The organism is Kribbella sp. NPDC058245 (assembly GCF_042882005.1).
Classification (GTDB): domain Bacteria; phylum Actinomycetota; class Actinomycetes; order Propionibacteriales; family Kribbellaceae; genus Kribbella.
In genome coordinates this window covers 111,115-167,419 of record NZ_JBHVWY010000012.1, presented here as the reverse complement: position 1 = coordinate 167,419, position 56,305 = coordinate 111,115, and the positions used below count along the sequence as shown (strand labels likewise).

The following is a 56,305-nucleotide window of genomic DNA, read 5'->3' as shown; positions in this document are numbered from 1 at the left end:
ACCGGTGTTCTCGGTGCTGGTGCTGCCGTTGCCCTGCAGCCACGCCTTCCAGGTCCCGGTCCGGGCCGGCTTCGACGTCGAGTTCGTGACGACACCCGACGTACCGGTCCAGTTCACGGCACCGGACTCGAAGCCCGGGTTGACGAGCAGGTTCGACCCACCAGGAGGCGGACCGCTGCCGTAGTCCTTCTGCGCGTAGTTCCACACCATGTGGCCGATGGCATCGATCTGGCGATCCAGCGACGTCAGGTCCAGGTTGGTGTTGGTGTCACAGGCGCTGTGGTAACACTTGTCGAAGGCAACGTTCGCCTGACCGCCCCACTTGGTCGCCTGGGCCGAGGTCTTGATCTCCTCGGCACCGGAGAAGGTACCGGCGGTCGGGAGGCCGAGCGAGCGGAAGGCCGCATGGTCGGACCGGCCCTGAACGTCGATGTACTCCGTCTGCACGTTCTTGCTGGTGAAGTACGTCTTGAGTTCGTCCCGGGCCTCGTTGCCGGCCGCGTTGTCGTCATAGATGAAGTAGCCGGGGTTCGGCGACGCGATCATGTCGAAGTTCAGGTAGAGCTCGATCTTGTCCCGCTCGGCGGCCGGCAGGTTGTTCACGTAGTACTTGGACCCGAGGAGCCCGAGCTCCTCGGCACCCCAAAAACCGAAGCGCAGCCGGTTCTTGGGCGTCTGGCCGCTGGCGGCGTAGGTGAGTGCGGTCTCCAGGACGCCCGCGCTCCCCGAACCGTTGTCGTTGATGCCCGGACCGGCACTGACGCTGTCCAGGTGCGAGCCGGTCATCACGACGTGGTTCGCGTCGCCGAACGGCCATTCGGCGATCACGTTGTACGACGTACCGGCCGAGGTGGAGAACGACTGCAACGTGGTGGTGAAGCCGGCCGCGTCGAGTTTGGCCTTCACCCAGTCGGCGGAGGCCTTGTAGCCGGTGCGACCGGTGTAGCGGTTGCCACCGTTGTTGTTGGCAATGGTCTGGAACTGGTCCAGGTGCGCCTTGGTGTTGGTCGCCGAGATGTCCGGGTCGACAACTGCGGCGGTGGCGAAGGAAGGGGAGCCAGGAACGACAAGCGCACCGGCGGCGAGTGCGAGGCCGAGAGCGGCTGCAGACAAGGATCTACGCATGGGGACTTTCTCCTTGCTTACAAGAGAAGGTCCGGGGGCGAGCCACGGGCATGGCCCGCCCCCGGACCTCGAGTGTCAATGACTACTAGTTGCTGCTAGCAAGCAGCGGTACCGGCCGGGGCGTTGATGCCGGCGAAGGCGCGCTGCACCGCGAGGCACTGGGCCGAGCCGGCGCCGTACAGCTCCTTGGCGGAGGTGATGGCACCGTTACGGGCCGCCGCGTAGTTGGAGTTCGAGCTGAGCTTGGTGGTCAGGGTCCGGTACCAGACCTTGGCCGCCACGTCCCGGCCCGCACCGACGAACGTCGTACCGTTGCAGGAGGTGCTGCTGTAGTTGACACCGTTGATCGTCTTCGATCCGGTGCCCTCGGAGGCCAGGTAGAACCAGTGGTTCAGCGGGCCGGACGAGTAGTGCGGGTCCAGGTTCTTGGTGCCGGTGGTCCAGCAGTCCTGGCTACCGCGACCGTCCTTCGACGGCTTGTCCATGTAGCGCAGCGGCGTACCGTTGCCGTTGATGTTGATCTTCTCGCCGATCAGGTAGTCACCCTTGTCGGTGGCGTTGTTCGCGTAGAACTCGACCATGGTCCCGAAGATGTCCGAGGTGGCCTCGTTCAGGCCGCCCGCGTCGCCGGAGTACGCCAGCCCGGCCGTGGCCTGGGTGACGCCGTGGCTCATCTCGTGACCCGCGACATCGATGGCGGTCAACGGGTGCGTGTTGCCCGACCCGTCGCCGTACGTCATCTGGGTGCCGTCCCAGAACGCGTTCACGTACGCGTTGCCGTAGTGGACCCGCGAGCGGGCACCCGCGCCGTTGTTGAAGATGCCGTTGCGGCCGTGGACGTTCTTGTAGTAGTCCCACGTCAGCTGCGAACCGTAGTGCGCGTCCGCGGCGGCGGTCTGGCGGCTGGACGCCGCACCCGTGCCCCAGACGTCGTCGGCGTCGGTGAACAGCGTGCCGTTGCCGGAGGACCCGCCGTTCAGGTCGGTGGTGTTGTTGCCACCTCGGGCGTTGTCCTTCAGCTGGTAGTTGCCCGAGGTACCCGACGTGCCGAGCGCGACCTGACCGGCGTACATCGTGTTGCCGGTACCGGTCTTGACCTCGTCGTCGGAGTCGAGCAGCGCACCGGTCTTCGCGTCGAAGAACGAGTGCAGCACCGACGGCGTCTGGTCGGCCTTGACGCCGCTGGTGACGACCTCGTAGGCCAGCACCGGCTTGGAATCCGTCACGTAGACGACCAGGTCACCCTTGTTCGCGGTGGCCTTGAAACCGGCTGCCTTGGCGCCCTTCGCCAGGGCGGCCGCCTGCGACAGCGTGGGCTTGGTCGACGTCAGGCCGACGCCCTTCGCGTTGCGGTTGTAGGTGATCTGGCTGACCGTACCCGCGGAGTCCCGCTTGACGATCAGGTCACCGCCGACGACCTTGAGGCCGTTGAAGGTGCGGTCGTAGCGGACGAACTCGGTGCCGTCGGCATCCTTCACGACGTCCTTGACCTTCAGCACCTCACCCTTGCCCAGCCCGAGCGCCGCCGCGGTGTTCGCGGCCAGCGCCTGCTCGGCCTGGACGGCCGACGGCTGGTTGAAGCCCGACGCGGGCAGCGGGGCCGAGGCCAGGTTCGCTCCGGCCGGGGCGGCGGCAAGAGCGGCGGCCGCGATGACCGCGATGGCCCCAACAGATGTGACTCGCTTCAAGACAGCTCTCCTCACGTGATGGCCGCTGAATGGGCGCAGCGACCTGATGCGATGGAATTGCACGTCCTTGACACAGGGGAAGGTGGGGCCGGGAGCCAACGCAGCTCCCGGACCCGGGGTAGCTGGATCAGCTGCCCGCAACCAGGGAGGTGTCGTCGACGACGAAGCTGGTCTGCAGCGAGGAGTCTTCCGCGCCGAGGAACTTCACCGTGACGGTCTTGCCCTTGTACGCCGCGACATTGAACGTCTTCTGCGTGTACGTCGTGTTCTTGTTCAGGTTCGAGTACGTCGCCAGCGTGGTGGTCGTGCTGCCGTCGACGATCTGCACCTTCAGGGTGTCGTACACCGTGGAGGTGGTGGTCTCCGCGGTGTCGATCCGGAGCCAGAACGAGAGCGACGCGGAGGTGGCGGTGGCCGGGATGGCGACCGACTGGCCGGTGTTCTCGGTGCCGGTGGTTCCGTTGCCCTGCAGCCACGCCTTGTACGAACCGGTACGGGCCGGCTTCGAGGTGCTGTTGGTGACGACACCCGACGTACCGGTCCAGTTGACGGCGCCGGACTCGAAGCCCGGGTTCTGCAGCAGGTTGTCGCCGGTCGGCGGCTCGGTGGTACCACCGCAGGCGGCGGCGCCGGCCGGGACCGAGATACCGCTGAACGCGGCCTGGATGCCCTTGCACTCGGCCGAGTCGTTGCCGTACAGCTCCTTGGCGGAGGTGATGGCGCCTTCCCGGGCGTCGAGGTAGGTGCTGCCCGAGCTGAGCTTGGTGCTCAGCGTGCGGTACCAGACCTTCGACGCGACATCGCGGCCGACACCGGCGAAGGTGGCGCCGTCGCAGGAGGTGCTGGTGTAGGTGACACCGTTGATGGTCTTGGTGCCGGGACCCTCGGAGGCCAGGTAGAACCAGTGGTTCAGCGGGCCGGACGAGTAGTGCGGGTCGAGTCCACCGGTGCTCGTGGTCCAGCAGTCCTTGCTGGCACCGTCCTTGGACGGCTTGTCCATGTAGCGCAGCGGCGTTCCGTTGCCGTTGATGTTGATCTTCTCGCCGATCAGGTAGTCGCCGACATCGGTGGAGTTGTTCGCGTAGAACTCGACCATGGTGCCGAAGATGTCCGACGTGGCCTCGTTCAGGCCGCCCGCGTCACCGGAGTAGTTCAGGTTGGCGGTCGCCTCGGTGACACCGTGGCTCATCTCGTGACCGGCGACGTCGATGGCGGTCAACGGGTGCGTGTTACCCGACCCGTCGCCGTACGTCATCTGGGTGCCGTCCCAGAACGCGTTCACGTACGCGTTGCCGTAGTGGACCCGCGAGCGGGCGCCCTGGCCGTTGTTGAAGATGCCGTTGCGGCCGTGCACGTTCTTGTAGTAATCCCAGGTCAACTGCGAACCGTAGTGAGCGTCCACGCCGGCCGTCTGACGGTCGGATGCGGCACCGTTGCCCCAGGTGTCGTCGGCGTCGGTGAAGGTGGTTCCGTTGCCGGAGGTCGCACCGTTCAGGTCGGTGGTCCAGTTGCCACCGCGGCTCGGGTCGGTCAGCGAGAAGCTGGGCGCGCTGCCCGACGTACCGATCGATACCTGGCCGGCGTACATCGAGTTTCCGGTACCGGACTTGATCTCGTCGTCCTGAGCGAGCACCGCGCCGGACTTGGCGTCGACGAACGAGTGCAGCACCGAGGGGGTCTGGTCCGGCTTGACGCCGGTCGTGACGACCTCGTAGGCGAGCACGGGCTTGGACGGAGTCACGAAGACGACCAGCGTCCCCTTGTTACCGGTGGCCTTGAACTTGGCGGCCTCGGCGCCCTTGGCGAGCGCGGCCGACTGCGACAGCGTCGGCTTGGTCGTCGCGACACCAACGGCCTTGGCGTTGTAGTTGTACTTCACCGAACCGATCGATTCGCCGTTGCGCTTCACGATCAGGTCACCGCCGACGACCTTGAGGCCGTTGAAGGTGCGGTCGTACCGGACGAACTCGGTGCCGTCGGGGTCCTTGACCACGTCACGCACCTGGAGCTGCTCGCCACTGGCCAGGCCAAGGGCTGCGGCCGTCTGCGCGGTCAGCGCTTTCTCGGCCTGAACGGCAGCCGGCTGGTCGAAGCCGGATGCCGGGAGCGGCGCCGTACGGCCGGCCGCACCGGCGGGCGTGCCGGTGAAGCCCGCAGCCAGTCCAGCTGCTGCGACGATGGCCACCGCCCCTGCTGATGTCAGTCGTTTCAAGACAACATCTCCTCACGGTGTGGTCGCTGTTTGGGCGCAGCGACCAAATTCAGTTGGGGACGCCGGATGCCTGGCCCAGCAGTGCCACTGCTCACTTGTGACAGTGCGTGTCAGGACATGCGATTTCTGTTACATCCGACTGAGGGAGGACTCTGGTCTGCGGCGGGCCCGGAGTCAAGCGATTGCCGCGAAATGACAGGGAAAACCCGCACTGCCCACGATGGTCAGATCAGCTGCCCGCGCAGGACTTCCGAGTCTGAAACGGGCAGTTGGCACGTGAATTTCTGACACACGTATGCCACCGCCTGGTTATCAACCAACGAGCGCTCGGCCATCAGCGGTACGGCGAGACCGGGCTCGCCCTGGACGATCGCCGTACCCCATGGCGCCTGGGTGAACGCGGTCTGAAGGAGCTGCGGCGAACGACCGGCGATCGCGATCTCGAGCGGTCCGGCGGCGATCGTCTCGGCCACCGCAAGCGCTCGCCCGGCGAACCGCGGCGCCCGGGCCGCGATCGCCGCCGAGGCGCTCAGCGCCTGCTCGGCGGCCTGCTCATACCGGACTGATCCGGTCAGGCTCGCCAGCGTCGTGAACGCCTCCGCGGCCAGGCTCACCCCGGACGGGCTCGCGTTGTCGGTCGGGTCCTGCGGCCGCCAGACCAGCTCCTCGGCATCCGCCGCCGTGTCGAAATAGGAGCCATCGGCAACGAACTGCTCAAGAGTCCGGTCCAGCAAGGCCTGCGCGGTGTCGAACCACTCGATGCTGCCGGTGACACCGAACAACGTCAGACACCCCTGTGCGTACGCCGCATAGTCCTCCAGTACGCCGTGCGCCGTACCGGCCACGCCGTCCCGCGAGGTCCGGTGCAGCTGGCCAGTGGCCTGATCGACGTGAACCGTCCGGATCAATTCGGCCGCACCGGCGGCAGCATCGACGTACTCGGCATGTCCCAGGACGATGCCGGCCCGGACGAGCGCGGTGATGGCCAAACCGTTCCAGGCGGCGACCACTTTGTCGTCGCGACCGGGGTAGGTGCGGCTGCTACGAGCCTGCTTCAGTTGCTTGCGGATCCGCTGCCAGCGGTCGGCGTCATCGGGGTCCTGGCGGAGCTGGAGGACCGAGGATCCGTGCTCGAAAGTGCCGGTGACGTCGCAGAGTTCGACCACCCAGGCGGCGTCCTCCGCGGGCAGCGCGGCCTGGATTTCGGCCGGCGTCCAGACGTAGTACCGGCCTTCTTCGCCCTCGGTATCGGCATCCAGAGCGGACGCAAAACCGCCTTCCGGCGTCCGGAGTTCCGTCAGCAGGAACTCGGCCGTCTCCTCAGCGATCCGCCGCGCCAACGGCTCGCCGGAAATTGCCCACCACTGGGTATAGACGTCGAGCAACAGCGCATTGTCGTACAACATCTTCTCGAAGTGCGGAATCACCCACTGCCCATCGACCGAGTACCGCGCGAAACCACCGGCGAGCTGGTCGTACATCCCACCCCGCGCCATCCGCTCGCAGGTCTCCGCCGCCATCCGCAGCGCATCCGCCGATCCAGTGCGCCGATAGTGCCTCAGAAGAAAGTCGAGCACCATCGACGGCGGGAACTTCGGCGCTCCCCCGAACCCACCATCCAGCGGATCGAAGTCCGTCTTGAGGAGCTCAACGGCCCGATCCAGATCCATCTCCCCACCAGCGGCGTGCTGCCGAGCCCCCAACTGCTCGACCACCCGCCGGCCGATCCCGTCGATCTGGTCCCGCTTGCTCCCCCACGCCTCGATCAGCGACTCCAGCACCTGCCGGAACGTCGCCATCCCGTGCCGCGCATCCTTCGGAAAGTACGTCCCACAGAAGAACGGCTCCGCCTCCGGCGTCAGGAACACCGACATCGGCCACCCACCCTGACCGGTCATCGCCACCGTCGCCGCCATGTAGATCGCATCCACATCCGGCCGCTCTTCGCGATCCACCTTGATACACACGAAGTTCGCGTTCAGATACTCGGCCGTCGCCACATCCTCGAACGACTCGTGCGCCATCACGTGACACCAATGACACGCCGAGTACCCCACCGACAAGAACACCGGCACGTCCCGCTCCCGAGCCTCCGCGAACGCCTCCGCGGACCACTCCCGCCACGCCACCGGATTCTCCGCATGCTGCCGCAAGTAAGGACTAGTACTCCGACCAAGCTCATTGACGGGGGTCATGCCCCCAACGTTAGGCGGTCTGGGAGAGGGCTACGGAGAGGCCTAGGGCGAGGGCCATGATGACCAGTTCGGTGACGACGATCTGCCAGAACGGGATGTTGCGTTCGAGGAGGTTGTCGGTGGCTCGGCGGCGGCTCAGGGAGGAACAGGCGAGGAGGAGGACGACCGCGAGGAGCTTGATGATCAGGAGGACGCCGTACGCGTCGGAGGTGAGGACGTCGAAGACGCCGCCCCAGCCGCCGCCTTTGGCGGCCAGGCGGCCGGCGGCGCTGATCAGGCCGCTGATGATGAGGGCGATCGAGGAGACGTAGGCGACCTGGTTGTAGCGCTCGAGGACGATCGGGAGGCCGCCGCGGCTGGCGCGGCCGTAGCGGACGAGGCCGGCCAGGCCGCCGACCCAGGTGGTGGCGGCGATGACGTGGACAACCAGCGCCGCACCGGCCAGGACGACGTACGACTCGTTGCGGGGAAAGGCTGTGAGGGCGTTCGGGATGAGGGCGCCGATGGCGACCAGGACGCCGAGAAGGGCGGCCTGGGAGGTCTGGACGCGGCGGATGCCGATGGCCAGGGCGACGACCAGGATGCCGGTGATCAGGAGTGCCTTGACCTCGGGTACGCCGAGGGCGTCGTCGAGGCGGAGGTACAGCAGGTCGACCGGGGTGTCGAGGATGACTGCGGCGCTGACGACGGCGCCGACGAAGGAGCAGGCGGCCCAGATGATGGCCGAGTTGCTGGCGTCGTGGACCGCGCGGCGGCCCTGGGTGCCGAGCAGGCCGCCTTCGATCCGGAGCAGGACGACCGCGGCGAGGAGTGCGCCGGCGCAGCCGACGGTGGCCAGGGTCGCGATCAGCCGGAGCAGTGGGAGGAGCCAGGCGACGAACAGGCTCGGGCCGCCGATACCGCCGGTGTCATGCGGTTGGCTGCCGGCGGCGAACAGAGCGATCACCAAGGCGATCGTGGCAACGACGACAGCACTGAGCCCACCGACGACCAGACGTCCGGGCATGCGGTGCCTGGCGGCGCGAGTGGCACGGGTCGTGCTCATCGCGAGGACCCGTGCCCGGCAAGGGTGGGCACGCGGCCACTATAGGGTCACGTATCGGTGGGCAGCCCAGTCCGACACCATCTCGTGATCCCGGTACGGCCGGACTGCCCAAATCGTGCTGTTGGCGTTACTTGGGCTCACTCTGCGTCGGGGTCGACGTCGTACCCGCCGTAGGGATCGGCTCGGCAGCGTCCGGGTCCGCAGAACTGCCGGGACTCGCTGGGCCGGAAGACGCTGCTGGGGCGTCCGCGTCGTCGCCCTCGAAGTCGATCTTCTTCAGCTGCTTGCCCATGTTGCGCCACAGCAGCACCGTGGCGGCACCGAGAGCGAGCACGATCAGCAGCGCGACCCAACCGGGACGCACCGAGTTCGGGTCGATCTCGACCGGCGCAAGGAAGGTCATCGCTATCACGCCACCAGTCTCTCATTGATCGCCTCGCCCGCCCTCAGCGGAGCCCCGCGAAGAGGTCGTGCTCTGGAATCTCCGACTCGACCAGACTCCGCGCCAGCTCGTAGTCCTCGGTCGGCCAGGCCGTCTGATGGACCTCCAGCGGTACGGCGAACCACGCACCCTCGGGGTCGATCTGCGTCGCGTGCGCCAGCAGCGCCCGGTCCCGGAGCTCGAAGTACTCCGCGCACTCGACCCGCGTGGTGATCCGGCGCTCGTTCTCCGGGTCCGGCTTCCAGTCCTTCAGACGATCCTCGTACGGCGACTTGAGGCCGCGCGCGATCATCGCGTCGTGCAGCGCCTTCATCCGCTCGCGGTGGAACGTGTGGTGGTAATACAGCTTCAACGGCTGCCACGGCGTACCGAGTTCGGGGTAGGCGTTCTCGTCGCCGGCCGCCTCGAAGGCCGCCACGGTGATCTGGTGGCACATGACGTGGTCCGGGTGCGGGTAGCCGCCGTTCTCGTCGTACGTCGTGACGACCTGCGGACGGAACTCGCGGATCAGCTTCACCAGCGGCGCGGCCGCGTCCTCCACCTTCTGGAGCGCGAAACAACCGTCGGGCAGCGGCGGCAGCGGATCACCCTCGGGATACCCGGAGTCGACCCAGCCGAGCCACTCCTGCCGGATACCGAGGATCTCGCGCGCCGCGTCCATCTCCTTGCGGCGGATCTCGCTGATGTTGGCGAGCACCTCCGGGCGGTCCATCTTGGGATTCAGGATGGATCCGCGTTCACCACCGGTACACGTGGCGACCAGCACCTCGACGCCCTCGGCCACGTACTTGGCCGTGGAAGCTGCCCCTTTACTCGACTCGTCATCCGGGTGGGCATGCACATGCAACAACCGCAACTCTCCACTCACAAGACACAATGGTCCTCCACCGGACCCCAAAACCCACAACCAACCCCCTGGACCCCCGTTGACAGAGCCAGCCAGCAGTACCCTCGACTCCCGTTACGGGCGCACCGGACGGTCCCGTCGCCCGCTGATCATCGCCCTCGTCGCAGTGATCGCCGCGGCCGGCCTGGGCTGGCTGTTGTGGGCCGCCGTGATCGGGTCGAACCCGCCGGTGACGTCGCGACTCCTGGCCTTCAAGGTCGTCTCCGAGACGCAGACGACCGCGACGGTGCAGGTCGACCGCAGCAAGTCCGTCGAAGCCACCTGCCGGGTCCAGGCCAAGGCCGCCGACTTCTCGATCGTCGGCGAGCTGACGCTGACCATCCCCGCGGACTCCCCCCGGCACCAGTCGCTGCCGGCCACCCTCACCACCCAGCGCACCGCCACCTCGGTGGTCCTGGTCGGCTGTACGACGGCCGACTCGCACCGCCCGCACTGACCCAGAAAACCGCAGGTCAGCGCGGGTTTTCGGCGCCCGGAAAAGCTGAATCGGCAACCGGTTGCCGATTCCTGGTTCCCAGGGCGGAAAAAACCGTCAGGAAAGCGTTCTCCTGGCGTCTGAGAGGCGTCAGAACGGTGGGGTTCTCGGTCGGATCTTGCTAGGCTGGGTGGATTGGTCGCCGTCGACGACGGCGGCCAGCAGCATTTTCTGCCCACCTATCCAACCCCAAGGAGCAGCCCGTGACGCAAAGAATCGAAGAGGCGAGCGTTGTCTGGCTGACACAGGAGGGCTACGACCAGCTGAAGGCGGAGCTGGAGCAGCTGAAGGGCCCGGCCCGGGCCGAGATCACGCAGCGGATCAGTGACGCCCGCGACGAAGGCGACCTGAAGGAGAACGGCGGCTACCACGCCGCCAAGGACGAGCAGGGCAAGATCGAGGCCCGGATCCGTCAGCTCGAGGACATGCTGCGGCGCGCCCAGGTCGGCGAGACCCCGAAGAAGGGCGGCAAGGTCGAGCCCGGCATGAAGGTCTCCATCACCTTCGCCGGCGACGACGAGGTCGAGACCTTCCTGCTCGGCTCCCGCGAGCTCCTGGCCCTGGACGCCTCGGTGGACATCGACGTCTACTCGCCGCAGTCCCCCCTCGGCGCCGCGATCCTCGGCAAGAAGAAGGGCGACAAGGCGACCTACGAAGCCCCGAACGGCACCCCCGTGACGGTCCAGATCGTCTCCGCCGAGCCCTTCACCGGCTGACCCCACCACCTTCGCAGCGCCCCGGTGGACCCCCACCGGGGCGCTTGCCATTCCCCCACTTGATGGTCTTGATCCCCCATTTGATGGGCTGACCCATCCCAGCGTGGGTCGGCCAACCGCACGCAGTGGGCTCACCCGACGGGCTGACCATCAAATGGGTGGGGCGACGAATCGCAGGGAGCGAGTGGCCTCCACACCTCAGCCGGTACGACGTTGTGCACGGCTCAACCATCTGCCCACCCCAAAAGTGGTCGACTCGTGCACAAAGTGCGCGCGCCCTCCGACCTTGAGCACGGCTCAACCACTTCTCCGGACGCCCCACGGTTGCCCCGTGCACAAAGTCCGCCCGTACGACGTTGCGCTCCGCGCGACCGTATCGGCGGGCATCTGGTGGGTTAACCCATGGGCTGGTGGGTTATGGACCCACCTGCGAGTGGGGAACTGAACAATCTCGTGGGTTAACCCATGGGCTGGCGGGATATGGACCCGCATGCGGGTGAGGAACCCACAATCTGGTGGGTTAACCCATGGGCTGGCGGGTTATGGACCCACCTGCGAGTGGGGAACTGAACAATCTCGTGGGTTAACCCATGGGCTGGTGGGATATCGACCCGCATGCGGGTGGACCCACAATCTCGTGGGTTAACCCATCCGGTTGTGGGTGGGCTAGCCGTAGGCGGGTGGCCCACCCACCAAGCGATGGGCTGACCACCGCGAGTTGGGTTGGGTGCCGAGCTCGGTTGCGGATGATCACTGCCGCTGGTGACAGTAGGTATCCGCTGATCGGTTGCCGCCAGGAGTTGGCCGGTCGGCGGGATTCCTGTTCGGGCAAATTGGCGTGCGGGGCGGGGCGTCGTACGGCGAGACTCGGATGATGGACGAGGGTGAACTGTTCGCGGGGCTGGCGGCTGAGCAGTGGGCCGCGAACTCGCGCAGCGATCAACGGCTGGATGCGGCGTTCTATCGCGACGTCATCCGTGCGCAGGGTGGACGGGCGCTGGAGCTCGGGTGCGGGACTGGTCGGCTGTTGCTGACGTTCCTGGCTGAGGGCCTGGAGGTCGAGGGGTGTGACATCTCGGCCGACATGCTGGCGATGTGCCGGCGCGAGGCAGCACTCGCCGGACTGACGCCGACGCTGTACGAACAGGCGATGCAGGACCTCGCCGTACCGGCCGAGTTCCGCACGATGTACATCCCCTGCGGCAGCTTCGTCCTCGTGATGGATCGCCAAGCGGCACTCGAAACTCTGCGCCGCTGCCGCGAACACCTCGAACCCGGCGGCATCCTCGTCTTCAACGTCTTCCCGGTCCCGATCAACTACACCGAACCACCCGCCGACGACTTCCCCACCCCGTGGCAGCCCACCGTCCGCACCGACCTTCCCGACGGTCACCACCTGGAGGTCGCCGCCCGCTGGACCGCGCTCGATCGCGTCGAGCAGACCTGGCACGAAGAACGCCGCTACGACCTGTACGACGACGCAAAGCTCCTTCGCACCGAGATCCGTACCGGCCAGGGGCGCTGGTACTTCCGCAACGAGCTCCTGTGGATGCTCCAGCTAGCTGGCTTTGCCCCCGCCGACGTCACGACCACCGGCGACCTCACGATCGTCGCCGTCAAGGAACTCGGTCAGTAGCGCCACGAACGCCTCCGGCGCCTCGCGGTGGACACTGTGACCGACGGTGATCTCGTGGAAGCGGCCGCCAGGCACCTGGTCAGCCATGGCACGCATCTGTTCCTGTGGGAACGGGCTGGTCGACCCACCGCCCACCACTAGCGTCGGCACTCGAACCGCCTTGAGCTCCTCGAACCACCCGGAGCCCGGCGCATTCACCTGGCGGACCAGGTCCACCCGAGCCCGCCAGTCGTACCCCAGCACCCCGTCCGGCCGCTCCGGAATCGGCCGCTGCTGCGGGAACGGCGGCGGTGACTCAACAAGCACGAGCGCACTCACCCGCTCTGGCCGTCGCGCCGCATGCAGGTACGCCGCGACCGCGCCCATCGAGTGACCGACCACCACCGGCACCTCCAGCCGATGCTCGTCCAGAAACTCACCAAGGTCGGCAGCCAACAGCTCGAACGAGTACGCGTCCGTTGCCCCGGTCTCCCCATGCCCCCGCTGATCCGGCACCAGCACCCGCCACCGCTCCGCCAGTACGCCGACGATCCCGTCGAACGACGTACGGTCCGACGTCAGCCCATGCAACAGCACCATCGCCGGCGCATCCGGCCGCCCGTACTCCCGAAAGGCAAGTTTCACGCTGCTGATCTTTTCATTCCGCACCGCCCGACTACCCGAGCCAGTCCACGAAGCCGGACCCCAGCCACTCACCAACCCCCGCGACACCTGACCATCCACGCTCAACCCCCACGCCCCAACCCCCACCCGAAGCACTTACTGAGTGGTGGCGGTCCGCCCGAATGCCTCTGCCCGACCCCAGCCACTGCGGAGCACCCCGTGAACTCCACGACTCCCTCGCGACCCACCCCGAGATTTGAACGGATCTCCGTTCGACTTGCCCCTTCTCCCCTGAAATTTCGGAGGGAGAAGGGTCAATTTCCGGGGTTATCCCCTCAAATTTCGCGGCGCGGGGGCGGGCGTGCGGCGTGCGGACGGGGGGTGCGGGCGGACGGCGTACGGCGGGCGGGCGTGGGCGGGCGTCCGTGCCGGGTCGGCGGCACGGGGACGACCCGTCGTCGCGATCGGAGGTGGTGGGGTTATTCGGCGGTGATTTGGGCGCTGCCTACTAGGACCTCTACGTCGAGGCCGGCGCGGCCGCGGCCGATCTCTACGTCTTTGGACTGGCCGGAGACGGCGCCGGTCCAGTTGACGCGGCCTAGCTGGGCTTCGGTGTGGACGTGGACGTCGGAGCCGCGGCGCAGGTTGACCGTGGCCATGCCGGATTCGACGCGAACGCGGGAGCGGCCCTTGGTGATCTGGGCGTCCAGGGTGACCGAACCCGCCTGCACCAGTACGTCGATCGGCCCGTTGACGTCGGTCACCTTCGCCGTACCGGCCGTGACGCGCACTCGCGACAGCCCCGGGACGCGCTCGGCGTTGACGCTGCCGCCGGTGACCTCGACCTCGACCTCGAGGTTGGGGTTGACCCGGATCTGCAGTTCCTTGGCGAGACCGTTGACGTGCGCCTTCAGGTCGGTCGGGTTGCGCAGCATGCTGAACCCGTCGATCGAGACGCCCATGTCGCCTTCGCTGTTGATCGCGAGCGTGTCGCCGTCCTTCTTGATCACGTGCGGTCCGTCAACAGCGACGCCGTTCACGGCCGGCTCGCCGATCAGCCGGACCCGGCGTCCGATCGCCCGGATCGTCACGCGCTGCACACCGGACGGGATCGGCACGGAACTGTGCTCGATCTCCTCCTCCGCAGCCTCAACAGCAGCTTCCTCAACAGGGCCGACCGGAGCAACAGGGGCGGCCGGAGCGGCGTCGACCACGGTCGTCGGCTCGTCGACTGCCTCGGCCCAGGCCGTCGGGGACGGCGTGGTGTCCGCAACCGGAGTATCGGTCGGCCGCAACGCGGAGATCAGGGTCGTGGCCTCGTCCGGCGACAGATGCCCCTTGGCCACCCGATCCAGGATGTCCTTGACCCGCCCGTCGTGCTCACTCTGATTGCTCATGCCCCCAGTGCAGCACCCAAGGGGGCCGAAACCAATCCGGGATCGCCCCCAACCGTGGCCCGGCACACCCTGAACCTCTCACGGACCCGCGCCGGAAAGCGCTGTGATGTGAGCTTGACAGCGCAGCATTCATATCATTCCGTGAGCAAGAAACTACGAATTGCTTGTAATCCAGGTACCGGATTCAATACATTCATTTCAAGCGCCGCATTGACTGGCCATCGGGCGCTGCCGAAACACCTTTCACCGGTCAACGGCGACCGGTTCTGCCCTCCCATTCCCCAAGGAGAATTCGTGATGCCCAAATTCAGCTCCCGCCTGGCCATCGTCCCGCTCGCGAGCTTCGCGCTGGCCGTCGGCGCGGCCGCCGTGTCCGCCACCACCGCGTCGGCGCACGACCACCCGACGCCGATCGCGAACGTCGGCGTCGCGGCCGCCTACGCCACCAACCAGGTCCAACTGCACGTGGACGACGAGGCCCTGGGCCTCTACCCCGCGCTCGCAAACCCCTTTGGCTACACGACAAGCCACGTGGTGCCGGTCGGCGTGAACGTCGTGAGTCTCACCCTCACCGGCCACAAGTCCGTCGATGACGGCACCGGCCACGATCACGGCCACTGAGACCTGACCGGCCACCGCGCCGGCTGAACTGACCGGCGCCGAACCGGAACCACCTCGATCACCCGTGGCCGCGGAGTCCCATCCGCGGCCACGGGTGATCCACATCTCCAGCCCGTTCGACCTCACACCCCGATCGTAACAATGAGAGGTTTCCGGGCCATTTCCCGAAGCCTCGGAATTGTTACGGTGAAATGACCCGACGGGCATTTATCAGCGATATCCAATTTCCCCCGACATTTCTCCGACAGGAGGATCCGGATGTCCTCGCCCATGACTTCCCGGCTGCGCTCGCTACGGCGGAGCTGTGCACCGATCCTGGCCGCCCTCACCATCACCACCACCCTGATCGTCGCGCCCGCTCTCCCCGCGGCCGCGCACAGCAAGCTCACTGCCAGTACGCCGGCCAACGGCGCACGTCTGGCCGCCACACCTGACTCACTCAGTTTCACCTTCGACCAGACGCTGCAGCCGGTCCCCAGTTGGGACGCCGTCCTCGTCACGGGACCGAGCGGCATCCGCCACCCGGCCCGGTCGGTCCGGATCGAGGGCAACACCCTCTACGCGAGTTGCGACCGTCTCGGCGCCGCCGGCACCTACGCGATCAGCTACCGCGTCGTCTCCGGCGACGGCCATCCGATCGCAGGACACATCACCATCAGCCTTGCGCGCCCGGACACCGGCACGCCCGCCGCCGTCATGCCCATGCCCGGCGGCAGCGTCCCTGCCTGGATCTGGATCCTCGAGCTCGCCACCGCTCTCCTGCTGTTGCAGGGCTTCCGTCGCTGGCGGGCCGAGCAAGGCAGACCGATCATCCAGGCCCGCCTCGAAACCACCCGGGACTAGCGATGGATGTGGCCATCCCGGTCGTCAAGGCACGACGCCCGGCCGTAGTCGCAGCCATCGCGACCACCAGCGTCACCGCGCTGGTGTGCGCGATCATCGTGACCCGTCCGGCTCCCGAGCCGGCCATGGCGACAGCCGGCCCGGGCGTCCTCTACATGACCCCGCTCGCCCGCCTCGTCACGAATGGAGCGGCCATCCTCGCGGCCGGCGCCGTACTGCTGCTGTTGTTGCTCGGCACCCAGGGCAGAGACCGGTACGACGCCATTGCCACCCGCGCCCGGGTGATCGGGATCGCGGTCGGCATCGCCTGGATCACCGCCACCACGACGACCTGGTGGCTTCAGGCCGCCGCGATCTCACGGTCCGGCGCGAAGATGCCGTTCGCCGGGATGGCGTCGTACGCGGTCAACGTCAGCTCGGGCACCGCACTCGTCCTGACTGTGCTCGCTGCGATCGGGTACACCGCGGCCACCGCCGGCCGCCGACCAGCACTCGGACTCGGCTGCGCGGTGGTCGGACTGGTCGCCGTACCGGTCACTGGGCATGCATCGCAGAGTGAGGCGGCCTGGCTGACCACACCTGCCATCACTGCGCACATGTGTGCAGTGAGCCTGTGGGTCGGCGGGCTCGCACTGGTCACGCTACTGGTCGCACGCAACCGCTCCGCACTCGCACTGGTCCTGCCACGCTTCTCGACCGTGGCCGGCGGTGCGATTGCCACAGTCGCGGTCACCGGCGTACTGCTCGCAGGACCGCGGCTGACAAAGGAGCTCACGCCACACCCGTCCGTACTCATCCACGCCCTGTTCGAGACACCTGCGGGCTGGCTGGTACTCGGCAAGCTGGTAGGTCTGATGATCCTGGCCGCAACAGGTGGTGCGATCAGGCAGATCCTCCTACCAGCAGTACAACGCCAGGAGACCGTCGCACTCGCCACACTGGCGACTGTCGAGCTCACAGTGATGGCGGTGACCATCGCCCTCGCCACAGTCCTGGCCAGACCGCTGTAGCAAAGCCGTGCGGGTCCCGGCTGAGTAGCCCGGGACCCGCAGATCTCATATGTGACTCAGGCGGCCGGAGTCATCTCCTCGTCCGCCAGTTCTTTCTGTACGGCGGTCAGTTCGGCCGCCTCGGTCTCTTCGAGCGCCCGGCGACGGCTCAGGCCGCGCAGGCCCGTCAGAGCGATGACCAGGCCCAGAACCGCGACGCCGGTGACGACCGCGAGACCCGGCTTGTACGCCGAGAGCATCCCGGCCGGCGCGGTCACGCCGACCGACTGGCTGCTGATCACCGCGGTGACGCTCGCGAGGACCACCGCGCCGCCGACCTGGGTCGAGGTGTTGAACAGACCGGAGGCGAGGCCCTGCTCGTCGTCGGCCACGCCGGAGACGGCCTGGATGTTCAGCGCCGGGAACCCGATCGCGAAGCCGATGCCGATCAGCATGATGCTCGGGAAGATCGTCGAGAAGTACGCCGACTCCGGGCCGATCCGCAGGCTGAGCCCATATCCGACGACGAACAGCGCCATCGCGCCGATGATCATCTTGTCGGTGCCGATCCGGTCCGCGATCTTGCCGGCGTTCGGGGACAGGCTGATCACCAGCAGGCCGGCCGGGAGGAAGGCCAGGGCGGTCTGCAGCGACGACCAGCCGAGCAGGTTCTGCAGGTAGAGCGTGCCGATGAACTGGAAGGCGACGTACGCGCCGAACACCGTCAAGCCGGCCAGGTTCGCCCGGCGCAGGGCGCCGTCACGCAGGATGCCGAGCCGGACCAGCGGGTTCTTGGTGCGCGACTCGATCACGATGAAAGCAGCCAGCAGTACGGCGGCCAGCGCGAACATCCCGATCGTCTGGAAGGAGACCCAGCCGGCGCTCTCGGCGCCGACGACCGCGTAGACCAGGGACAGCATGCCGCCCGTGACTGTGACTGCACCCGGTACGTCGTACCCGCCGGCGACCTCGTCGCGCGGGCTGTTCGGGATGAGCTTGATCGCGAAGAGCAGCACGATCAGGGCGACCGGGCCAGGCATCAGGAAGGTCCAGCGCCAGCCGACCTCGGTCAGCGCGCCACCGAGGATCAGGCCCATCGAGAAGCCGCTCGCGGCGCAGGTGGTGAAGATCGAGAGGGCACGGTTGCGATCCGGGCCCTCGTGGAAGGTCGTGGTGATGATGGAGAGCGCGGCCGGCGCGGTGAACGCGGCAGCGACGCCCTTGACGAACCGCGCACCGATGAGCAGTTCGGGTGAAGTGGCCAGCGAGCTGAGCATCGAGACCAGTGCGAAGACGGCCAGCGCGACCAGGAAGACCCGGCGGCGGCCCAGGAGGTCGGCGGTCCGGCCGCCGAGGAGCAGCAGGCCGCCGTACCCGAGCACGTAGCCGGTCACGACCCACTGGAGCGACGAAAGGGAGACGCCCAGGTCGGCGCCGATCGACGGCAGGGACATGCCGACCATCGAGACGTCCAGGCCGTCGAGGAAGATCACGCCGCAGACCACCAGCAGGGCTCCCCACAGCCGTGCGTCCCAGGTCATGCGTTCTGGCGATGTGATGTGCGTTGTCTGTGTCACGAGAAGAGACTATTGCATGCACGTGCATCTAATGTCTAGGCATTAAATGTGTTTGCATAGATTGCGTGTGCATGCTATGTTCGGCACCATGACCGTGACGAAGGTCAGCGCTGAGACTGGTGAGACCAGCGCCGATGTGCGCGCCTGGCGCGAGCTTCTCGCCCGCCACGCGGATATCACCTGCGCTCTCGACCGCGCGCTGCAAGCCGGTCACTCCCTCGGCATGAGTGAGTACGAGGTGCTCGAGCGACTGGCCGAGCTCCCCGACCACTCCTCCAAGATCGCGACGATCGCGAAGTCGGTCCACCTCAGCCAGAGCGCGCTCTCCCGCGTGATCGCGCGCCTCGAGTCCGACGGCCTGGTCACCCGCGACGTCTGCACGCAAGACCGTCGCGCGGTGATCGTCTGCCTGACCGACGAAGGCCTCCGCCGCCAGGCCGAGGCGCTACCGACCCAGCGCGAGGTCCTCGCCGACCGCCTGCACGCCCCGCTCGTCAAGAGCTGCGACCCCGCGGACTGAAACGATCCGCGAGTGACCGACGAAGCTCGCGAGATCATCGCCGACCTGCACCACATCGTGGCGCCCGACGGCATCCAGGAGAACTTCCGGCTGCGCGCGGGCGGGATCGATCACTGGGTCTACGCCCGCGGCCAGGACCGGTCGAATCCGGTGATCCTCTTCATCCACGGTGGTCCCGCCGGTCCGCTCGCGCCGATGGCGTGGCAGTTCCAGCGACCGATCGAGGAGTACTTCACGGTCGTCACCTACGACCAGCGTGCCGCGGGCCGTACCTTGCGCGAGGTCGACCCGGCTACCATCGCGGACACCCTGACCATCGCCCAGTACGTCGAGGACGCGATCGAGCTCGCCGAGCAGATCCGCACCCGGTACGGCGTCGAGAAGCTCGTGCTGATCGGCCACAGCTGGGGCACCTTGATCGGTATCCAGGCGGCCGCGCGCCGTCCGGACCTCTTCCACGCGTACGTCGGAGTCGGGCAGATCATCGACGCCCGGGCCAACGAGACGCACTGCTACGAGTACGCCGTCGGCCAGGCCGAGCTGCACCACGACACCGAAGCACTTGAGCAGCTCGCCTCGATCGCGCCGTACCCGGGGAATGAGCCGGTCACCCGCGAGCGGATCATCATCGCTCGCCAGTGGGCGCAGTACCGCGGTGGCCTGAGCGCCTATCGACATGAGAGCGCCTACTACTTCGGCGCCCCGAGCCTGTCGCCGGAGTACGCACCGGAGGACGTCGCGACGATCAACGACGGCAACATGTTCACGCTCGGCCGGGTGCTCGACGAGATGCTCGCGACCGACCTGACGACCATGACCGAGTTCCCGATCCCGGTGGTGATGTTCTTCGGGCGGCACGACTACACGACACCGACGGCACCGGTCGAGAGCTGGCTGGCCACGGTTGAAGCGCCGTACAAGCAGGCTGTTTGGTTTGAGAACTCCGCCCATCTCGCGCCCTGGGAGGAGCCTGGCAAGACGTTGGTCAGCCTGCTCACCTACGTCCGGCCTCTGATCACTCCCTGACGGCGCCTTCCAGCATGCCCGCGATGAAGTGGCGCTGCAGGAACGCATAGACCAGTACGACGGGTGTGCCCACGATGACGGCTCCGGCGGCGAGCAACGTGAAGCCCGACGTGTACTGACCGGAGAAGAAGGCCAGCCCGAGCGGCGCGGTCCGCAGCGACTCACTCGTCACCATCACGAGCGGGATCAGGAACTCGTTCCAGGTCCACATGAAGACGAGCACGATCAGCGTCACCAATGCCGGACGAGCCGGCGGGACGAGGATCAGCCACAGGGTTCGCCAGTGGCCGGCGCCGTCGAGCCGCGCCGCCTCGACCAGTGAGCGCGACGAGGAGCGGAAGTACGCCCGCATCCAGAAGGTGCCAAAGGCAACGGATTGCGCGATCTGCGGGAGGATCACCGCCCAGAAGGTGTTCGTCAGCCCGAGGGTGCGGAGGTCGAAGTACAGCGGTACGACGATCGCCTCGGTCGGCATCATGATGCCGATCAGGAACAGGTAGAACAACGCCGAGGCGCCGCGGAATCGCATGGTGCCGAAGGCATAGCCCGACAGGATCGAGAACAGCACGCTGACCACCACGACGGTCACCGACACCGCGATACTCATCCGCAGGTAGGTGCCGAAGTGGCCGATCTCCCAGGCCTTGCCGAAGTTCCCGAACCCGCTCGATCCACCACCCGCGTCATCAGGACCGAGCGCAGCGCCGAGGATCGTCACGATCGGACCGAGCGCGAACAGCCCGAACACGATCAGCAGCGTGTAGTTGCCGATCCGCTCCCCCGGCGACGCCCTCATGCGGTGCCCCGATCCGCGAGCCGGTTGACGCCGAGCGTGATCGCGAAGATGAGCACGGTCAGGCAGACACCAATGGCTGCCGCCGAACCAACCTGTCCCAGCTCGAACGCCCGGTGATACACCTCGTACGACGGCACGCTGGTCGACGTACCGGGTCCTCCACTGGTGGTCACGTACACCAGGTCGAAGGTGCGCAGCGCGGCGATCACGGTCAACGTCACCGCCACCGCAATCTCGCCCCGAACCGCGGGCAGCACCACCGCGAAGAACTCGGCCACCGGCCCAGCACCGTCCAGCCGCGCAGCCTCATACCGTTCCGCCGGGATCCGCGCCATCCCCGCCATCAGCAACACCGTCACCAGCCCGGTCTCGACCCACGTCCCGATCACCCCGACCGCGGGCAACGCGAACGTGTAGTCACCCAGCCATCCCCGCGAGCCACCCAGTACGTCGTTCAGTGGACCGTCCGGCGAGTAGATGTTGCGCCAGGCAACCGCCACCACGACCATCGCGACCACCTGCGGCAGGAACACGATCGTCCGGAAGAACCCGAGCCCGCGAACCCTTGCCCGCTGCAACACTGTCGCGAGCGCGAGGCCGATCACCACCGGAAGTACCGCATAGAAGACGATCAGCACCAACGCATGCCCGAACGCAGCCCGCAGTCCGGCGTCCCGGACCACGTCCGCATAGTTGCTCAGGCCAACGAACTTGCCCAGCGTGATCCCGTCCCACTCGAACAGCGACAGGTGGACCGCACGGATCAACGGGTAGAGCAGGAACGCGCCGTACACGAGCAACGCCGGGAGGATGTACAGATACCCGACCCGACGCGGCTCGCCAGGTGGTGAACTCACTTGCCCGCGAATTTGCCGTAGTCGGCTTCCAGCTTGTCCAGGAACTGCTGTGGGGTTGCCTTCTTCGCCAGCAGGTCCTGCAGCGCGGCACCGATCGTGTCGTACATGGTCGGGGTCGCGTAATCGAGATATGGGACGAGTGACTCGGAGGAGACCGCCCCGCCGAAGCTCTTGAAGATGTCACCGGCGAGACCGGCCGGCGGCTGCTGCGCGGTCGTGTCGGCGATCGGCAGGTTGCCGGTCGAGGTCAGCACCTTCATCGCGTCCTGGCTGGTGATGTAGTTGATGTACGCCGCGGCCGCGTCCGGGTTCTTGGACTTGTTCGTGATCGCGAACGGCAGTCCGGTACCACCGGTGACCGGCTTCCCGCCCGGCGGCAGCATGAAGCCGACCTTGTCGCCGAGCGCCTTCTGCAGGTCGGCCTGCAGCCAGGTGCCGGCGATCAGGAACGTGCCCTTGCCCTTGCCGAAGTCCTGCCAGGCCGGGTCGTATCCCTGCCCGTTGAAGCCGCTGTTGAAGTACCCCTTGTCCACCCAGGACACGAGCGTCTCGGCAGCCTTCTGGTTCTCCGGCGACTTCCACGACGCACCCGGCCGGCCGAACGCCAGCTTGGTGATCTGGTCGGCCGGCACGAACTGGTCCTGCACCGTGCCGAACACATGGATGGCCGGCCACTTGTCCAGGTTGCCGAACTGCAGCGGCACGTCACCGGCCGCCTTCGCCTTTGCGAGCGCTGCCTCGAAATCAGCCCACGAAGCCGGCGGCGTCGCGACCTTCGTCTTGTTGTAGTAGAGCCCGACCACTTCACCGACCTGCGGCATCCCGTAAAGGTTGCCCTCGCCAAACGTCTTGCCGTCAGCCGAGTACCGCGAGTACTGCAACACCGAGGCCGGGTAGCGATCGCCCCACTTGTAGGCCTCGGCCCACTTGTCCAGCGGCACCAGCTGGCCGGTCTTGACGAACTCGCCCATGTCCGACCGGCCGTTGTTCGCCTGTACGACGTCCGGCGCGTCGTTGCCCGACAACGCCAGCCGCAGCGTGGTCTTCAGGTCGTCGAAGGACCGCGACACCCGCTTGATCTTGATGTTCGGGTACTTCGCCTCGAACCCCTTGATCTGCGCGGCCATCTGGGCCGCCTGACCACCGCGGACCTCCTGGTCCCAGACCGTCAGCTCGACCTGACCGAGGGCGGCGGCATCCGTCTTCACCGTGCTCGGCGCGCTCGCACCGCCACTCGGGCTGCCCGATCCCGGCGTACAGGCGGTCGCGGTGAGCGCCAGCGCCACCGCCGCGATGATCGTCTTCTTCACGTTCGGCTCCTCAGTTCAGCGTGTACGTGTAGCCGTTGCCCGTCAGTCCGGTCAATACCCGCTCGCGGTGGTCCTCACCCCGCAGTTCGAGCTGCAGCGCGACCTCGACCTCGTCCAGGCTCAGCGACTCCGAGATGCGCTCGTGCACGACCTCGATGAGGTTCGCGTCCAGCTCGGCGAGCTGCGTCAGCAGCTTGGCCAGGCCGCCTGGCGTGTCCGGGATCCGCACGCGCAGCGAGAGGTATCGCCCAGCCGCCGCCATGCCGTTGCGGATCACCCGCATCAGCAGCAGCGGGTCGATGTTGCCGCCGGACAGCACCACCACGACCGGCGGCTTGAAGGCCTTGGGATCGTCCAGTACGGCGGCCACCGCTGCCGCACCGGCCGGTTCGACCACGAGTTTGGCCCGTTCCAGCACCAGCAAGAGGGCCTTCGACAACGAATTCTCGGTCACCGTGCGGACATCACCGACGTACTGCTGGACCGCCTCGAACGGCACCTTGCCCGGCAGCCCGACCGCGATACCGTCAGCCATCGTGCTCATGCCCGCGAGCTGGACCGGTACGCCGGCCGCCAGCGAAGCCGGGTACGCCGCTGCTCCCGCCGCCTGGACTCCGACTACGCCGATCGGCATGCCGTCGCGCTGCATCGCGGTCGCGATCCCGGCCAGCAGACCGCCACCACCAGTCGGTACGACGACCGTCCGGACCTGCGGGCATTGTTCGACGATCTCCAGCCCGGCGGTCGCCTGTCCGGCGACGATGTCCGGGTGGTCGAACGGATGGATCAGTACGGCGCCGGTCTCCGCCTCGAACTTCAGCGCCTCCCGCAGGCAGTCGTCGATCGACGTCCCGGTGAACCGGATCTCCGCGCCGTACGCGCGGGTCGCCTTCTCCTTCGGGATGGGCGCGCCGTGCGGCATGAACACGGTGGCCTTGATCCCGAGCAGCTGCGCCGCGAGCGCGACCCCCTGCGCATGGTTGCCCGCACTCGCCGCGACCACCCCGCGCGCCCGCTCGGATTTCGACAGCCGCGCCATCCGCACATAGGCGCCGCGGAGTTTGAAGGATCCGGTGCGCTGCAGGTTCTCGCACTTGAGGAAAACGTCCCCACCGACCAGTTCACTGAGCCACCGCGAGTACTCCAACGGCGTCGGCGCGACCACGTCGTGCAACAGATCCGCGGCCCGCGCGATGTCCTTGGCATCGATCACGCCCTCACACTACGCACGAAAAGCGTGTGTGTTCGGGAATTGCGCCAACTACTCTTCATCGATGAAGGTGACCGCGCTCGTGCAGCTCGAAATCGATGTCCCGGAGAAGGGCTGGTTCCCGGATGTCGAACCGGTCCTGCAGGCGTTACAGGAACAGCACGGCATCGCGGCCTACGTGCTCAGCTGCCAACAGGCCGAGCCGGACAACACGACGTACGTGATGATGCCGATCGACGCACCGCCCGCGCCGTCCGCGCCGACGTGGGACCAAGCGGGCTGGTACGCCGATGCGCTGCCTTGGATCGACGAGCACGTGACCCGGACGGGTCCCCCGGTTCAGGTACGTGTATGGGGTCTGTCGAACGTGCTGCGTGTTCCGACCGTGAATGGGTTTGTGTACTTCAAAGCCCACGCACACTCGAGCACTCTCCCGCCGGCGACGCTCCCGCTGCTCTTCGCCCACGAACCACGGCTGCTGACGTCGCTCGAAGGCCCGGTACCACGGCCGATCGCGATCGACGAGAAGCGCGTGTGGATGCTGTTGCCCGACCTGGGCGCGCCGCTGGCCGACCAGACGGACATCGCGCTCTGGATCGAGGCAATGCAGAGCCACGCAAGGCTGCAACGCTCGTACGTCGGCCGCGCTGACCACCTGCTCGATATCAGCTGCGTCGACCGGCGGCTCGCCGTACTGGATGCTGAGGTGGACCAGTTGCTCGGCGACAACCCGGGCACCGCGTGGCTTGAGCCGCACGAGCGAGCCGAACTGGCGGCACGAAGTACAGAGATGCGTACGGCGATCGCCGAGCTGGCGGCGATCGGGATACCGGAGACGTTGCTGCACGCCGACCTGCACCCGCGGAACATCGCGGTCCGTGACGGCGAGGTGCTCGCGTTCGACTGGACGGATGCGGCGGTCTCGCACCCGTTCATGGATCTGGTGACGTTCGTCGAGAAGCGCTCACCACTGTCGATGGACGATCGCGTGCGGGACGCCTATCTGGCGGAGTGGACGGAGTACGCGCCGATGGCCGACCTGCGACGCGCGCTCGAACTCGCCAACAAGCTCGGCGCACTGTTCCAGGCAATGACGTCGTTGCACCTGATGGCCAACCTCACCGGCCCGGACCGCGAGGCCATGGTGCGCGGTGCCGGTTGGTGGCTCCGGCTCGTCAACGGCACAGTACGTTGAGGTGATTGCGCATCACCCGGCGGACCGGCGGATCGAGGTGCCGGTCCCACACTGGATGGCGCTCGTCGCGTAACCACGCGTAGTAGGCGAGCGCCTCCGCCAACGCCGTCTCACGCAGGTAGCCGCGCGCGAGCGGTTGCTTCCCGCGGCCGTTGGGGCGCGGGCGTCGCTCGTACGCCGCATTGGCGGTGAAGATCCCGAGTCCGTAGAACACGGTCAGCAGGTCGGTGAGCGACTCGTGGTCGGGCCGATGCGCGAAGGTGATCCGCCCGGTCCCGAGCAGCAACTCATGCCCGACCTCATGCGCATAGATCGCGACCAGCGCCACCGGATCAGTCGCCAGACTCGGCGCCAAGTGAATCTCGTTCCCGGTGACTGCTCGGACCCATCGACCCGCCGGTTCCCGCACCGTCCCCACTCGGTGCCGATGGGCACCGTCCACCAGCCCAAAGCTCAACGCACACTGCCCCGGTGCCAGCCCCATCCGCTCAGCCACCTCGGCGCACAAGTGCTCAGCCGCCGCGAGCGAACCGTCGTACCCCGGTGGGATGAGCTCGGCGGGCACCACGATCGGCCGCCGGATCACGTCGTCGCCGAACTCCCCCACCAGCCAGTCCATCGACGACCGGATCCATCGCCGCCGCCCACCCACCAACCGCTCCCGCGGCAACTTCAACCGGGCCCGCAACTGCTGCCCGCGCCGCAACGCCCCCATCGGATTCCTCACCCGCCGCATCATCCCTCTCCGACGCCGCCCCAAACCCGATCGTTCCGTTCCGTAGCAATCTCCTGACACTCGGCAACCTGCACGCGGTCGAGATCGGGTTCACGGAGGATGACTGCCGGTATTTGACCGTAGGTATCCGTGGATCTGGTGCCTTGGCGTGGTCAACCACTGCGGCCGGGGGTGGCCGGGGATGGGTACTGCGGACACCTTATGGGGGGCGGGGACATCTGGTCGGGTGTCCGCGGTCGCCAGTGGGTGTACGCGGTTCGGCGTCGTCGGCGGCGGGGCTACTTCAGGAGGAGTTTGCCGAGTCGGCGGGAGGCGATGTACATGCCGGTGGCGCCCATGAGGGTGAGGTAGGCGGCGTTGATCAGGAGGGACCAGCCGACGGTGCCGGTGGTGAGGGCACGTTCGAGGTGGACGCCTTGGTAGAGCGGGGTGATCTCGACGAGCCAGCGGATCGCGCCGGGGTAGGTCTCGATCGGGTAGAAGGTGGCGGAGAACAAGAACATCGGGATCGTCGCGAGCTGGACGAACTCGAAGTCCTGCCAGCTGCGCATGAAGGTAGTCAGCGCCATCCCGGCCCCGGCGAACGCGAACCCGATCAGGATCGACGCGGGCAGCGCGACGAGCGCCCACCACGAGGTGACCAGGCCGAGCGCGAGCATCACCAGCACGAACATCGCCGAGTAGCAGGCGCCGCGGAGCAGGGCCCACGTCACCTCACCGGTGGCGATGTCCCACGGCCGCATCGGCGTGGCCAGCATCGAGTCGTACAGCTTGGCGTACTTCATCCGGAAGAAGATGTTGTACGTCGAGTCGAAGATCGCCCCGTTCATCGCCGAACTGGCGAGCATCGCGGGCGCGACGAAGGCGGCGTACCCGATCTTGGTCCCGTCGGCCAAGGTGAAGTCGCCGACCAGCTGGGCGACGCCGATGCCGATCGAGAGCAGGTAGAAGACCGGCTCGGTGAAGCCGGACAGGAAGACGACCCAGGAGCGCCGGTAGAGCAGGAAGTTGCGCTCGACGATGTGCCGGCCGCCGAGGCGGAGCGGGACCGGGACGACCCGGACTGCCAGAGTCGCCATCAGCTGATCAACTTCTTCGTAAAGCCGCGCACGGCGAGCCGGGCGCCGACCAGGAACCAGGCCAGCAGGTACGCAAGGTTGAGCAGCACGAGCCAGGGATGGATCGTGCCGAGGCTGAGATCTCGCGACAGCTGAACGCCGTGCCACAGCGGGCTCAGGTAGGCCAGCCACTCGATCCAGTTCGGCAGCTGCGAGACCGGGAAGAACGCACCGGAGAACAAGAACGCCGGAACCACGCCGAACCGGAACACCATCGCCAGCCCGGAGTCGTTCTCCAACGAACTCGCGAAGGCCACCACAGGCGCCGCGGCCGCCATCCCGACCAGGACCACGACTGGCAGCGCGAGCACGCCGAGCGGCGAATGCAGCCCGCCGAACAACGCGATCACGCCCAGGAACACGACACAGGTGCTCGCCACCCGAAAGGCGATGAAGGTCAGCTGCCCATAAACCACATCAGCCGGACGCAACGGTGTCGCGATCATCGAGTGGTAGAACTTCTGCCACTTCAACCCGCTCAACACCGGGTACGTCGATTCGCCGACCGCGATCTGCAACGCGGTCGAGGCGAGCAGGCCGGGCGCGATGAACTGCAGATAGCTCACGCCACCCAGCGCATCCGTGCCTTTGCTGTCGACGAACGAGCCCAGCCCGATCCCCATCGCGGCCAGGTACAGCATCGGCAGCAGGAAGCTGCTGATCAGTGTGCCCTTCCAGGTCCGCTTGTAGACCGTCACCCAGTAGTCGTACTGACGGCGGCCGTTCTCCAACGCGACTGACATCAGTCCACCAACGTCCGGCCGGTCAGCCTCAGGAACACGTCCTCCAGGGTTGAACGCCGTACCAGCACTGCGGCCGGGCGCAGACCACGCTCGTGTACGGCGGCGACCGCGCGCTCACCGTCATCCGTGTAGAGCAGAAGCCGGTCCGGCAGCACCTCGATCCGCTGCGCGAGGTCGGAAACCTTCCCGGCCAGGGCATCATGATCAGACATCATCACTTCAGGCCCGAACCGCAGCTCGGTCACCTCACGCGTCGAGTAGTCGCGGATCAGCTCGGCCGGTGACCCCTCGGCCGCGATCAACCCACCGTCCATCACGACCAGCCGATCGCAGAGCTGCTCGGCCTCGTCCATGTAGTGCGTGGTGATGATCAGCGTGACGCCGGCCTGCTTGAGCCGGAACAGCTTGTCCCACAACAGATGCCGGGCCTGCGGGTCGAGCCCAGTGGTCGGCTCGTCGAGCAGCAGCAGGTCAGGTTTGCTGACCAGCGACCGCGCGATCGTCAGCCGCCGCTTCATCCCGCCCGACAGCTCGTCGACCTTGACCTTGGCCTTCTCGGTCAGCGCGACGAACTCCAGCAACTCGTCGGCCCGCTCACGGCACTCGGCCCGGCTGAGGCCGAAGTACCGGCCGTAGATGGTCAGGTTCTCCCGGACGGACAGCTCGGTGTCGAGGGTGTCGTCCTGCGGGCAGACGCCGAGCCGGGCCCGGATCGCCGGTCCCTCGGTCGCCGGGTCCATCCCGAGGATCCGCAGCGTGCCACCGCTGGTCGGTGAGACGGCACCGATCATCCGCATGGTCGACGACTTGCCGGCGCCGTTCGGCCCGAGGAAGCCGAACGCCTCGCCCCGCCACACGTCCAGGTCGATCCCGCGCACCGCCTCGAAGTCGCCGTACGACTTCCTCAGACCGCGCACATGAACCAAGGACTCCCGCTGCTCATCCACGCCCACGACCCTAGACCGGGTTGCCGACAGTTTCTTGTCAGTTCGGGCGATACCCGAGCTGACGGATCGCGTAAGCCTTCACACCGGCTGACAGCCATGGCGGGAGCTCCGGATCGACCGTGGCGATCATCGCCCGCTGCTCCGCGTTCTCCAGCAGGACGTCACCCAACCGGTAGTACGCCGTCGCGTCGGGCGACCACAGTTCCTGCACACCTTGGTAGTGCAGTTCGATGAGCGGGCGCGCCTCGACGGAGTCCGGCAGTACGCCGCGCGCCCGCGCGGCCGCCATCCGCAGCAGCAACCGGCGTCCTTCGTCGCCCATCCGCTCGTAGTCCTCCCGGGTCCAACCGTCCGTCGCGCGCACTGCCTCTACGAACGAGGCGCCCACCCCCGGACCGAAGCGGTCGGTCAGGTCCTGCTCCAACCGTGAACGAGCCGCATCCAGGCCGGTGAAGAACTCCTCGTCGCCGACCGACTCGTCGCCGGACAATCCCTCGATAGTCCGGTCGACCGCGCCGATCACGTCGTTGAGGCGGCGGCGTTCGCGCTCGAGCTGCTCGCGGTGGTCGCGCAGCGCTCCGATCTCGTCCGTCTGCTCGGCCAGGATCCGGGCGATCTCCGGCAGCGAGACATCGAGCTCGCGCAGCAGCAGGATCCGCTGCAAGCGCAGTAGCTCCGAGCGGCCGTAGTACCGATAGCCGTTCGGCGCCACGTGCCCGGGCGGCAGCAGGCCGATCGCGTCGTAGTGCCGCAGCGTCCGGACCGAAACCCCGGCCAGCTGCGCCACCTGTTTCACCGTGCGCTCCACGACATCCGACTTTAATCGCTGGAGGGTGACGCTACGTCAGCCTTTAGCGTCCGGCGCATGGCAATCACCTTCCTTCACACCCGTCTCGTCGACCGCGGCGCACCCCTGCCCGCCGACTGCCTGCGGGTCGAGGACGGCCGTATCACCGCGATCGGCGGTCCCGGCATCGCGCAAGCCGGCGACGAGCTCGTCCACGGCGGCACCCTGCTCCCTGGCCTCATCGACGCCCACGTCCACCTGGTCCCCGGAGCCACCCGCCTCGCCGCCCGGTACGGCGTCACCACTCTGATCGACCAGTTCAGCCCGCCCGACCTGATCGCCGCCGAACGCGCCGCCGGCGCCGACTTCCGCACGTCCTCCACCGGCGCCACCGCCCCGGGCGGTCATCCCACCATCGCCTTCCCGCCCTTCCCGTACGTCGAAAACCCCCAGCAGTTCGTCGCCGACCGCATCGCCGAGGGCGCCGACCACCTGAAGCTCATCTACGACGACGGCGCCAGCGCCGGCCTGAACATGCCCGCCCTCGACGAGCCCACCGTCCGAGCCCTCGTCGAGGCCGCCCACTCCCACAACCTGAAAGTCGTCGCCCACATCTCCACCGCAGCAGCCGCAGTCACGGTCACCCAATGCGGCGTAGACATCCTGGCCCACGCCCCCACCGACCTCATGTCTCCTGCCCAGGTAGAGGCGGTCGCCAACGCAGGCGTCGCCGTCATCGCCACGCTCGACATCCCCGACGGCTTCACCGGCCCGGACCGCCAACTGCCCTTGCTCGGGGAGACCGAGCTGATGAAGCGGATGCCTGCTCGCTGGCGGCGCCTCCTGGATGGCCAGTCGCGCCGCTGGATGCCGCCACAGCCGCCGGACTACACCGACGCACGCGCCAACACGCTCGCACTGCTCCGCGCGGGCGCGCTTGTTCTCGCCGGAACCGACGCCCCCAACCCCGGTCTCGTTTTCGGCGCCGCACTCCATCGGGAACTGCAGCACCTCGTCCACGCAGGGCTCACCCCGTCCGAGGCGCTCATCGCAGCAACGTCCGCACCGGCGGAGGTGTTCGGGCTAAGAGATCGTGGACGACTGACCGTGGGCGCGCGAGCCGACCTGGTGCTCGTGGACGGCGATCCGTTGACCGACATCACGGCCACGCAGCACATCCGCCGTACCTGGGTTGCCGGTGCGGTCGCCGTACCGATGGACGACGCGACCGAGCTAGCCGGCATCGACTTCATCGGCGAGACCACCGAGCGCATCATGACGGCCCTGAAGCAGATGTGGCCCGGCCTCCCCTCTCCCGAGGAGATTCGCCGCGAAGACGGCGAGCTGCTCGGCCACGTCGTACCAGTGGCCGACGGCTCACTCCCGACCACCGTCTTCGGCGCCGCCCTCGGCCCGGTCAGCGACCACGACACAGCGGTGAAAACCGTGGAGAGCAAGGGGCTTTCGAGTCTCCTGGAGATCTGGTGGGCGCGCACAAACGGCGACTGGCAGGAGGCAACCATCGTGGAGGCCCAGCCGGATCGCGTCCGCATCCGCTGGAAGGACCCGATGCTCAACCAGCCACCGTCCGGCCAGTGGTACCCGCTGTCCGACGTGGACCTGAAGCTGCCTTAGCCGCGCCCGGCGTACGGCATCCCGGCCGCCATCACCATCAGATGCGGTACGGCGACGGAGGTCGGCAGCTTCGACACCTGCACCACGAAGTCCGCCACGATCTTCGGGTCGAACGTCGGCTCGACCGCGATCGACCCGTCCGGCTGGAGCGCTCCCTGCTCCATCCGCTCGGTCATCGCGGTCGCGGCGTTCCCGATGTCGATCTGGCACGCCGTGATCCCGTGCGGCCGCCCGTCCAGCTCCAACTGCTTCGTCAGCCCGGTGATCGCATGCTTGCTCGCCGTATAGGCGATGCTCTGCGGCCGCGGCACGTGCGCGGAGATCGAGCCGTTGTTGATGATCCGCCCACCGACCGGGTCCTGCGACAGCATCCGGGTGAACGCAGCCTGCGCACACAGGAAAGACCCGGTGAGGTTGGTGTCGATCACCCGCCGCCAGTCCTCCTCAGAAACATCCGGTACGGCGGCCGCCGGCGCGCCGGTCCCGGCGTTGTTCACCAGCACGTCGATCCGGTCGAGTCCGCCGAAGAACCGCCGTACCGCCTCTCCGTCGGTCACGTCCAGCACGACGTAGGCCTTGACCTCACCCAGCTCCACGGTCTCCCGGAGCTTCGATTCGGTGCGGCCGGTGACGATCACGTCGTACCCGGCCGCTGCCAGCGCCAGCGCCATCTCGCGTCCGAGTCCGGACCCACCACCGGTCACCACTGCCACCTGAGTCATGCAGGCAAGGTACGCCGCCAGTACAGAGCGGCAGCGCCCGCCACGGCGGTCACCGCGATGAACTCCAGCCAGGCCGCGTGGCCGAGCGGCGGCACCAGCTCCGTCGTCAGGTTCCACGCCGCGTGCAGCAGGATCGCCGCCGGTACGCCGCCCCGGAGCCGCTCGGTCACGAAGAGCATCAGGAAGGTGAGCGGGAAGATCTCGAGGAAGAAGATGAGCCCCTGCTGGGTGAACAGCCCGTCGTCGTGCTGACCGGTCCCCGGCAGGAAGAACAGCGGCACGTGCCACAGCCACCACGCCGTACCGAGAATCGCAGTCGTCGCGGGCAGACCGTAGTACTGACGCAGTCGCGGCTGCACGTAGCCGCGCCAGCCGAACTCCTCCGCGAGCGGGCCGGCCACCAGCGTGTAGGCGGCTGCCCCGAGAATCCCGCCGGCTCCCGCGATCACCGAGCTCGCGTGGCCGGGCAGCTCCGCCAGGTTCCCGATCAGCGCGGTCGCGATCAGCGGAGCGGCAGCTCCCAGTACGACGGCAGCGATCGGCCAGCTGAGTGACCAGCGAACCACCCGGCGCCGCTCCCGATGCCACAGCCACATCACCAGGGCGGCCAGCGACGGCCCGGAGGCCGCCAGTCCGAAGATCAGCCGGCCCACCGGCTGGTCGATATCCACCTTCAGCACGCCCAGGAACAGGTAGGGCACCCAGGTCAGCACCAGGCAGATCACGCCGAACTCAACCAATCGGCGTCTCGTCAGCGTCTTCTCTTGCACCGCGGTCATCGTCACCCCGCAAGCGTGACGGACACGGACGGTAGCCGCGAGGACCCTGAACCACCCTCCTGGGTGGTACTAACCCCACCATGAACACACGGAGTGACGAATCAGGCACGAAGAGCAAATGAGTGGCAACTCACTCATTGGTAACGGAAACTATTTGCGTGCGTAACACAACTATGTATATGCTTGCAGCATGCAAGTAAACGACGCGTACACCCCGCAGACCGCCATCGAGGGCGTCATGCACGCGTTCACCCGGATCGGCCGCCGGCTGAAGGCCAAGCAGCCCGGCGACACGATCGACCACAGCGCCCACATCGCGCTGTTCGCACTGCGCTGCAGCGGCGCGCTGCGGCTGTCCGAGCTGGCCGCCCGGATGGAGCTGGACGCGTCGACCACCAGCCGCCACGTCCGCGCGCTCGAGCAGCTCGGCCTGGTCCGCCGCTCCCCCGATCCCGCCGACGGCCGCGCCTTCCGCGTCGAGCTGACCGAGCAGGGCATCGAGCAGTGGGAGGACAACGCCCGCCGCCGGATGGAGCTGCTGGGCGCCGCGCTGGAGGGCTGGTCCGAGGAAGACGTCGAGACCTTCGGACGGTTGATGACCCGGTTCGCAGACGCCGTCACCGCCCGCATCGAAGCCCCGCCAGGGATGGCGTGGGCCGACAAAGGCTGGGCGGCCATGCCGACCGCCGGCCGTCCCCAAGACTCCGCGCCCGGCGCCGACGACGACGCCGCCCGTGGGAACACCGAGCAGAACCTGGAGAGCACCACATGAGCACCACCGAGCCCGCCACCACTGGCGGCCCCGCACCCGCCTCCGGGCCGGGTGACAACGCCCCGAACTACCTGTCCCACAAGCAGATCCTCGTCATTCTCGGCGGCCTGATGGCCGGTATGTTCCTGGCCGCACTCGACCAGAGCATCGTCGGGACGGCGCTGCCGCAGATCGTCAGTGAGTTCAACAGCCTGGACAAGCTGTCCTGGGTGGTCACGGCGTACCTGCTGACCTCGACCGCCTCCACTCCGCTGTGGGGCAAGATCTCCGACCTGTACGGCCGCCGCCCGCTCTTCATCGCGGCGATCGTCACCTTCCTGGCCGGCTCCGTGCTGTCCGCCCTGTCGCAGAACATCGAGATGCTGATCGGCTTCCGGGCCGTCCAGGGTCTGGGCGCCGGCGGCCTGATGTCGCTCGCCTTCGCCACCATCGGCGACGTGATCCCGCCGCGTGAGCGCGGTAAGTACATGGGCTACTTCGGTGCCGTCTTCGGTCTGTCCTCGGTGGCCGGCCCGCTGCTCGGCGGTCTGCTCACCGACGGTCCCGGCTGGCGCTGGATCTTCTGGATCAACCTGCCGATCGGCCTGGTTGCCCTGGGCGTCGTCGCCGCCGTCCTGAAGCTGCCGCACGTGAAGCGCTCGCACAAGATCGACTACGTCGGCGCCGCTGTCGTCACCGCGGCCGTCACCACGCTGCTGCTGGCGATCTCCTGGAGCGGGCCGACCAATGGCTGGGGCAACGGGACGACGATCGCCCTGCTGGTCGCCGCCGTCGTACTCGCCGTCGCCTTCGTCTTCGTCGAGCTGCGGGTGTCCGAGCCGATCATCCCGATGGACCTGTTCAAGGGCCGCATCTTCTCCGGGTACGCCGGATTCGCGTTCCTGATGGGTGTCGCGATGTTCGGTGCCCTGATCTTCCTGCCGCTCTACCTGCAGGCGGTCAAGGACATGTCCCCGACCCGCTCGGGGCTGGCGCTGCTGCCGATGATCGTCGGTATCTTCTCCGCCTCGATCCCCAGTGGCCAGCTGATGAGCAAGACCGGCCGCTACAAGATCTACCCGATCATCTCCGCGGTCCTGGTCGCCGGTGCCATGCTGCTGCTCTCCACGATCAGCACGACCACGCCGTACTGGCACCTGGCGATCTTCATGTTCATCATGGGCTCGGGCCTCGGTCTGTCGATGCAGATCACCGTCACCGCCGCGCAGAACAGCGTTCCCCGTCAGCACATGGGAACGGCGACCTCGACGATGACCTTCTTCCGCTCCATGGGTGGCGCGATCGGTACGGCGGTCTTCGGTGCGGTCCTGACCAGCCGCCTGACCGTCCACCTGGCAGACATCGTCCCGAACCCGGCACCGGGCCTGCTCGACAAGCTGGCCCAAGCGGCCAACAGCGTCCCGGCGCTGCATGCCTTGCAGGAGCCGATGAAGGGCTGGGCCCTGCACGGCCTGGTCGACGCGATGGGCGACGTCTTCCTCGTCTCGCTGCCGTTCCTGGCGATCGCCTTCGTCCTGGCGGTCATCACCCCGGAACAGCGCCTCGCGGGCCGCAACGAAGGTCCGAAGTCCGACGACGACGTAGCGCTGGAGGCTTCGGCCGCCGCCTCGATGCACTGATCAAGCACCACTCGACGACCGGTCGCCTCACCCGAGGCGGCCGGTCGTTCGCCGTTGCGAGACGATGACGCTGTGGACGAGCCGAACCTGACCCAGCCGGGAGACAGCTATGCCTCCCGGTTTCCCTACGTCGTACCGGAGTCCCTCGACGACCTCGTCGGCCCGCAGCACGGCACCATCACCTGGCCACGCGGCGACCACGAGGCCTATGAGCTCGACGACGCCGACGACCGGCAGCTGTTCTACCAGCGGGTGATGAGCGACGCGTCAACGCTCGAAGAGCTCTGCAACGCGCTGAACAAGGACCTGCTGATCGAGCTCTGGCCGCAGCTGCGCCCACCGCGATACTGCGTCCGCCGCTGGCACGACGCCTTCCCAGAGCTGGCCGCTCTGGGTTCCGGTGGCGTCTGGCAGTAGCCGTCAGGTGGCGGTGACCTCGTCAAGGAAGAGGTAGTCGGCGAAGTCCTGAGTTCGCGTCTTGGTGACGCGGACGGTCAGGTAGCGAGCGGTCGCCGCGGCAGGTAGCTCGAACCATTGATCCCGGGGACTGCTGGTCTCGACGATCGGTTGGAGAGCGAGCGGGTTGTCGCCGGCCAAGAGTTGGACGTTGTCCGGTGCGTAGTTGTGGACGTGGTCGTCGTAAGCGTGCAGGCGCACGGTGGAGACGGCGCGGGCGGTTCCGAGGTCGAAGGTCAGGTCCACGGTCTGTGTGTCCCCTGCGTTGGGCAGGCGGTAGCCGTAGCTCAAGCCGTCGTTGAAAGCACCTGCGATCACCGAGTCCGTGGACTCCTTGCCTCCAGTGTCCGGGTACGACGGATCCGGGTCGGCCGGGCGTGAGGTGCGGTAAGGCTTGTTCAGGGCGAGGTTGGTGCCGGCCTGGTTCAGTACTTCGATCTCGTCGAGGAAGAGGTAGTCGGCGAAGTCCTGGGTTCGCGTTTTCTCGAAGCGGAGCTCGACGTAACGGGCGGTCGTGGTGACAGGAAGCTCGTACCAGCGGCCGTTCTGAGTTGTCGTGCCGCGGGAGGTCAGGGCGACTGGGCTGTCGCCGGTGGAGACGCGGATGACTGATGGCGCGTAGTCGTGGGTGCCATCGTCGTACCGGCTCGTCCTGATCTTGCTGATGGGCTGAGGGGTGCCGAGGTCGAGCGTGACGTCGACGGTCAGGGTCTCGCCCGCGGTGGTGAGGTGGTAGCCGTAGCCCGCGGCGAAGCCAGTGGCGACCACGCCGTCCGTCGACTCCTTCCCATCGACATCCGGGTACGACGGATCTGTCGGTACTGACCGTGATTTGCGATACGGAAGACCGGCCGTGAGGCTCGGGGCGTCGGCGGCGTAGACCTCGATCTCGTCGATCATCAGCGACGAGGCGTCGGCGGTGTAGGACTTGTCGAAGGTGATCCGGATGTACCGCGCGTTCGCCCGCGGGAACTGGAAGCTGTACCAGACACCGGACGGCCCCTGCGGCGTGAACTGCTGCCCACGCGAGGTGTACGTCGAACCGTCCACACTGGTCGCGATGCGCACCTTGTCCGGCCGGTAGCCCGGATACTCCTCGTACGCGTGGATCGCGGCACTGTCGACGTTCTGCGCGCTACCGAGGTCGATGGTGACGTCCACTGTCCCGGTCGGCGCCTTGTAGGCGTACGTGCGTCCGTCGTCCCACGCATCCGCCAGTACGCCGTCAGTGGACTCGAATCCCGAGTCCGGCTGGTCGTTCGGTGCACTGGAGCGCGTGTAGCTCCGGCCGCCGGCCAGGTTGGTCTTCGCGAGTGGTGCTCCGGCGACTTCGAGTTCGGCCAAGGACGGCGTACCGGCTGTGGTCTCCAGCCTGAGGTAGCGGCCTTTCCCGTTCAGGCCGATGAAGTCGGTGCCGCCGTCACTCGCCGGGTTGGCGGCCACCTCGGTCCAGCGCGTTCCGTCGTACGAGGTCTGGAGTTTGAAGCCGACGCCGGGTGTTGTCCAGCGCAGGTTGACGCCGTCGAGCTGTACCTGACGTCCGAGGTCGACCTGCAGCCACTGCGAGCCTGTTCCAGGCTGCCAGCTCGTTGCGGCGTTGCCGTCGACCGCTAGAGCGCCATTCCCAGCGGAGGAGGTGGTCGTGGCGCCGTGGGCGGGATCGGCGGGCATCGGCTTGCCGGCCGCCGCGTCGAGCGCGATCGCCCGGATCCTTTGCATATAAGCGGTGTCGGGCGTGAACTTGTCGGTGCGTTGCACCAGCCCCGCGGCCAGGCCGCGCGCCAATCCCTTGTCCCGTTGGCCGACCAGGTTGAGCAGCTCGTAGTCCTCGATGCCGTCGCGCAGCGATTCGTACCGTGGCGTCACCTCGACCGTGTTGCGCTCCTTGTCCGGCCGCACGATCAGGCCGTCGCCCTTGGCATCCTGCACGTCGATCGGGTACTGCCAGTTGTTCATTGCCCAGTGCAAGTATCCGGTCAGGCCCCGGCTGTAGGCGTACCAGATCGTCATCCGCTGGTACCACTCCGGCTGATCGATGAACCTGTTCAGGTAGTTGCCGCGCGGCGCCGTCGAGTTGTACAGCCAGACTTCCTTGCCACCGGCCATCACGTCGTCGAAGTAGTCGCGCAGGCCGTCGTACACGTACTCCTGGGCGACGGCCTGGTGGTTGAGATCCATGATCTGCGACTGCACGCTGACCTGGTCCACCGCGTCACCCAGCTTGATGCCGGGCCAGATCTGCTGCATCCGCTGCGCGAGCTGGCGGTAGTCGGTGACGTTGCCCGGCTGCGGCTCGTCACCGGCATGCGTCCAGAACATGTCGTTCCAGCCCTTGGCCTCGAGGTGCGCTCGCAGCGCGGGCAGATAGCCCTGCAGCCAGTTCTGCCCTTCCGTCGACGACCAGTCGACCCAGGTCAGCGTCGGCCGGCCGTTGGTGTTGCGGATGACCTCGATGTCGCGGATCCCGTTACCGCTCCCGTCGTACCCGCGGGTGAACGCCGGCTCGGGGAACCCTTCGATCCGCTTGACCGCGCCGGCAGCCTGGAAGAGCTCGACGATCTGGTCGAACTTGGTCCAGTCGAAGGTGTAACCGCCGTGCCCGTCCGGCAGCGAGCCGGCGTCGGCGAGGATCTTGGTGATCGGCAGCATCAGGTTGTTCGTGCGGTACTGCTTGAACATCGTGGCGACCTTCTGCAGCAGCTCCCACCACTGCGGGGTGTACCGCGAATAGCCGTAGCCGAAGTCGATCGTCTCGCCACCCCCCTCGTCCCAGCTGATGTTGCCGGTGAAGAGGTGCCAAAGGCTCGTGGTGAAAGCACCTTGATCCGACTCGGGCAGTGTCACCGCCCGGACGTCGACCCGGACCGGTACGGCGGTCGTGCCCTTGTCGGTCACGACGTTGACGGTGCCGGTGTAGACACCGCCCGCTGCCGTCGGCGGGACGAAGACCCGCACCCAGATGGACTGTGTCGAGCGGGCAGCGACCTGCTTGGACCGCTCGTTCGTCAGCCGGTCCGGATACAGTCCCGCGCCGGTCCGGACACCGGGATAGATGTCCATCTTCCCGGTGTCGCCGTTGTGGGTGTTGCTGTTGAGGTACTGGTAGTCGACGAAGTTGTACGTGACGTTGTCGGCCGCGATGGTCCCGCCCGGCCCGGTCAGCGCGGACGGTGTCACCGCGTTCACGGTGAACGCCTCGTTCCGCCGTACGACGATCTGCGCCGCCTCGTACTCGTTCCGCGCGGCGTCGAGCCGCACCACCCGGCCCGCATCCGCCGACGGCCCGCTGTCGCGGAACACACTCGCGTACGACGATTCGGTCCAGACATCCGTACTCACCGCGGCGGCCGGTGTACTACCGACAGCCACCAGCAGGCCCGCCACCAGGGCAATGGCCGAACCGATGCCGACGAGTCGCATGTATACCTCCTGCTCGGGGGTTCCAATCCTCGCCGGAGCCCCTGAGCAGGTAAAACGAGTCGCCTAGACCACTGGGGTCAGTCCTCCAGCGGAGCCGGCTCGGGTCGTGGTTTTCGTCGGGGCAGCGGTGGGCGGCGCGGCGGTTCGGGATCGACGTCGTTGCCGGCCAGGTGGTTGACGATGGCGTTCAGGACAGCGGCCGTCGGTACGGCGATCAGTGCGCCGACGATGCCGGCGATCACGACGCCGGTGGCGATGGCGAGGATGACGGCCAGCGGGTGCACGCTGACGGCGCGACCGAGCAGGAACGGCTGCAGGACGTGCGCTTCGAGCTGCTGGACGCCGATGACGACCGCCAACATGACGATGGCGACGACCGGGCCCTTGGCGACGAGCGCGACCAGGACGGCGACGATGCCGCTGACCAGGGCGCCGACGACCGGGATGAACGCACCGACGAAGACCAGGATGCCGATCGCGCTCACCAGCGGCAGGCCGATGATGGCCGCACCGAGTGAGATGCCGATCGCGTCCACGGCGGCGACGATGATCGTGGCCCGGACGAACGCGGTCAGCGAGACCCACGCCTTCCGGCCGGACGAGTCGGCCTTGTCCCGGGCCTGACGCGGGAAGAGCCGGACCAGCCAGGCCCAGATCTTGTCGCCCTGGTACAGGAAGAAGAACAGGCAGAACAACGAAATGAAGAGCCCGGCGACCACATGCGTGGCCGTCGAGCCGACCTCGGCCGCGCGCTGCCCGAGCGCGCCGCCGGAGGTGATCGTGTCCTGCAGTTGCTTGAAGGCGTCGGTGATGTCCTTGTCGGTCAGCCCGAAGTTGAGCCGGGCGAGCTCGCGCAGCTTCTGCACGCCCTCGCCGACCTGCGTCGACAGACTCTCGAACTGCCCGGCGATCTGCGTCCCGACCAGGGTCAGCAGGCCGGCGACGAGCACGATCGTGGCGACCACGGTGATCCCGGCCGCCGGGCCACGCGGCAGCCGCAGCCTCTGCAGGCCGTTCGTGATCGGCACCAGCAAGGCGGTCAGCAGGATGCCGACGGTCACCGGTACGACGACCTCGGACAGGTACTGCATCACGTACCCGATCACGGCCACCGCGGCCACGATCACCAGGAACCGCCAGGACCAGGCGCTCGCGATCTGCATCCCCGACGTCACGCCGGTATCGATCCGCCCCCGGCTCGACGTCGCCATCACGTGATCGTCCGTGGGCACCACCGTGTCGGCGGTCTCCTCGGCCACACTGTTGTCAGCGACCGGACTCTCGTCCTTCGCCTTCCCGTCCTCGCTCATGCACCCCTCCGCAGCTTTGCTTGCTGCTGAGACTAGTGCCCGGTTCGGACGGTTTTATGAATGTTGGCGGCGAGGCCTTCGGCTGCCGTCGGATCGGCGTCGGCGAGGAGGCCGACACCGGCGAGGACATAGTCCTTGTCGACGCAGATCTGAGCGCGCTCGGGGACCAGCCAGCCCTCCTCCTGCGCGTTGACCGCGACCGACCCGAGGATCCGCGCGGCCACCTCCGGACCGTTGTGCCGCAGCACGCCGCCCGACCCGACGAGCAGGTCGACCTCGCGCAGATCCTTCCCGGACCGCTCGATCACCCGGCCGCCCGGACCGAAGACGATCCGCTGCCGACCCGCGTGCCGGCGCAGCGCCACGGTTGCGGCCACGCTCGCCAGGGTCACGTCGTACTGCGTCTCGGCCGGTGAATCCGGCAGGTACGCCGGGTCCGCGTGCCGCCGGGCGGCCGCCGTACCGAGGTCTTCGTCGTCGGGAAGCAGGCCGGATTCGATGCCGGCAGCAACGACCGGTACGGCGCTCCAGCGCATGCCGAGGTCACCTTCGACCGTGCGCGTGACCGGGTGGGTGGCGACCACCTCGCGGCCGAGGTTCGCGTCCTCGGGATCAAGCTCGATGACCGAATGCACGTCGGTCGTCGCGCCGCCGATGTCCACGACCGCCACGTCGCCGTGAAGTTTCGAGAGCACCTCGACACCACGCAGTACGACGTCCGGCGTGGCTGCTCGGACCATCCGGGCGAAGGCGGGATCGCGAGAGAGGTTCTTGCCGCCGATCACGTGCGCGAGGAACATCTCGCGGATCGCGGCGCGGGCGCTGTCCGGCGCGAACACCCCGATCTCGGGGACGACGTTGGCCGCCAGCACATGCGGGACATCTGTGAGGATGGCGGCGATCTCGGCCTGGGCCTCAACGTTGCCTGCGACAACGACCGGCCGTCGCCACTTGTACGTCGCCAGGGTCTGCGCCGCTTTGAGGAGGACGGCGGAGTTGCCGCCGTCGGTACCCCCGGACAACAGGACGACGTCCGGCCGATCCTTGCGCAGTTCCTTCAACGACGTCGGCGTCAGACCACCGTTGACCACGGCAACGACTCGCCCACCACTGGACAGGGCAACCCGCTTGCCCGCCTCCGCGGTCACCAGCTCTTCGTTGCCCACCACACCGATCCGCAGCCCACCGCCCGCACTGGAACAAGCCAGTACGTCGGCCTGCGCGACCCCGCGATCGACCGCCAGCAAGGCCGTCCGGCACGCATGCCAACCGTCCATCACGTCGGTGTCGATCGTGGTCCGATGCTCGGCCCGGGCGACCAGGTCACCCGAGCCCGCATCAACCGCGATCGCCTTCGTGAACGTCGACCCGAAGTCGACCGCCACCACCAACGCCACCGCACTCACCCCCGCTCGCTCGTCAACCCAACCACCGCCCCCATTTGGTGGGCCTGCCCACGCGCTTGTGGGTAAGCCCACGGCCTGCGGCTGGCCCACCCACAACCGGATGGGTCAGCCCATCAAATGGGGTCTCCCCCCCCCGTGCGCGACTCAACCATTTGATGGGTTCACCCACGAGCTTGTGAGCCCCCACCATCTGACGGGCGGCCCTTCCACCATTTGATGGGTTCACCCACGAGCTTGTGGGTGAACCCATCGCATGCGGGTACAGAACCCACAAGCCGATGGGTTAACCCATCAGATGCCAGGAGGTCGGGCGGTCAGGACATGGCGCGGTCGAGGTCCTCGAGGAGGTCCTCGACGGTCTCGATGCCGACGCTCAGGCGGATCAGGTCGGCCGGCACCTCGAGCGGTGTACCGGCGACCGAGGCGTGCGTCATCTTGCCGGGGTGCTCGATCAGGGACTCGACGCCACCGAGCGACTCGCCCAGCGTGAAGACCTCGGCCTTGTTGCAGATGTCGAGCGCCTGCGCCTCGCCGCCGGTGACGCGGAACGACACGATGCCGCCGTACCGCTTCATCTGCTTGGCGGCGGTCTCGTGGCCGGGGTGGCCCTCGACGCCCGGGTAGAGCACCTGGCTGACGGACTGGTGCCGCTGCAGGAACTCGACGACCTTCTCGGCGTTGTCGCTGTGCCGGTCCATCCGCACACCGAGCGTCTTGATGCCGCGCAGCACCAGGAACGAGTCGAACGGGCCGGCGACCGCACCGATCGCGTTCTGGTGGAAGGCGATCTTGTCGGCCAGGCCGGCGTCCCGGACGATCAGTGCGCCGCCGACGACGTCGGAGTGGCCGCCCATGTACTTGGTGGTCGAGTGCACGACCACGTCCGCGCCCAGCTCCAGCGGCTGCTGCAGGTACGGCGAGGCGAACGTGTTGTCGACGACCAGCAGCGCGCCCGCGTCATGCGCGATCTGGGCGACGATGGCGATGTCCGCGACGTTCAGCAGCGGGTTGGTCGGGGTCTCGAGCCAGACCACCTTGGTCTTGCCCGGGCGGATCGCGGCGCGGATCGCCTCCGGGTTGGTGACCGCGGCCGGGGTCATCTCGACACCCCACGCGCCGAGCACCTTGGAGAACAGCCGGAACGTGCCGCCGTACGCGTCGTCGGGGAACACCACGTGGTCACCGGGCACGCACAGCGACCGGATCAGCGTGTCCTCGGCGGCCAGGCCGCTGGCGAACGCGAACCCGCGGGTGCCCGCCTCGACCGCGGCCAGACACTCCTCGAGCGCGGAACGGGTCGGGTTCGCGGAACGGGAGTACTCGTACCCGTTGCGCAGACCGCCGACGCCGTCCTGCTTGTAGGTGCTGGTCGCGTAGATCGGCGGGACGACTGCGCCAGTGGTCGGGTCAGGTTCGTTCCCGGCGTGGATGGCGAGCGTCTCGAAGCCGTAGTGGTGTTCGGAATTCACCGGACCAGCGTACGGCCTGGTCTGCCGTACGCCGAACCACGGTTCCAGCGGCGAGACAGCAGGGATCCGAGTTATCCACAGATGCGTCGAACCCCCTGGCAACTGACCCACGCCGCAGCCTACGGTTGCGGTCAGTAGTTGACGACGCCGTACCGCTGAGAGATGGGACCGGGATGAAGACGCAGGACAGGCCGCTCGACCAGGACGACCTGGCGCTGGCCGATCTCGCCGAGATCCAGGACTGGACCGTGCTGGCCGGTCCCGACGGCGACGAGTCCGGCCCGGAGGTCGTGCGTGCCCTCGTCCACCGCGTGATGGGTCAGACGCCGTGGCAGCCCTGGCCGCTGCAGGCGGGCGAGACCATCGCCGACGAGATGGTGTCCTGGGGGTTCGTGACACCCCGCCGTACGACGCTCATCGTGTTCGACGGCCTGGTCTTCGCGGACTGCCCGGACAGCGGCTGGTCGGCGTACGAGATCGGACCGGACGACATCGGCGCAGCCGAGGCCGGTCTGGATGCGCATTGGCCGGACCACCTGGCTCTGGTCACCCGGCACTTCGGTCAACCCGACTACGTCGGCGACGACAGCAACCCCGACTTCGAGGACGAGTGGGCGCCCGGAGCCGGTGCTGACCACCGTCACCTCGCCGTGTGGATGCGGCCCGGCGCAGAGCTGCGGCTGTACAGCATCCGGCCGTCCAAGGACCCGTTGACCACCTCCGTCGGCGTCAGCTACGCCGTGTACCTCGACTAGGAGAGCTGATGAGCCAGAACACTCCAGAGTTCACCAGGCCGCAGCTCCGGCGCCTCAACCGCGAGTACCGACGAGCCGGCCGGCAGGGCACCAAGGACGCGAAGGCCGCGTTCGCAATGGCGCGTAAGAACGTCAAGAACATGGACCCCGCGCTGCGCGAGGGCATCGGCCGGGCGAACCTGACCGTCAGCGATCTCAGTGCGATGGCGCAGCGCAGTGTCAGCGGGGTTCACAGCGACCGCGACCGCGCGCAGCTCGCTGCGTTGGGGCAGGCGGCGCAGGGCCGTGGCACGGGTCCGCGGAACCAGTCGACGTCGTTGGTCGGCATGCTGTCGAACTCGGTGTCGCGGTGGAACGATCTGCGCCGCGGCACGAAGATGCTGAAGGCCGCGTATGCACAGGCGGCCAAGGACGCCAAGACGATGGACCCGATGGTGCGCGCGCAGATCGGGCACTCCAACATGACGCGCGGCGACCTCAGCTACCTGGCCCAACGCAACCTCACCCAGGCACTGCAGTCACCGGGCGACTTCGAGAGCGCCCCGGGTCAGCAGATGGATCTGGGGCCGCAACGCGAGTCGTTCATGCCGCGTAACCAGGTTGAGTACGCACCGGCGCAGGCGCAACGGCTGGAGATGCTCCGCGGCGAGGTCAGGCAATTGCGCGAGCAGATCGCCAACCTCGAGCAGCAGATAGCCCAGCTAGAAGCGGCCGAACCCCAGCCCCAAGCCGAAACCCAGTCCCCCGAACTGCAGTCCACCGAGGGACAGTCAGCGGAGTCGCCTGAGGCACAGTCGGCCGAGACTCAGCAGCCGGAGGCCCAGTCGCCTGATGCCCAGTCGGCGGAGACTCCGCAGCCGGAGGCTCAGTCCGCCGAGGCTCAGTCGGCAGAGCAGCATGTTGGTCAGCACGAGGTTGTGCCGGCTGACCGCGAGGTTGCCCAGCAGTGGGTGGCCGCAGCCGCGGGCGAGACTCCGCAGCCGGTGCCCCAGGCGAGCGAGGCCCAGTCCCCCGTAGTCCAGCAGCCCGACTCTGAGCAGCACGTCGGTCAGCACGAGGCCGTGCCGACCGACCGCGAAGCCGCTCAGCAGTGGGTCGCCGCAGCCGAAGGCGAAACCCCACAGGCAGCACCCCAGTCGGCAGAAACACAGCAGCCCGCGGCTCAGCAGGCCGGGCCGGAGAGCGCCGTACAGGAGGGCGGTACGCCGCAGACCGGCGTACCGGAGTCCGGGCAGCAGCAGCCGCAAGGGACCGCGCAGCCTGTGTTCCAGGCGGCCGGCGAGGCGCCGACCACACGACCTGGGCAGCCGGCCCAACCGCGGGTGGAGCAGCCCGTGTTCCAGGCCGCAGGCGAGGAGCCGAACCAGGCCGACCGCAAGGCGCAGGCGACCCGCGCGGCCGCGGCCGCCTTCTACGGCACCGCGGAGGTCCAGCGGAGCACGCCGGAGCAGGCCGCCAAGACCGCGCAGTCCGACCCGAACAAGGCAGACCGCAGTACCGGGCAGACCAACGCCCAGAAGAACGACCCCAACGGCCGCGGCTCCCGCTGACCTGCCAATCCCAAAGCACACTGCTACACAGGAGGACGACCGGATGAAGACAGCGGACAGGCCGCTCCACGACGACGACCTGGCCATGGCCGACCTGGCCGAGATCACCGACTGGACCCCAGTAGGTGGCCCCGACAGCGACGACGCCGGCCCAGCCCTCGTCCGCACCCTCGTGGCCCGCGTAACCAACGCCACCGGCTGGCAACCGGTCCCGCTCGCACCGGGCGAGGAGATCGACGCGACGATGTCCTCCTGGGCCTTCACCACCAAGCGCGGCAGCACCTTGGTCGCGTACGACGGCCTCGTGTTCCCCGACACCCGGAACAGTGGCTGGGTCGGGTACGAGGTCAAGCCCGAGGACATGGCCGAGGCCGAGGCCGGCATCGACAAGGTCTGGCCGGACCACCTGGCGCTGGCCCGCAAGCACTGGGGTGAGCCCGACCACCTCGGTGACCACAGCGACCCGCGGTTCCTTCGGCAATGGACACCGAGCGGCTTCGGACCGCGACGGCATGTCGCCGTCTGGCAGCGACCCGGTGCGCAGATCCACCTGTTCAGTGACCAACCCACCCCGGACCCGCTGACGCGCACGGTGAATGTCGGCTACGCGGTCTACATCGATTAGGAGATCGACCATGACCACGCCGCACCAAGGCCCCGGAATGTGGCAGCAAGGCGACATCGACGCCGCCTCTCGCTGGCTCGCCAGCCTCGACAGCGCCGACCAGGTGGCGCTGCGCCGCTCGATGCAGACCCAACGGTCGCTCGCCCCGATCTACAACGCCGTCAACCGCTCGATCGACTTCACTCGTCGCGCCGGTCAGACCATCAGCGCGAGTGCGGTGTCGCTCGCCTCGCAGACCCGCCAGTACGGCCGCGACGCCGCCTCCTGGGCCGGCCGAACCGGAGCGGACCTCGTCGACCGCGCCGCCGACCTGCGCGACCAGGCTGGCGTCGCCGCTGAGGTGGCCGCCATCCGCGTCAACGACGGCCTCGACAGCGCTGGTCGCGCCATCAGCACCGGCGCAGCTGCCACCCGTGACGCCGTCGTCTCCGGTGCCACGGCGACCGGCCGCGCAGCCGTATCCGCGACTCAAGCGACTGGGCGTGCGGCCGTAACCGCGACTCAGGCCACTGGCCGTGCAGCCGTAACCGCGACTCAGGCCACTGGCCGTGCAGCCGTTACCGCGACTCAGGCCACTGGCCGTGCTGCAGCTTCGGCGGCTCAGGCCACCGGCCGGGCGGCCGTTTCCGCGGGCCAGGGAATCGCCGCGACAACCGGCCGGGTGTCCCGCTGGTTCAAGGAGAAGGTCAGCAACACGACCGGTCGTGCCGCCGCCGGCTTCCACGCGATGAAGGAGTTCAGCGCACCCGACCTGAACGCCCAGTCGGCCCCGACCCCAGGCGGCCCGCAGCTCTCCGCGACCGCGATCACCGGCGTCGCCTCGCAGGTACACGCGTTCGAGACTGCAGGGTCACCGGCAGATCGACAGGCCGCGTTGAACTCGCTCGTCGGATCCATGGACAAGGACAACCAGGCGATGTTGATGGCCGCGCTGATCAACTCCGGCCAAGCCCCGGCCGCCGGTGCGGTCACTGCCACACCGGCACAAACGCCGGACGGACCCACCACTCAAGGCAACCCGGAGAAGGGCCCCGACCTCACCAAGTAACGTCGGCCGACTTGACGCAACCGACTAGTTGCAATAGTTTTATGGCAACTAGTCGGTTGCGATACATGGAGGCAGTGATGGGATTTCCGGATCGGATCGAGCGGACGCTGGAGCTCGGGCATCCGCCGGCGAAGGTGTGGACGGCGCTGACGACGGCCGACGGGCTCGGGACGTGGTTCGGGCAGAACGCCACGATCGACCTGCAGACGGGCGGCAACGCCGTACTGACATGGGAGAACGGCGACAAGGTCGAGCTTCGGATCGAGCGGCTCGAGGAGCCGGCCGTCTTCGGGTACACCTGGCACATCTACGGACTGCCTGAGGACGACCCCCGCCGTACCTATGTCGAATTCACCCTCGAGCCGACGGCCGCCGGCACCCGGCTGACCGTGGTCGAGTCCGGGTTCGCACAGCTTCCGGAGGACGAGTACGCCAAGGCGTTCGGCGGGAACACCGAAGGCTGGGAGCTGGAGCTCGGCGAACTGGTCGAGTACCTCAATGCAGCCTGAGCCATCCCTCGATCGTGAGGCGGTCGCCGAGCAGGTGTTCGTGGCGCTGGCGGATCCGAGCCGGCGCACGATCCTCGCCGAGCTGGCCGCGAGCGGCCCCGCGACGGCGACCGACCTGGCTGACCGGCTGCCGATCACCCGGCAGGCGATCGCCAAGCACCTGACCCTGCTCTCCGAGGCCGGTCTGCTGATCGCCGAGCCCGGCGAACGCCGCCGCGTCCGCTACCGCCTGCACTCGGGCCCCATCCAGCTGGCCCAACAGTTCCTCGCGGCGCTCGCCACCAACTGGGACTCGAACCTCGATGCCCTGAAAGCACACCTCGACGCCCAACCTTGAGCACCCCTCAACCACATTCGCGACCCTTCCATGGTTGACCGGTGCACAAGGTGCGCCAGCCCGGCGACCTTGAGCACCCACCAACCGTCGTCGGGGCTCTGGAACGGTTGAGCCGTGCTCAAGGTCCACCCCCCACCACCTTGAGCACCCCTCAACCACAATCACCCGCTCCACATGGTTGACCGGTGCACAAAGTGCGCGCGCCCGGCAACCTTGAGCACCCACCAACCGTCATCGGGGCTCTGGAACGGTTGAGCCGTGCTCAAGGTTGGTGGGGCGAGGGGATCCCGGGCCCCCTGGTCCGGGATCCCCTTGCCGTTTACTCGGTCGCTTTGAGGCGGACCGTGAACAGGGGCAGCATCCAGTGCAGGAGCGGGCCGATCGACAGTGCGTAGATGATGGTGCCGAAGCCGATCACCCCGCCGAGCGCGAAGCCGATCGCGACGACCGCGATCTCGATCGAGGTGCGGACCAGGCGAATGCTCCAGCCGGTACGGCGGACCAGACCCGTCATCAGGCCGTCCCGCGGACCGGGACCGAACTGGGCGCCGATGTAGAGCGCGCCGGCCAGGGCGTTGACGACCACTCCGGCGAGCATGAAGACGATTCGCAGCCAGAGTGCATCCGGCCGGTCGACCGTCGACAGCGTGAGGTCAGTGGCGAGGCCGATCACGATCGCGTTGCTGATGGTGCCGAGCCCCGGCCACTGGCGCAGCGGGATCCAGGCCAGCAGTACGACGAAGCTCATCACGATCACGACGGTCCCGAAGCTCAGCGGGATGTGCTTGATGATGCCGGAGTGCAGCACGTCCCACGGGTCGAGGCCGAGATTGCCCTGGACCATCAGGCCCATCGAGGCGCCGTACAGGACGAGACCGACGTACAGCTGGACCAGGCGGCGCGGCAGGTGGCCTGCTTTGAGCTGCTGGATCGGGTTGAGCACGGCGAGCTGACGGGGAGGGGCTACGGAAGTGGCGGTCACCTCTTCAGTTTGCAGGCCAACTGGCCTGGTGATCGATAGCCAATTGCGCAATAGTGGACTGCATGATTGGGCAACAGCTTCCAGCCAGCACGCTCAGTGGTCTGCTCGGAGCGTGGTCGGACGACGCGGGACCGGCGTACCGGGTGCTCGCCGAGCGGCTCCGCCTGCTGATCGCGGACGGGCGGATCATGCCCGGCGCGCGGCTGCCGAGTGAGCGGGAGCTGACCGATGCACTCGGAGTCAGCCGGACCACGGTGGCATCGGCGTACCGGGAGTTGCGTGACAGTGGCTACCTGGTCAGCCGGCGCGGGTCCGGGAGTGTGACCGCGCTGCCGTCGAAGGTCGGGCCGGAGCTCGGGCGGCACCACGCGCCCGGGATCGACACGGAGGGGCTGTACGACTTCACCTGCGCGGCACCGGCCGCCGTACCGGGAATCAGTACGGCGGTCGCCGCGGCGGCCGTGGAGTTGCCGGGTCACCTGGCGACGCCGGGGTATCACCCGCAGGGGTTGCCGGAGCTGCGGGCCGAGATCGCGGCGACGTACAACGAACGCGGGTTGCCGACCTCACCGGACCAGATCATCGTCACCGCCGGAGCGCTGGCCGCGACCTCGATCGCGATCCGGGCGTTCACGCAGATCGGCGACCGGGTACTGACCGAGAGCCCGACGCACCCGAACTCGGTCGACGCGATCCGGCGCAGCGGCTGCCGGGTCGTGGCCGCGCCGATGAGCCCCTACGGCTGGGACCTGCCGTTGCTGGAGGCAACCATCCGGCAGACGTCGCCGCGGGCCGCCTGGATGGTGGTCGACTTCCAGAATCCAACCGGTTGGTTACTTCCGGCCGCGGACCGGCAGCAGCTCGCGATCGCCTTCGCACGCAGCCGGACGACCGCGATCATCGACGAGACGCTCGGCGACCTGTGGCTGGACGGCCAGGAGATGCCGCCGCCGTTCGCGTCGTACCACCCCGAGGGCGTGATCACGCTCGGTTCGGTCAGCAAGTCGTACTGGGGTGGGCTGCGGATCGGGTGGATGCGCGTCCCGTCACACCTGGTCGCCCGGGTGCTCGATGCGCGGGCGTCACTCGACCTGGGCGCACCTGTGCTGGACCAGCTCGTCGTCGCTCAGTTGTTGCGGGACCGCGCGACCCTACTCCCGGAGCGCCGTGCCGAGCTGGCGCGGCGTCGCGACGCCCTGGCGGTCGCTGTGTCGACTGAGCTCCCGGACTGGCGGTTTGAGTTGCCAGGTGGCGGCCTGTCCCTGTGGTGCGAGCTCCCGGAACCCGTCGGCTCCAGTCTGGTCGGCGTGGCCCAGCGGAACGGCGTACTGATCGTGGCCGGCTCCCGCTTCTCTCCTGACGGCGGCCTGGAGTCCTTCATCCGGCTCCCCTACACGCTGGAACCAGATGCGTTGCGGGACGGCGTCCACCAACTGGCTGCGTCGTACCGGTCTCTTACCGACGCCCGGAGCACCCCAGGCTTCACCCCGGCGATGATCGCCTGACGTCATCGTCCCGTAAGGGGGCCGGGGAAGGTTCACCCCAGGGGCCTTGTTGAGAGACTATGAGAGTCAACTGCGAGAGGCGTGAGAATGTCGTTCTTCAAGCGGAACACAGCCCTGGTCGAGCCGGAGCGCGCACTGCCCGGCCGCCCCACCCCCGGCTACACCGTGCCGGCCGAGAACATCGTGCTGCACACACCGCAGACCGCCACCGCCCCTGAGGGGTTCGAGGAGGTCTGGTTCGGTACCGGCTGCTTCTGGGGTACCGAGGAGATCTTCTGGCAGCTCCCCGGCGTCTACACCACCGCAGTCGGGTACGCGGGCGGCTACTCCCCCAACCCGACGTACGAGGAAGTCTGCACCGGCGGCACCGGCCACACCGAAGCAGTCCGCGTGGTCTACGACCCCACCAAGACCACCTTCACCGACCTGCTGAAGGTCTTCTGGGAGACCCACGACCCGACGCAGGGCATGCGCCAGGGCAACGACCTGGGCTCCCAGTACCGCTCCGCCATCTACTACACCACCGACGCCCAGCGCGCCGAGGCCGAACGCACCCGCGACCTCTACGCCCCCGTCATCAAGCCCCTCGGCTACGGCGACATCACCACCGAGATCGCCCCGCTCGGCTCCCACTACTACGCAGAGCCCTACCACCAGCAGTACCTGCACAAAAACCCCAACGGCTACCGCTGCCACAGCAACACCGGCGCCAAGTTCCCGGCTGGCGCATAACCCTCCCGGGTGGGCGTGATCGCGCCCACCTTTCGGCCCCACCGCGATGCCAACCAACCCGGCACCGCGTGGGGCCTTCGTCATATGCGCATGCCTCGGCCCGCGGGCTCGGTGTCTCCAGCGCGGGCGGACCGCTGCCACCCACTAACCCGCCTGGAGGGCCCTCGAGCGAGAGGTGCTGAGCGTGGGACGGGTGAGGCGCCGAGACTTAGTCGGTGGTGGAGGTCCGCAAGCCGGGTTGGCGTTGTTGCTGTGGCAGCATGCGGGGGCGGGCATCGTCGGCCGGTTGCCCGCTCTTCGACTTCACCAAGCTGTTCATCGAGCTGGCCGGGCAGCAACGCGGAACCGGCTACCCGTGGTGGGAGCCGTTGTTCGACGGGTACGGCGGCGCACCGGATCTGCACGTCATGCGGCTACTGCTTGCCGCCAGCAACCACATCAACTTCACGTGTCTGGGCGACTACTCCTGGGCCGGCGATCGAGAAGCCATCCTGACCGTAACCAGCCGGGAAACCTGCTCGGCTAACGATGCTCGACTGTGGCGGGGCGCCCCTGGGCGTAGGTGATGACGGTGAGGGCTGCGTTGGCGTGGTTGATAGTGAGCCAGCGCCAGGGCGGGGCTTCTAGGGCGTCGCGGATGAGCCAGGCGATGAGGAAGTTGTGGGTGACTAAGAGGTCGGTCGGGCCGGTGAATCGTGTTAGGGCCTCTTGGGCCAGGCGGGGTCCGGTGGTGAGTTCTTCGGGGGTGGCCTGGGCGAGGAAGTCGAGGTAGTAGGCGGCGGAGTCTGGTGGGAGCTCCGCCGGCTGCGGGACGTATGGGATGTAGTCACCGGCAACTGCAGAGGACTTGAGCGGGGCTTGGTGGCGCAGTTGCTCGCTGATGAGGTGGGCTGTTTGGGTGGCTCGTGGGAGGGGGCTGTGGTGGATGGTGTTGAAGACAACGTCCTGCAGTCGTTGGCCGAGCAGGACTGCCTGGTGACGGCCGCGGTCGGTCAGGCCGCTCTCGTCGGGTAGTGCTTCGGCATGCCGGACTAGGTAGAGGTGTCGGGTCATGCAGGGATGGACGCCGGCCGGTGGTCACCGGTTCGGTGGATTGACCGCGGAGGTCGCTGGACGTACGGCGGCTGCCGGAGCGATCGTCGTACCGGTATGTCTATGCCCTGATGTACCGCTGGCAAGGCGGTCCTGATACCGGCGGCCACGTGACTTCGGTCTTCCTGACGCGGGGTGAGGCAGAGAGTGAGCGCGCCCGGAGGGAAGCGGACGCGGGCGACGAGTGGTGGATCGAATCGGTACCGGTCGGGGTGTGAACCCGCGGCAACCGTTGCCCAGGGCCCGTGATTGAATCTCACTTTGCCGAAGTGAGGAGCAGTAGTGAGCAAGTTGATGCGTGCGCTGGTTGGGATTCCGGCAGCGGTGGTGTTGATCTCGGCGGGAACAACGGTCGCGGCGTCTGCTGCCACGGGGAAGCCCAGTGGACCGCCGCCGTCGGGCTTCGGCGTGACGTGCGTTTCGACCACCGGGGCGAAGGCGTGCTTCGGTGAAGCCGCCGACAAGGTGTGGGTGAAGGACACCAAGGCGAACGGTGACAGCGCCGTCGGCACGATCTACAACACCGACTCGGGGCCGGACTGGTACCGCGAGTGCTTCAACACCCGCGGCGAGGCCGGTGGCTGGGTGATGTGCGACTTCGACGTCCCCGAGAACCGTGAAGGTCTCCTGTGGGCCGTCAACAAGCCCTGGGTCGGCAACGAGAAGAGCGTCAAGATCTGGACCACCTTGATCTGACCCACCCTCGGCTGTCACATCTGCTCGCCGTGTTCTGTCTGACCTCTTGTACGTCGGGCGGACAGAGCGAGGAGCGGATGATCGAGACGGTGGCGGGGTTGCGGGAACACTTGCAGTGGGCGGTGGAACTGGAGCACGCGACGCTCCCGCCGTACCTGTGCGCTTTGTACTCGCTGGATCCCGCGGTGAACGCGGAGGCGATAGAGGTCGTCAGCAGTGTGTTCGTGGAGGAGATGATCCACCTCTCGATCGCTGCGAACCTGCTGAATGCGGTGGGCGGCGACCCGCGGCTGGATACCCCGGACCTGTTGCCGGGGTATCCGTGCCAGTTGCCGCACAGCGACATCCAACTGGAGTTGCTGCCGTTCGGGTCCGAGGCACTGGAGATGTTCCTGCGGCTCGAACTGCCCGAGGCTCCGGGGGCGCCGGTGGAAGGCGATGAGTACGAGACGATCGGGCAGTTCTACGACGCGGTCGAAGCCGGCCTGAAGGATCTGTGCGAGACGCTCGGCGAAGACAAGGTGTTCACCGGCGACCCGGCGCGGCAGGTGACGGCGGGGCCGTTCCACCACACGGATGGGACGTTGAGCGAGGTCACGGATCTCAAATCGGCGTTGGCCGCGCTGGAGGAGATCGTCGAGCAGGGCGAGGGTACGTCGCGCGGTGGGGTCTGGGACGGCGACGGCGACTTCTTCCACCCGGACCGCGATGAGGTCGCGCACTACTACCGCTTCGAGGAGCTCAAGCTCGGCCGCCGTTATCAGCGCGGCGACACCCTGCAGTCCGGCCCGACCGGCGACCCGGTGACGGTCGACCTCGCCGGTGTGATCCCGATGCAGGCGAACCCGCAGCCGTCGAAGAACCCGGAGATTCGCCAAGCCCAGCAGGCCTTCGACAACATGTATTGCACTGTGCTCTACCTCCTGGAGCAGGCGTTCAACGGTGAGCCCACGCTCATCCGCGACGCGACCCGCACCATGTTCGGGCTCAAGGCCGCGACGCTCCAGCTCCTGACGCGAAAGGAGGCCGACGGCACCACCCCCGGTCCGACCTTCACCTACATCGCCCCGGAGGACCGCACCTAGAATCGACCCCATGATCACTCACGAATTGATGCCCGAGGCAATCAGCAACCGCCCGGGCCGGGTGATCGTGCTCAACGGTACGTCGTCCGCCGGCAAGTCGAGTATCGCGACGGAGCTGCTCGACGTACTGGAGGACGTCTGGTACCACGTGAAGATCGACGCCTTCCGCCGGATGCTGCCGCACCGCGACTGGACCGACGAGGCCTACCTCCCGGTCCTTCAGCGGACCGTCCTCGGCTTCCACCGCGCGGTGGCGGGGATGGCGGCGGGCGGCAACAACGTGGTCGCCGACTACGTCCTCGGCGAGCGTTGGCGGCTGGCCGACGCCCTCGACGTACTCAAGGATGTGCCAGTCCTGTTCGTCGGCGTTCGCTGCTCACTGCCCGAACTCGAACGCCGCGAGACCGCCCGCGGGAACCGCAGGATCGGCCAGGCCGCCATGCAGTTCCCGGTCGTCCACGCCCACGGCCTGTACGACGTTGAGGTCGACACCGAGCGGAATTCCCCACGCGAGTGCGCGCTGCTCATCCGTGACCGCTTGGCCGCCGGACCCCCGACGGCCTTCGACCAGTTGCGACGGCGTCAGCCCATCGACTTCTGACCGTCGATGGCCTCGCGAACGATGTCCGCGTGGCCGGCGTGCTGCGCGGTCTCCGCGGTCACGTGCAGGAAGACCCGCCGTACCGTCCAGAAGACGCCCGGCGGCTGCCACGGGGCGGCCGGGAGTTCGTAGCTCGCGTCCAGGTCGAGGGTGCGCACCAGGTCGTCGGTGGCGGCCGCGACCTTCTCGTACGCCGCCAGTACGTCGGCCAGCGTCTCCCCGTCGACCAGCCGGAAGTTGTCGGCCCACTCGGCCATCACCTCCGGGGTGTACTCCTTCGTCGTGTCCTTGCCCTGCGCGAAGTCCTGCCAGTTCTTCTCCACCGCGGTCACGTGCTTGATCAGCCCACCGACCGTCAGCTCACTGATCGTGCTCCGGGTACTCGCCTGCTCGTCGGTCAGCCCCTGCGCGGTGTACCGCAGGAAGTGCCGGCGGCTGCCCAGGAGGTCGATGATGTCGTCCCGCTCGTTCGTCGTCATGCTTCGACTCTAAGAGAAGTAGCGGCCAGATGATGTCCTCTACCTCCCCCGAAATCAGAAGACTTCCCGACCGCCCGGCACCTACTCTGCGCCCATGGAGATCCGCGCGCTGCAGCCCGAAGACCCACCGGTGATCGCCGCCGCCTTCGAAGAACTCGGCTGGCCCAAACCGGCCTCCCAGTACGAGCGCTACCTCGAGGAGCAGACCGCCGGCACCCGCGACATCCTCGTCGCCTGGGTCGACAGCCAGTACGCCGGTTATGTCACGATCCGCTGGGAGTCGCCGTACCAGCCCTTCAACGGCATCCCCGAGATCCAGGACTTCAACGTCCTCCCCAACCTCCGCCGCCAAGGCATCGGTACGGCGCTCATGGACGCCGCCGAATCCCTCGTCGCCACCCGCTCCCCCACCGTCGGCATCGGCGTCGGCCTCTACCCCGACTACGGCAACGCCCAACGCCTCTACGTCCGCCGCGGCTACCTCCCCGACGGCCGCGGCCTCATCTACGACGGCCGCCAAGTCGCCCCCATGGAAACAGTCCGCAACGACGACTCCCTCACCCTCATGTTCACCAAGGACCTGAAGCCCTGACTCAGCTGTCGAACCACACGACCCAACGCACGTTGTCGGCTCCGTACCGCGAGCTGAGCGCACCGAGCCGTGCAAGGTCAGCCGCGAGCTCACCCAGTACGTCGCGGCGCCGCATCCGCTCCACTCGCCAGACGGTGTAGCCGCGGCACCATCGGGTACCCCCGGTGGTAGGCCCGGCCACAAAATTTAGGGCTTGTGACATAGGTGTGGTTCGCGCGTTGTCGGACCGGCGGGTTGCCGTCCAATCGCAGGGTCTCGGGCGATGTGATCGGCGAATGTGGCGAGTGTGTCGGCGACTGAACGCACTGTGCTGCTGGACATCGATTCCTGGCGGCAATCTCCTACCACTCGACATCGGACCACTGGTCCTGCACAGCGACTGAACCCACCGTGCTCGCCGGGGCAGAGGATGC

56 protein-coding genes (1 of these 56 cut by a window edge) are annotated in these 56,305 nt (G+C 67.6%); 27 read left to right on the top strand and 29 right to left on the bottom strand.

What is annotated here, in order from left to right:
- The 7 genes from ACFVWG_RS26900 to mca form a co-directional block, all read right to left on the bottom strand.
- On the bottom strand, window positions 1-1,125 hold the 5' portion of the coding sequence (locus tag ACFVWG_RS26900; RefSeq protein WP_391546186.1) for a M28 family metallopeptidase. The gene continues 303 nt to the left of window position 1, outside the view; only the first 1,125 of its 1,428 coding nucleotides appear in the window; it begins with the start codon at window positions 1,123-1,125; the stop codon falls past the left edge of the window.
- 95 nt (window positions 1,126-1,220) lie between these two features.
- Window positions 1,221-2,813, bottom strand: a complete 1,593-nt coding sequence (locus ACFVWG_RS26895; protein WP_391546185.1) for a M4 family metallopeptidase — start codon at window positions 2,811-2,813, stop codon at window positions 1,221-1,223.
- A gap of 127 nt (window positions 2,814-2,940) precedes the next feature.
- Entirely contained in the window at window positions 2,941-5,025 is a 2,085-nt protein-coding gene (locus ACFVWG_RS26890) for a M4 family metallopeptidase (RefSeq protein WP_391546184.1), read from the bottom strand.
- A 224-nt stretch (window positions 5,026-5,249) separates the two neighbouring features.
- Entirely contained in the window at window positions 5,250-7,220 is a 1,971-nt protein-coding gene (locus ACFVWG_RS26885; protein WP_391546183.1) for a thioredoxin domain-containing protein, read from the bottom strand.
- Window positions 7,221-7,230: 10 nt separating this feature from the next.
- Window positions 7,231-8,265 (bottom strand): CopD family protein, encoded by a 1,035-nt coding sequence (locus ACFVWG_RS26880; RefSeq protein WP_391546182.1) that lies wholly within the window; start codon window positions 8,263-8,265, stop codon window positions 7,231-7,233.
- Window positions 8,266-8,392: 127 nt separating this feature from the next.
- The gene (locus tag ACFVWG_RS26875) at window positions 8,393-8,668 is read right to left on the bottom strand and encodes a hypothetical protein (protein ID WP_391546181.1); all 276 of its coding nucleotides are present in this window, start codon (window positions 8,666-8,668) and stop codon (window positions 8,393-8,395) included.
- Window positions 8,669-8,711: 43 nt separating this feature from the next.
- Window positions 8,712-9,575 carry a mycothiol conjugate amidase Mca gene (gene mca, locus ACFVWG_RS26870; protein ID WP_391546180.1) on the bottom strand — a complete coding sequence of 288 codons (864 nt, stop codon included), beginning with the start codon at window positions 9,573-9,575 and terminating at the stop codon, window positions 8,712-8,714.
- Window positions 9,576-9,633: 58 nt separating this feature from the next.
- Between mca and ACFVWG_RS26865 the strand changes: the two genes are divergently transcribed.
- The 3 genes from ACFVWG_RS26865 to ACFVWG_RS26855 all read left to right on the top strand — a co-directional run bounded on the left by ACFVWG_RS26865 (window position 9,634) and on the right by ACFVWG_RS26855 (window position 12,441).
- Window positions 9,634-10,050, top strand: coding sequence for a DUF4307 domain-containing protein (locus ACFVWG_RS26865; RefSeq protein ID WP_391546179.1), 417 nt, complete (start codon window positions 9,634-9,636; stop codon window positions 10,048-10,050).
- A 242-nt stretch (window positions 10,051-10,292) separates the two neighbouring features.
- Entirely contained in the window at window positions 10,293-10,805 is a 513-nt protein-coding gene (gene greA / locus ACFVWG_RS26860; protein WP_391546178.1) for a transcription elongation factor GreA, read from the top strand.
- Between the two features lie 874 nt (window positions 10,806-11,679).
- Complete coding sequence (locus ACFVWG_RS26855; protein WP_391546177.1) at window positions 11,680-12,441, top strand: class I SAM-dependent methyltransferase; 762 nt, start codon at window positions 11,680-11,682, stop codon at window positions 12,439-12,441.
- On the opposite strand, the gene ACFVWG_RS26850 is transcribed toward ACFVWG_RS26855, so the two are convergent.
- Complete coding sequence (locus ACFVWG_RS26850; protein ID WP_391546176.1) at window positions 12,364-13,065, bottom strand: alpha/beta fold hydrolase; 702 nt, start codon at window positions 13,063-13,065, stop codon at window positions 12,364-12,366. The two genes, ACFVWG_RS26855 and ACFVWG_RS26850, sit on opposite strands and share 78 nt — an antisense overlap.
- 458 nt (window positions 13,066-13,523) lie before the next feature.
- Entirely contained in the window at window positions 13,524-14,441 is a 918-nt protein-coding gene (locus ACFVWG_RS26845) for a hypothetical protein (protein WP_391546175.1), read from the bottom strand.
- A gap of 297 nt (window positions 14,442-14,738) precedes the next feature.
- Here ACFVWG_RS26845 and ACFVWG_RS26840 point away from each other — a divergent pair, with 297 nt between their 5' ends.
- From ACFVWG_RS26840 to ACFVWG_RS26830, 3 genes are all read left to right on the top strand, one after another.
- A complete protein-coding gene (locus tag ACFVWG_RS26840; protein ID WP_391546174.1) occupies window positions 14,739-15,062 on the top strand; it encodes a hypothetical protein in 324 nt (107 codons plus the stop codon).
- 258 nt (window positions 15,063-15,320) lie between these two features.
- Entirely contained in the window at window positions 15,321-15,905 is a 585-nt protein-coding gene (locus ACFVWG_RS26835; RefSeq protein ID WP_391546173.1) for a copper resistance protein CopC, read from the top strand.
- A 2-nt stretch (window positions 15,906-15,907) separates the two neighbouring features.
- Window positions 15,908-16,915, top strand: a complete 1,008-nt coding sequence (locus ACFVWG_RS26830; protein WP_391546172.1) for a copper resistance D family protein — start codon at window positions 15,908-15,910, stop codon at window positions 16,913-16,915.
- A 56-nt stretch (window positions 16,916-16,971) separates the two neighbouring features.
- Here ACFVWG_RS26830 and ACFVWG_RS26825 read toward each other — a convergent pair whose 3' ends face one another.
- On the bottom strand, window positions 16,972-18,471 hold the full coding sequence (locus tag ACFVWG_RS26825; RefSeq protein WP_391546171.1) for an MFS transporter: 1,500 nt from the start codon (window positions 18,469-18,471) through the stop codon (window positions 16,972-16,974).
- 88 nt (window positions 18,472-18,559) lie between these two features.
- Here ACFVWG_RS26825 and ACFVWG_RS26820 point away from each other — a divergent pair, with 88 nt between their 5' ends.
- Together ACFVWG_RS26820 and ACFVWG_RS26815 are read left to right on the top strand one after the other, a co-directional pair.
- Entirely contained in the window at window positions 18,560-18,991 is a 432-nt protein-coding gene (locus ACFVWG_RS26820) for a MarR family winged helix-turn-helix transcriptional regulator (RefSeq protein ID WP_391546170.1), read from the top strand.
- 12 nt (window positions 18,992-19,003) lie between these two features.
- Window positions 19,004-20,017, top strand: a complete 1,014-nt coding sequence (locus tag ACFVWG_RS26815) for an alpha/beta fold hydrolase (protein WP_391546169.1) — start codon at window positions 19,004-19,006, stop codon at window positions 20,015-20,017.
- Here the strand turns inward: ACFVWG_RS26815 and ACFVWG_RS26810 are convergent.
- The 4 genes from ACFVWG_RS26810 to ilvA are packed head-to-tail and all read right to left on the bottom strand — an operon-like array spanning window position 20,007 to window position 24,193.
- On the bottom strand, window positions 20,007-20,813 hold the full coding sequence (locus ACFVWG_RS26810; protein WP_391546168.1) for a carbohydrate ABC transporter permease: 807 nt from the start codon (window positions 20,811-20,813) through the stop codon (window positions 20,007-20,009). The genes ACFVWG_RS26815 and ACFVWG_RS26810 overlap by 11 nt on opposite strands.
- The gene (locus ACFVWG_RS26805) at window positions 20,810-21,670 is read right to left on the bottom strand and encodes a carbohydrate ABC transporter permease (RefSeq protein WP_391546167.1); all 861 of its coding nucleotides are present in this window, start codon (window positions 21,668-21,670) and stop codon (window positions 20,810-20,812) included. The genes ACFVWG_RS26810 and ACFVWG_RS26805 overlap by 4 nt, the downstream gene beginning before the upstream one ends.
- Entirely contained in the window at window positions 21,667-22,980 is a 1,314-nt protein-coding gene (locus ACFVWG_RS26800) for an extracellular solute-binding protein (protein ID WP_391546166.1), read from the bottom strand. The genes ACFVWG_RS26805 and ACFVWG_RS26800 overlap by 4 nt, the downstream gene beginning before the upstream one ends.
- A gap of 10 nt (window positions 22,981-22,990) precedes the next feature.
- A complete protein-coding gene (gene ilvA, locus ACFVWG_RS26795) occupies window positions 22,991-24,193 on the bottom strand; it encodes a threonine ammonia-lyase (protein ID WP_391546165.1) in 1,203 nt (400 codons plus the stop codon).
- A 61-nt stretch (window positions 24,194-24,254) separates the two neighbouring features.
- Between ilvA and ACFVWG_RS26790 the strand changes: the two genes are divergently transcribed.
- Complete coding sequence (locus tag ACFVWG_RS26790; protein WP_391546164.1) at window positions 24,255-25,385, top strand: phosphotransferase family protein; 1,131 nt, start codon at window positions 24,255-24,257, stop codon at window positions 25,383-25,385.
- Here the strand turns inward: ACFVWG_RS26790 and ACFVWG_RS26785 are convergent.
- The 5 genes from ACFVWG_RS26785 to ACFVWG_RS26765 form a co-directional block, all read right to left on the bottom strand.
- On the bottom strand, window positions 25,366-26,112 hold the full coding sequence (locus tag ACFVWG_RS26785; protein ID WP_391546163.1) for a hypothetical protein: 747 nt from the start codon (window positions 26,110-26,112) through the stop codon (window positions 25,366-25,368). The genes ACFVWG_RS26790 and ACFVWG_RS26785 overlap by 20 nt on opposite strands.
- Before the next feature lie 287 nt (window positions 26,113-26,399).
- Window positions 26,400-27,200 carry an ABC transporter permease gene (locus tag ACFVWG_RS26780; RefSeq protein WP_391546162.1) on the bottom strand — a complete coding sequence of 267 codons (801 nt, stop codon included), beginning with the start codon at window positions 27,198-27,200 and terminating at the stop codon, window positions 26,400-26,402.
- Window positions 27,200-27,982 carry an ABC transporter permease gene (locus ACFVWG_RS26775; protein ID WP_391546161.1) on the bottom strand — a complete coding sequence of 261 codons (783 nt, stop codon included), beginning with the start codon at window positions 27,980-27,982 and terminating at the stop codon, window positions 27,200-27,202. Before ACFVWG_RS26775 ends, ACFVWG_RS26780 begins: the two co-directional genes overlap by 1 nt.
- Window positions 27,982-28,929, bottom strand: a complete 948-nt coding sequence (locus tag ACFVWG_RS26770; protein ID WP_391546160.1) for an ABC transporter ATP-binding protein — start codon at window positions 28,927-28,929, stop codon at window positions 27,982-27,984. The genes ACFVWG_RS26775 and ACFVWG_RS26770 overlap by 1 nt, the downstream gene beginning before the upstream one ends.
- A gap of 37 nt (window positions 28,930-28,966) precedes the next feature.
- On the bottom strand, window positions 28,967-29,737 hold the full coding sequence (locus ACFVWG_RS26765) for a MerR family transcriptional regulator (RefSeq protein ID WP_391546159.1): 771 nt from the start codon (window positions 29,735-29,737) through the stop codon (window positions 28,967-28,969).
- Between the two features lie 57 nt (window positions 29,738-29,794).
- Here ACFVWG_RS26765 and ACFVWG_RS26760 point away from each other — a divergent pair, with 57 nt between their 5' ends.
- Window positions 29,795-31,351, top strand: coding sequence for an amidohydrolase family protein (locus ACFVWG_RS26760; RefSeq protein ID WP_391546158.1), 1,557 nt, complete (start codon window positions 29,795-29,797; stop codon window positions 31,349-31,351).
- On the opposite strand, the gene ACFVWG_RS26755 is transcribed toward ACFVWG_RS26760, so the two are convergent.
- The gene (locus ACFVWG_RS26755; protein ID WP_391546157.1) at window positions 31,348-32,073 is read right to left on the bottom strand and encodes an SDR family oxidoreductase; all 726 of its coding nucleotides are present in this window, start codon (window positions 32,071-32,073) and stop codon (window positions 31,348-31,350) included. The two genes, ACFVWG_RS26760 and ACFVWG_RS26755, sit on opposite strands and share 4 nt — an antisense overlap.
- Window positions 32,070-32,852: a type II CAAX prenyl endopeptidase Rce1 family protein gene (locus ACFVWG_RS26750; RefSeq protein WP_391546336.1), complete on the bottom strand. Its 783-nt coding sequence runs from the start codon at window positions 32,850-32,852 to the stop codon at window positions 32,070-32,072. Before ACFVWG_RS26750 ends, ACFVWG_RS26755 begins: the two co-directional genes overlap by 4 nt.
- A 190-nt stretch (window positions 32,853-33,042) precedes the next feature.
- Here ACFVWG_RS26750 and ACFVWG_RS26745 point away from each other — a divergent pair, with 190 nt between their 5' ends.
- From ACFVWG_RS26745 to ACFVWG_RS26735, 3 genes are all read left to right on the top strand, one after another.
- Window positions 33,043-33,624: a MarR family winged helix-turn-helix transcriptional regulator gene (locus ACFVWG_RS26745; protein WP_391546156.1), complete on the top strand. Its 582-nt coding sequence runs from the start codon at window positions 33,043-33,045 to the stop codon at window positions 33,622-33,624.
- A complete protein-coding gene (locus tag ACFVWG_RS26740; RefSeq protein ID WP_391546155.1) occupies window positions 33,621-35,243 on the top strand; it encodes an MDR family MFS transporter in 1,623 nt (540 codons plus the stop codon). The genes ACFVWG_RS26745 and ACFVWG_RS26740 overlap by 4 nt, the downstream gene beginning before the upstream one ends.
- Window positions 35,244-35,315: 72 nt before the next feature.
- Complete coding sequence (locus tag ACFVWG_RS26735) at window positions 35,316-35,660, top strand: hypothetical protein (RefSeq protein WP_391546154.1); 345 nt, start codon at window positions 35,316-35,318, stop codon at window positions 35,658-35,660.
- Window positions 35,661-35,663: 3 nt separating this feature from the next.
- Here the strand turns inward: ACFVWG_RS26735 and ACFVWG_RS26730 are convergent, their stop codons facing one another.
- The 4 genes from ACFVWG_RS26730 to ACFVWG_RS26715 form a co-directional block, all read right to left on the bottom strand.
- Complete coding sequence (locus tag ACFVWG_RS26730) at window positions 35,664-39,119, bottom strand: glycoside hydrolase domain-containing protein (protein WP_391546153.1); 3,456 nt, start codon at window positions 39,117-39,119, stop codon at window positions 35,664-35,666.
- A 77-nt stretch (window positions 39,120-39,196) separates the two neighbouring features.
- On the bottom strand, window positions 39,197-40,429 hold the full coding sequence (locus tag ACFVWG_RS26725) for an AI-2E family transporter (RefSeq protein ID WP_391546152.1): 1,233 nt from the start codon (window positions 40,427-40,429) through the stop codon (window positions 39,197-39,199).
- Window positions 40,430-40,461: 32 nt separating this feature from the next.
- Window positions 40,462-41,826 (bottom strand): glutamate mutase L, encoded by a 1,365-nt coding sequence (locus tag ACFVWG_RS26720; RefSeq protein WP_391546151.1) that lies wholly within the window; start codon window positions 41,824-41,826, stop codon window positions 40,462-40,464.
- Window positions 41,827-42,149: 323 nt separating this feature from the next.
- On the bottom strand, window positions 42,150-43,304 hold the full coding sequence (locus tag ACFVWG_RS26715) for a cystathionine gamma-synthase (RefSeq protein ID WP_391546150.1): 1,155 nt from the start codon (window positions 43,302-43,304) through the stop codon (window positions 42,150-42,152).
- Between the two features lie 173 nt (window positions 43,305-43,477).
- On the opposite strand from ACFVWG_RS26715, the gene ACFVWG_RS26710 reads away from it, so the two are divergent.
- From ACFVWG_RS26710 to ACFVWG_RS26685, 6 genes are all read left to right on the top strand, one after another.
- Window positions 43,478-44,059: a hypothetical protein gene (locus tag ACFVWG_RS26710; RefSeq protein WP_391546149.1), complete on the top strand. Its 582-nt coding sequence runs from the start codon at window positions 43,478-43,480 to the stop codon at window positions 44,057-44,059.
- Between the two features lie 8 nt (window positions 44,060-44,067).
- Window positions 44,068-45,609: a hypothetical protein gene (locus ACFVWG_RS26705; RefSeq protein ID WP_391546148.1), complete on the top strand. Its 1,542-nt coding sequence runs from the start codon at window positions 44,068-44,070 to the stop codon at window positions 45,607-45,609.
- A gap of 43 nt (window positions 45,610-45,652) precedes the next feature.
- Complete coding sequence (locus ACFVWG_RS26700; RefSeq protein ID WP_391546147.1) at window positions 45,653-46,234, top strand: hypothetical protein; 582 nt, start codon at window positions 45,653-45,655, stop codon at window positions 46,232-46,234.
- 10 nt (window positions 46,235-46,244) lie between these two features.
- Entirely contained in the window at window positions 46,245-47,282 is a 1,038-nt protein-coding gene (locus tag ACFVWG_RS26695; RefSeq protein ID WP_391546146.1) for a hypothetical protein, read from the top strand.
- Between the two features lie 77 nt (window positions 47,283-47,359).
- On the top strand, window positions 47,360-47,791 hold the full coding sequence (locus ACFVWG_RS26690) for an SRPBCC domain-containing protein (RefSeq protein WP_391546145.1): 432 nt from the start codon (window positions 47,360-47,362) through the stop codon (window positions 47,789-47,791).
- Window positions 47,781-48,128 carry an ArsR/SmtB family transcription factor gene (locus tag ACFVWG_RS26685; protein ID WP_391546144.1) on the top strand — a complete coding sequence of 116 codons (348 nt, stop codon included), beginning with the start codon at window positions 47,781-47,783 and terminating at the stop codon, window positions 48,126-48,128. Before ACFVWG_RS26690 ends, ACFVWG_RS26685 begins: the two co-directional genes overlap by 11 nt.
- Before the next feature lie 319 nt (window positions 48,129-48,447).
- On the opposite strand, the gene ACFVWG_RS26680 is transcribed toward ACFVWG_RS26685, so the two are convergent.
- Window positions 48,448-49,110 (bottom strand): YitT family protein, encoded by a 663-nt coding sequence (locus tag ACFVWG_RS26680; protein ID WP_391546143.1) that lies wholly within the window; start codon window positions 49,108-49,110, stop codon window positions 48,448-48,450.
- A 62-nt stretch (window positions 49,111-49,172) separates the two neighbouring features.
- Here ACFVWG_RS26680 and ACFVWG_RS26675 point away from each other — a divergent pair, with 62 nt between their 5' ends.
- The 3 genes from ACFVWG_RS26675 to ACFVWG_RS26665 all read left to right on the top strand — a co-directional run bounded on the left by ACFVWG_RS26675 (window position 49,173) and on the right by ACFVWG_RS26665 (window position 51,913).
- Complete coding sequence (locus tag ACFVWG_RS26675; RefSeq protein WP_391546142.1) at window positions 49,173-50,615, top strand: PLP-dependent aminotransferase family protein; 1,443 nt, start codon at window positions 49,173-49,175, stop codon at window positions 50,613-50,615.
- 87 nt (window positions 50,616-50,702) lie between these two features.
- Window positions 50,703-51,347 carry a peptide-methionine (S)-S-oxide reductase MsrA gene (msrA, locus tag ACFVWG_RS26670; RefSeq protein ID WP_391546141.1) on the top strand — a complete coding sequence of 215 codons (645 nt, stop codon included), beginning with the start codon at window positions 50,703-50,705 and terminating at the stop codon, window positions 51,345-51,347.
- A 260-nt stretch (window positions 51,348-51,607) separates the two neighbouring features.
- Entirely contained in the window at window positions 51,608-51,913 is a 306-nt protein-coding gene (locus ACFVWG_RS26665) for a hypothetical protein (protein WP_391546140.1), read from the top strand.
- Here ACFVWG_RS26665 and ACFVWG_RS26660 read toward each other — a convergent pair.
- Entirely contained in the window at window positions 51,870-52,400 is a 531-nt protein-coding gene (locus ACFVWG_RS26660; protein WP_391546139.1) for a histidine phosphatase family protein, read from the bottom strand. The two genes, ACFVWG_RS26665 and ACFVWG_RS26660, sit on opposite strands and share 44 nt — an antisense overlap.
- Here ACFVWG_RS26660 and ACFVWG_RS26655 point away from each other — a divergent pair.
- The 4 genes from ACFVWG_RS26655 (at window position 52,399) to ACFVWG_RS26640 (ending at window position 54,821) form a co-directional block, all read left to right on the top strand.
- Window positions 52,399-52,536: a hypothetical protein gene (locus ACFVWG_RS26655; RefSeq protein WP_391546138.1), complete on the top strand. Its 138-nt coding sequence runs from the start codon at window positions 52,399-52,401 to the stop codon at window positions 52,534-52,536. The genes ACFVWG_RS26660 and ACFVWG_RS26655 overlap by 2 nt on opposite strands.
- A 185-nt stretch (window positions 52,537-52,721) precedes the next feature.
- Complete coding sequence (locus ACFVWG_RS26650) at window positions 52,722-53,135, top strand: hypothetical protein (RefSeq protein WP_391546137.1); 414 nt, start codon at window positions 52,722-52,724, stop codon at window positions 53,133-53,135.
- A gap of 77 nt (window positions 53,136-53,212) precedes the next feature.
- Window positions 53,213-54,220 (top strand): ferritin-like protein, encoded by a 1,008-nt coding sequence (locus ACFVWG_RS26645; RefSeq protein ID WP_391546136.1) that lies wholly within the window; start codon window positions 53,213-53,215, stop codon window positions 54,218-54,220.
- Window positions 54,221-54,230: 10 nt separating this feature from the next.
- A complete protein-coding gene (locus tag ACFVWG_RS26640) occupies window positions 54,231-54,821 on the top strand; it encodes a chloramphenicol phosphotransferase CPT family protein (RefSeq protein ID WP_391546135.1) in 591 nt (196 codons plus the stop codon).
- Here ACFVWG_RS26640 and ACFVWG_RS26635 read toward each other — a convergent pair.
- Window positions 54,803-55,300 carry a DinB family protein gene (locus ACFVWG_RS26635; RefSeq protein WP_391546134.1) on the bottom strand — a complete coding sequence of 166 codons (498 nt, stop codon included), beginning with the start codon at window positions 55,298-55,300 and terminating at the stop codon, window positions 54,803-54,805. The two genes, ACFVWG_RS26640 and ACFVWG_RS26635, sit on opposite strands and share 19 nt — an antisense overlap.
- A gap of 94 nt (window positions 55,301-55,394) precedes the next feature.
- On the opposite strand from ACFVWG_RS26635, the gene ACFVWG_RS26630 reads away from it, so the two are divergent.
- Window positions 55,395-55,892: a GNAT family N-acetyltransferase gene (locus ACFVWG_RS26630; protein WP_391546133.1), complete on the top strand. Its 498-nt coding sequence runs from the start codon at window positions 55,395-55,397 to the stop codon at window positions 55,890-55,892.
- 1 nt (window position 55,893) lies between these two features.
- Here ACFVWG_RS26630 and ACFVWG_RS26625 read toward each other — a convergent pair whose 3' ends face one another.
- Window positions 55,894-56,016 (bottom strand): hypothetical protein, encoded by a 123-nt coding sequence (locus ACFVWG_RS26625; protein ID WP_391546132.1) that lies wholly within the window; start codon window positions 56,014-56,016, stop codon window positions 55,894-55,896.
- Window positions 56,017-56,305: the final 289 nt, after the last annotated feature.

Coding starts and splice junctions, on each gene's coding strand:
- ACFVWG_RS26820 (WP_391546170.1), top strand. CDS start 18,560: ATGACCGTGACGAAGGTCAGCGCTGAGACTGGTGAGACCAGCGCCGAT.
- ACFVWG_RS26700 (WP_391546147.1), top strand. CDS start 45,653: ATGAAGACAGCGGACAGGCCGCTCCACGACGACGACCTGGCCATGGCC.
- ACFVWG_RS26880 (WP_391546182.1), bottom strand. CDS start 8,265: ATGAGCACGACCCGTGCCACTCGCGCCGCCAGGCACCGCATGCCCGGA.
- ACFVWG_RS26660 (WP_391546139.1), bottom strand. CDS start 52,400: ATGACCCGACACCTCTACCTAGTCCGGCATGCCGAAGCACTACCCGAC.
- ACFVWG_RS26775 (WP_391546161.1), bottom strand. CDS start 27,982: ATGTCAGTCGCGTTGGAGAACGGCCGCCGTCAGTACGACTACTGGGTG.
- ACFVWG_RS26835 (WP_391546173.1), top strand. CDS start 15,321: ATGTCCTCGCCCATGACTTCCCGGCTGCGCTCGCTACGGCGGAGCTGT.
- ACFVWG_RS26845 (WP_391546175.1), bottom strand. CDS start 14,441: ATGAGCAATCAGAGTGAGCACGACGGGCGGGTCAAGGACATCCTGGAT.
- ACFVWG_RS26630 (WP_391546133.1), top strand. CDS start 55,395: ATGGAGATCCGCGCGCTGCAGCCCGAAGACCCACCGGTGATCGCCGCC.
- ACFVWG_RS26695 (WP_391546146.1), top strand. CDS start 46,245: ATGACCACGCCGCACCAAGGCCCCGGAATGTGGCAGCAAGGCGACATC.
- ACFVWG_RS26755 (WP_391546157.1), bottom strand. CDS start 32,073: ATGACTCAGGTGGCAGTGGTGACCGGTGGTGGGTCCGGACTCGGACGC.
- ACFVWG_RS26760 (WP_391546158.1), top strand. CDS start 29,795: ATGGCAATCACCTTCCTTCACACCCGTCTCGTCGACCGCGGCGCACCC.
- ACFVWG_RS26635 (WP_391546134.1), bottom strand. CDS start 55,300: ATGACGACGAACGAGCGGGACGACATCATCGACCTCCTGGGCAGCCGC.
- ACFVWG_RS26645 (WP_391546136.1), top strand. CDS start 53,213: ATGATCGAGACGGTGGCGGGGTTGCGGGAACACTTGCAGTGGGCGGTG.
- ACFVWG_RS26640 (WP_391546135.1), top strand. CDS start 54,231: ATGATCACTCACGAATTGATGCCCGAGGCAATCAGCAACCGCCCGGGC.
- ACFVWG_RS26665 (WP_391546140.1), top strand. CDS start 51,608: ATGCGGGGGCGGGCATCGTCGGCCGGTTGCCCGCTCTTCGACTTCACC.
- ACFVWG_RS26830 (WP_391546172.1), top strand. CDS start 15,908: ATGGATGTGGCCATCCCGGTCGTCAAGGCACGACGCCCGGCCGTAGTC.
- ACFVWG_RS26655 (WP_391546138.1), top strand. CDS start 52,399: ATGCAGGGATGGACGCCGGCCGGTGGTCACCGGTTCGGTGGATTGACC.
- ACFVWG_RS26725 (WP_391546152.1), bottom strand. CDS start 40,429: ATGAGCGAGGACGGGAAGGCGAAGGACGAGAGTCCGGTCGCTGACAAC.
- ACFVWG_RS26790 (WP_391546164.1), top strand. CDS start 24,255: ATGAAGGTGACCGCGCTCGTGCAGCTCGAAATCGATGTCCCGGAGAAG.
- ACFVWG_RS26730 (WP_391546153.1), bottom strand. CDS start 39,119: ATGCGACTCGTCGGCATCGGTTCGGCCATTGCCCTGGTGGCGGGCCTG.
- ACFVWG_RS26855 (WP_391546177.1), top strand. CDS start 11,680: ATGGACGAGGGTGAACTGTTCGCGGGGCTGGCGGCTGAGCAGTGGGCC.
- ACFVWG_RS26740 (WP_391546155.1), top strand. CDS start 33,621: ATGAGCACCACCGAGCCCGCCACCACTGGCGGCCCCGCACCCGCCTCC.
- ACFVWG_RS26675 (WP_391546142.1), top strand. CDS start 49,173: ATGATTGGGCAACAGCTTCCAGCCAGCACGCTCAGTGGTCTGCTCGGA.
- ACFVWG_RS26710 (WP_391546149.1), top strand. CDS start 43,478: ATGAAGACGCAGGACAGGCCGCTCGACCAGGACGACCTGGCGCTGGCC.
- msrA (WP_391546141.1), top strand. CDS start 50,703: ATGTCGTTCTTCAAGCGGAACACAGCCCTGGTCGAGCCGGAGCGCGCA.
- ACFVWG_RS26750 (WP_391546336.1), bottom strand. CDS start 32,852: ATGACCGCGGTGCAAGAGAAGACGCTGACGAGACGCCGATTGGTTGAG.
- ACFVWG_RS26810 (WP_391546168.1), bottom strand. CDS start 20,813: ATGAGGGCGTCGCCGGGGGAGCGGATCGGCAACTACACGCTGCTGATC.
- ACFVWG_RS26685 (WP_391546144.1), top strand. CDS start 47,781: ATGCAGCCTGAGCCATCCCTCGATCGTGAGGCGGTCGCCGAGCAGGTG.
- ACFVWG_RS26780 (WP_391546162.1), bottom strand. CDS start 27,200: ATGGCGACTCTGGCAGTCCGGGTCGTCCCGGTCCCGCTCCGCCTCGGC.
- ACFVWG_RS26690 (WP_391546145.1), top strand. CDS start 47,360: ATGGGATTTCCGGATCGGATCGAGCGGACGCTGGAGCTCGGGCATCCG.
- ACFVWG_RS26885 (WP_391546183.1), bottom strand. CDS start 7,220: ATGACCCCCGTCAATGAGCTTGGTCGGAGTACTAGTCCTTACTTGCGG.
- ACFVWG_RS26875 (WP_391546181.1), bottom strand. CDS start 8,668: ATGACCTTCCTTGCGCCGGTCGAGATCGACCCGAACTCGGTGCGTCCC.
- ACFVWG_RS26840 (WP_391546174.1), top strand. CDS start 14,739: ATGCCCAAATTCAGCTCCCGCCTGGCCATCGTCCCGCTCGCGAGCTTC.
- ACFVWG_RS26705 (WP_391546148.1), top strand. CDS start 44,068: ATGAGCCAGAACACTCCAGAGTTCACCAGGCCGCAGCTCCGGCGCCTC.
- ACFVWG_RS26745 (WP_391546156.1), top strand. CDS start 33,043: ATGCAAGTAAACGACGCGTACACCCCGCAGACCGCCATCGAGGGCGTC.